The 56,783-nt window shown below is 67.0% G+C and carries 51 protein-coding genes, 1 tRNA gene, 3 pseudogenes and 2 riboswitches (2 of these 57 running past the window's edge); of the genes and pseudogenes, 31 read left to right on the plus strand and 24 right to left on the minus strand.

Going from position 1 to position 56,783, the window contains the following annotated elements:
- The 5 genes and pseudogenes from ACFUTU_RS03345 to ACFUTU_RS03365 form a co-directional block, all read left to right on the plus strand.
- Positions 1-309, plus strand: the 3' portion of a protein-coding gene (locus ACFUTU_RS03345; protein ID WP_377960611.1) for a MarR family winged helix-turn-helix transcriptional regulator. It extends 222 nt beyond the left edge of the window; the window shows 309 of its 531 coding nt (coding positions 223-531); the start codon falls outside the window, past its left edge; its stop codon occupies positions 307-309.
- 76 nt (positions 310-385) lie between these two features.
- Positions 386-1,201: a methyltransferase domain-containing protein gene (locus ACFUTU_RS03350; protein WP_377960613.1), complete on the plus strand. Its 816-nt coding sequence runs from the start codon at positions 386-388 to the stop codon at positions 1,199-1,201.
- 60 nt (positions 1,202-1,261) lie between these two features.
- Positions 1,262-1,885, plus strand: a complete 624-nt coding sequence (locus ACFUTU_RS03355; protein WP_377960615.1) for a LysE family transporter — start codon at positions 1,262-1,264, stop codon at positions 1,883-1,885.
- Positions 1,886-1,991: 106 nt separating this feature from the next.
- Positions 1,992-2,507: pseudogene (locus ACFUTU_RS03360) on the plus strand (low molecular weight protein-tyrosine-phosphatase); the annotation flags it as partial.
- Between the two features lie 158 nt (positions 2,508-2,665).
- Positions 2,666-4,759, plus strand: a complete 2,094-nt coding sequence (locus ACFUTU_RS03365; protein WP_377960617.1) for a chorismate-binding protein — start codon at positions 2,666-2,668, stop codon at positions 4,757-4,759.
- A 93-nt stretch (positions 4,760-4,852) separates the two neighbouring features.
- Here the strand turns inward: ACFUTU_RS03365 and cls are convergent, their stop codons facing one another.
- Positions 4,853-6,322, minus strand: coding sequence for a cardiolipin synthase (gene cls / locus ACFUTU_RS03370; protein WP_377960753.1), 1,470 nt, complete (start codon positions 6,320-6,322; stop codon positions 4,853-4,855).
- A gap of 96 nt (positions 6,323-6,418) precedes the next feature.
- Between cls and ACFUTU_RS03375 the strand changes: the two genes are divergently transcribed.
- A complete protein-coding gene (locus ACFUTU_RS03375; protein ID WP_377960619.1) occupies positions 6,419-7,351 on the plus strand; it encodes an aminodeoxychorismate lyase in 933 nt (310 codons plus the stop codon).
- A 217-nt stretch (positions 7,352-7,568) separates the two neighbouring features.
- Positions 7,569-8,669: an EAL domain-containing protein gene (locus ACFUTU_RS03380; protein WP_377960621.1), complete on the plus strand. Its 1,101-nt coding sequence runs from the start codon at positions 7,569-7,571 to the stop codon at positions 8,667-8,669.
- 21 nt (positions 8,670-8,690) lie between these two features.
- Here the strand turns inward: ACFUTU_RS03380 and ACFUTU_RS03385 are convergent, their stop codons facing one another.
- The 4 genes from ACFUTU_RS03385 to ACFUTU_RS03400 are packed head-to-tail and all read right to left on the minus strand — an operon-like array spanning position 8,691 to position 12,741.
- A complete protein-coding gene (locus ACFUTU_RS03385; RefSeq protein ID WP_377960623.1) occupies positions 8,691-9,740 on the minus strand; it encodes a PLP-dependent cysteine synthase family protein in 1,050 nt (349 codons plus the stop codon).
- A complete protein-coding gene (locus ACFUTU_RS03390) occupies positions 9,737-11,410 on the minus strand; it encodes an aromatic amino acid ammonia-lyase (RefSeq protein ID WP_377960625.1) in 1,674 nt (557 codons plus the stop codon). Before ACFUTU_RS03390 ends, ACFUTU_RS03385 begins: the two co-directional genes overlap by 4 nt.
- A 4-nt stretch (positions 11,411-11,414) precedes the next feature.
- Entirely contained in the window at positions 11,415-12,323 is a 909-nt protein-coding gene (locus tag ACFUTU_RS03395) for an LLM class flavin-dependent oxidoreductase (RefSeq protein ID WP_377960627.1), read from the minus strand.
- Entirely contained in the window at positions 12,307-12,741 is a 435-nt protein-coding gene (locus ACFUTU_RS03400) for an LLM class flavin-dependent oxidoreductase (RefSeq protein WP_377960629.1), read from the minus strand. The genes ACFUTU_RS03395 and ACFUTU_RS03400 overlap by 17 nt, the downstream gene beginning before the upstream one ends.
- 188 nt (positions 12,742-12,929) lie before the next feature.
- A riboswitch (SAM riboswitch) is annotated at positions 12,930-13,044 on the plus strand.
- Positions 13,045-13,057: 13 nt separating this feature from the next.
- On the opposite strand from ACFUTU_RS03400, the gene ACFUTU_RS03405 reads away from it, so the two are divergent.
- The 4 genes from ACFUTU_RS03405 (at position 13,058) to ACFUTU_RS03420 (ending at position 15,653) form a co-directional block, all read left to right on the plus strand.
- Positions 13,058-13,366: a DUF1737 domain-containing protein gene (locus ACFUTU_RS03405; RefSeq protein ID WP_377960631.1), complete on the plus strand. Its 309-nt coding sequence runs from the start codon at positions 13,058-13,060 to the stop codon at positions 13,364-13,366.
- A complete protein-coding gene (locus ACFUTU_RS03410) occupies positions 13,363-13,773 on the plus strand; it encodes a rhodanese-like domain-containing protein (protein WP_377960633.1) in 411 nt (136 codons plus the stop codon). Before ACFUTU_RS03405 ends, ACFUTU_RS03410 begins: the two co-directional genes overlap by 4 nt.
- Before the next feature lies 1 nt (position 13,774).
- The gene (locus tag ACFUTU_RS03415; protein WP_377960635.1) at positions 13,775-14,983 is read left to right on the plus strand and encodes an O-succinylhomoserine sulfhydrylase; all 1,209 of its coding nucleotides are present in this window, start codon (positions 13,775-13,777) and stop codon (positions 14,981-14,983) included.
- A 292-nt stretch (positions 14,984-15,275) separates the two neighbouring features.
- Positions 15,276-15,653, plus strand: a complete 378-nt coding sequence (locus ACFUTU_RS03420; protein ID WP_377960637.1) for a YegP family protein — start codon at positions 15,276-15,278, stop codon at positions 15,651-15,653.
- Positions 15,654-15,678: 25 nt separating this feature from the next.
- Here the strand turns inward: ACFUTU_RS03420 and ACFUTU_RS03425 are convergent, their stop codons facing one another.
- Positions 15,679-15,981, minus strand: a complete 303-nt coding sequence (locus tag ACFUTU_RS03425) for a DUF1905 domain-containing protein (RefSeq protein ID WP_377960639.1) — start codon at positions 15,979-15,981, stop codon at positions 15,679-15,681.
- Between the two features lie 75 nt (positions 15,982-16,056).
- Here ACFUTU_RS03425 and ACFUTU_RS03430 point away from each other — a divergent pair, with 75 nt between their 5' ends.
- Positions 16,057-18,609, plus strand: a complete 2,553-nt coding sequence (locus tag ACFUTU_RS03430; protein WP_377960641.1) for an AMP-binding protein — start codon at positions 16,057-16,059, stop codon at positions 18,607-18,609.
- 34 nt (positions 18,610-18,643) lie between these two features.
- Here ACFUTU_RS03430 and ACFUTU_RS03435 read toward each other — a convergent pair whose 3' ends face one another.
- Together ACFUTU_RS03435 and ACFUTU_RS03440 are read right to left on the minus strand one after the other, a co-directional pair.
- Positions 18,644-19,879, minus strand: a complete 1,236-nt coding sequence (locus tag ACFUTU_RS03435; protein ID WP_377960643.1) for a glutamate--cysteine ligase — start codon at positions 19,877-19,879, stop codon at positions 18,644-18,646.
- A gap of 120 nt (positions 19,880-19,999) precedes the next feature.
- Positions 20,000-21,523 carry a UDP-N-acetylglucosamine 1-carboxyvinyltransferase gene (locus ACFUTU_RS03440; RefSeq protein WP_377960645.1) on the minus strand — a complete coding sequence of 508 codons (1,524 nt, stop codon included), beginning with the start codon at positions 21,521-21,523 and terminating at the stop codon, positions 20,000-20,002.
- Positions 21,524-21,778: 255 nt separating this feature from the next.
- Between ACFUTU_RS03440 and ACFUTU_RS03445 the strand changes: the two genes are divergently transcribed.
- From ACFUTU_RS03445 to ACFUTU_RS03485, 9 genes are all read left to right on the plus strand, one after another.
- Complete coding sequence (locus tag ACFUTU_RS03445) at positions 21,779-22,630, plus strand: hypothetical protein (RefSeq protein WP_377960647.1); 852 nt, start codon at positions 21,779-21,781, stop codon at positions 22,628-22,630.
- Between the two features lie 22 nt (positions 22,631-22,652).
- On the plus strand, positions 22,653-23,147 hold the full coding sequence (locus ACFUTU_RS03450) for a GNAT family N-acetyltransferase (protein ID WP_377960649.1): 495 nt from the start codon (positions 22,653-22,655) through the stop codon (positions 23,145-23,147).
- 434 nt (positions 23,148-23,581) lie between these two features.
- The gene (locus ACFUTU_RS03455; protein WP_377960651.1) at positions 23,582-24,058 is read left to right on the plus strand and encodes a response regulator transcription factor; all 477 of its coding nucleotides are present in this window, start codon (positions 23,582-23,584) and stop codon (positions 24,056-24,058) included.
- A 152-nt stretch (positions 24,059-24,210) separates the two neighbouring features.
- Positions 24,211-24,384 carry an aureocin A53 family class IId bacteriocin gene (locus tag ACFUTU_RS03460; RefSeq protein ID WP_377960653.1) on the plus strand — a complete coding sequence of 58 codons (174 nt, stop codon included), beginning with the start codon at positions 24,211-24,213 and terminating at the stop codon, positions 24,382-24,384.
- A gap of 106 nt (positions 24,385-24,490) precedes the next feature.
- A complete protein-coding gene (locus tag ACFUTU_RS03465; protein ID WP_377960656.1) occupies positions 24,491-25,030 on the plus strand; it encodes a PH domain-containing protein in 540 nt (179 codons plus the stop codon).
- Between the two features lie 136 nt (positions 25,031-25,166).
- Positions 25,167-26,540 carry a PH domain-containing protein gene (locus ACFUTU_RS03470; protein ID WP_377960658.1) on the plus strand — a complete coding sequence of 458 codons (1,374 nt, stop codon included), beginning with the start codon at positions 25,167-25,169 and terminating at the stop codon, positions 26,538-26,540.
- A 41-nt stretch (positions 26,541-26,581) separates the two neighbouring features.
- On the plus strand, positions 26,582-27,436 hold the full coding sequence (locus ACFUTU_RS03475; RefSeq protein ID WP_377960660.1) for an ABC transporter ATP-binding protein: 855 nt from the start codon (positions 26,582-26,584) through the stop codon (positions 27,434-27,436).
- Positions 27,437-27,438: 2 nt separating this feature from the next.
- Complete coding sequence (locus ACFUTU_RS03480) at positions 27,439-28,248, plus strand: hypothetical protein (RefSeq protein ID WP_377960663.1); 810 nt, start codon at positions 27,439-27,441, stop codon at positions 28,246-28,248.
- A gap of 59 nt (positions 28,249-28,307) precedes the next feature.
- Complete coding sequence (locus ACFUTU_RS03485; RefSeq protein ID WP_377960666.1) at positions 28,308-28,595, plus strand: hypothetical protein; 288 nt, start codon at positions 28,308-28,310, stop codon at positions 28,593-28,595.
- A gap of 77 nt (positions 28,596-28,672) precedes the next feature.
- On the opposite strand, the gene ACFUTU_RS03490 is transcribed toward ACFUTU_RS03485, so the two are convergent.
- From ACFUTU_RS03490 to ACFUTU_RS03500, 3 genes are read right to left on the minus strand one after another with little or no spacing between them, the layout of a single operon-like run.
- The gene (locus ACFUTU_RS03490) at positions 28,673-29,476 is read right to left on the minus strand and encodes an energy-coupling factor transporter transmembrane component T family protein (protein WP_377960668.1); all 804 of its coding nucleotides are present in this window, start codon (positions 29,474-29,476) and stop codon (positions 28,673-28,675) included.
- Positions 29,473-31,113, minus strand: a complete 1,641-nt coding sequence (locus ACFUTU_RS03495; RefSeq protein ID WP_377960670.1) for an ABC transporter ATP-binding protein — start codon at positions 31,111-31,113, stop codon at positions 29,473-29,475. The genes ACFUTU_RS03490 and ACFUTU_RS03495 overlap by 4 nt, the downstream gene beginning before the upstream one ends.
- Positions 31,113-31,733: an ECF transporter S component gene (locus tag ACFUTU_RS03500; RefSeq protein WP_377960673.1), complete on the minus strand. Its 621-nt coding sequence runs from the start codon at positions 31,731-31,733 to the stop codon at positions 31,113-31,115. Before ACFUTU_RS03500 ends, ACFUTU_RS03495 begins: the two co-directional genes overlap by 1 nt.
- Before the next feature lie 72 nt (positions 31,734-31,805).
- Positions 31,806-31,949, minus strand: a riboswitch (TPP riboswitch).
- Between the two features lie 118 nt (positions 31,950-32,067).
- Here ACFUTU_RS03500 and ACFUTU_RS03505 point away from each other — a divergent pair.
- The 3 genes from ACFUTU_RS03505 to ACFUTU_RS03515 all read left to right on the plus strand — a co-directional run bounded on the left by ACFUTU_RS03505 (position 32,068) and on the right by ACFUTU_RS03515 (position 35,536).
- Entirely contained in the window at positions 32,068-32,619 is a 552-nt protein-coding gene (locus tag ACFUTU_RS03505) for a heme-degrading domain-containing protein (protein ID WP_377960675.1), read from the plus strand.
- Positions 32,620-32,734: 115 nt separating this feature from the next.
- Positions 32,735-32,998, plus strand: coding sequence for a DUF4235 domain-containing protein (locus tag ACFUTU_RS03510; protein ID WP_377951385.1), 264 nt, complete (start codon positions 32,735-32,737; stop codon positions 32,996-32,998).
- Between the two features lie 543 nt (positions 32,999-33,541).
- Positions 33,542-35,536, plus strand: a complete 1,995-nt coding sequence (locus ACFUTU_RS03515; RefSeq protein WP_377960677.1) for a hypothetical protein — start codon at positions 33,542-33,544, stop codon at positions 35,534-35,536.
- Between the two features lie 61 nt (positions 35,537-35,597).
- Here ACFUTU_RS03515 and ACFUTU_RS03520 read toward each other — a convergent pair whose 3' ends face one another.
- The 8 genes and pseudogenes from ACFUTU_RS03520 to ACFUTU_RS03555 form a co-directional block, all read right to left on the minus strand.
- Positions 35,598-35,804, minus strand: a complete 207-nt coding sequence (locus ACFUTU_RS03520) for a helix-turn-helix domain-containing protein (RefSeq protein ID WP_377960680.1) — start codon at positions 35,802-35,804, stop codon at positions 35,598-35,600.
- Positions 35,804-36,282 (minus strand): annotated as a pseudogene (locus tag ACFUTU_RS03525) (DUF2975 domain-containing protein). Before ACFUTU_RS03525 ends, ACFUTU_RS03520 begins: the two are co-directional and overlap by 1 nt.
- A gap of 93 nt (positions 36,283-36,375) precedes the next feature.
- Entirely contained in the window at positions 36,376-36,774 is a 399-nt protein-coding gene (mnhG, locus tag ACFUTU_RS03530; protein ID WP_377960682.1) for a monovalent cation/H(+) antiporter subunit G, read from the minus strand.
- Positions 36,764-37,042, minus strand: coding sequence for a monovalent cation/H+ antiporter complex subunit F (locus ACFUTU_RS03535; RefSeq protein WP_377960684.1), 279 nt, complete (start codon positions 37,040-37,042; stop codon positions 36,764-36,766). The genes mnhG and ACFUTU_RS03535 overlap by 11 nt, the downstream gene beginning before the upstream one ends.
- Complete coding sequence (locus ACFUTU_RS03540; RefSeq protein ID WP_377960686.1) at positions 37,039-37,599, minus strand: Na+/H+ antiporter subunit E; 561 nt, start codon at positions 37,597-37,599, stop codon at positions 37,039-37,041. The genes ACFUTU_RS03535 and ACFUTU_RS03540 overlap by 4 nt, the downstream gene beginning before the upstream one ends.
- Positions 37,596-39,185, minus strand: a complete 1,590-nt coding sequence (locus ACFUTU_RS03545) for a Na+/H+ antiporter subunit D (RefSeq protein ID WP_377960688.1) — start codon at positions 39,183-39,185, stop codon at positions 37,596-37,598. The genes ACFUTU_RS03540 and ACFUTU_RS03545 overlap by 4 nt, the downstream gene beginning before the upstream one ends.
- A 215-nt stretch (positions 39,186-39,400) precedes the next feature.
- Positions 39,401-39,877, minus strand: a pseudogene (locus tag ACFUTU_RS03550) (Na(+)/H(+) antiporter subunit C); the annotation flags it as partial.
- Complete coding sequence (locus ACFUTU_RS03555; protein WP_377960691.1) at positions 39,874-42,969, minus strand: Na+/H+ antiporter subunit A; 3,096 nt, start codon at positions 42,967-42,969, stop codon at positions 39,874-39,876. The gene ACFUTU_RS03555 and the pseudogene ACFUTU_RS03550, both read right to left, overlap by 4 nt.
- Before the next feature lie 191 nt (positions 42,970-43,160).
- Between ACFUTU_RS03555 and ACFUTU_RS03560 the strand changes: the two genes are divergently transcribed.
- The 3 genes from ACFUTU_RS03560 (at position 43,161) to ACFUTU_RS03570 (ending at position 46,326) form a co-directional block, all read left to right on the plus strand.
- Positions 43,161-44,564 carry an MFS transporter gene (locus tag ACFUTU_RS03560; protein WP_377960693.1) on the plus strand — a complete coding sequence of 468 codons (1,404 nt, stop codon included), beginning with the start codon at positions 43,161-43,163 and terminating at the stop codon, positions 44,562-44,564.
- A gap of 89 nt (positions 44,565-44,653) precedes the next feature.
- Positions 44,654-45,136, plus strand: a complete 483-nt coding sequence (locus ACFUTU_RS03565; RefSeq protein ID WP_377960695.1) for a cation:proton antiporter regulatory subunit — start codon at positions 44,654-44,656, stop codon at positions 45,134-45,136.
- A 5-nt stretch (positions 45,137-45,141) separates the two neighbouring features.
- The gene (locus tag ACFUTU_RS03570; RefSeq protein WP_377960698.1) at positions 45,142-46,326 is read left to right on the plus strand and encodes a cation:proton antiporter; all 1,185 of its coding nucleotides are present in this window, start codon (positions 45,142-45,144) and stop codon (positions 46,324-46,326) included.
- A gap of 27 nt (positions 46,327-46,353) precedes the next feature.
- Here the strand turns inward: ACFUTU_RS03570 and dcd are convergent, their stop codons facing one another.
- Positions 46,354-46,929, minus strand: coding sequence for a dCTP deaminase (gene dcd / locus ACFUTU_RS03575; protein WP_102973424.1), 576 nt, complete (start codon positions 46,927-46,929; stop codon positions 46,354-46,356).
- A 100-nt stretch (positions 46,930-47,029) separates the two neighbouring features.
- On the minus strand, positions 47,030-47,476 hold the full coding sequence (locus ACFUTU_RS03580) for an SRPBCC family protein (protein ID WP_377960701.1): 447 nt from the start codon (positions 47,474-47,476) through the stop codon (positions 47,030-47,032).
- A 245-nt stretch (positions 47,477-47,721) separates the two neighbouring features.
- On the opposite strand from ACFUTU_RS03580, the gene ACFUTU_RS03585 reads away from it, so the two are divergent.
- Positions 47,722-47,795, plus strand: a tRNA-Gly gene (locus tag ACFUTU_RS03585).
- A gap of 23 nt (positions 47,796-47,818) precedes the next feature.
- Here ACFUTU_RS03585 and ACFUTU_RS03590 read toward each other — a convergent pair.
- The gene (locus tag ACFUTU_RS03590) at positions 47,819-49,147 is read right to left on the minus strand and encodes an MFS transporter (RefSeq protein WP_377960703.1); all 1,329 of its coding nucleotides are present in this window, start codon (positions 49,145-49,147) and stop codon (positions 47,819-47,821) included.
- 131 nt (positions 49,148-49,278) lie between these two features.
- On the opposite strand from ACFUTU_RS03590, the gene ACFUTU_RS03595 reads away from it, so the two are divergent.
- Both ACFUTU_RS03595 and ACFUTU_RS03600 read left to right on the plus strand, forming a co-directional pair.
- On the plus strand, positions 49,279-50,133 hold the full coding sequence (locus ACFUTU_RS03595) for a LysR substrate-binding domain-containing protein (protein WP_377960705.1): 855 nt from the start codon (positions 49,279-49,281) through the stop codon (positions 50,131-50,133).
- Positions 50,134-50,287: 154 nt separating this feature from the next.
- Positions 50,288-50,542: a hypothetical protein gene (locus ACFUTU_RS03600; protein ID WP_377960707.1), complete on the plus strand. Its 255-nt coding sequence runs from the start codon at positions 50,288-50,290 to the stop codon at positions 50,540-50,542.
- Between the two features lie 84 nt (positions 50,543-50,626).
- Here ACFUTU_RS03600 and ACFUTU_RS03605 read toward each other — a convergent pair whose 3' ends face one another.
- Both ACFUTU_RS03605 and ACFUTU_RS03610 read right to left on the minus strand, forming a co-directional pair.
- Positions 50,627-54,163, minus strand: coding sequence for a bifunctional proline dehydrogenase/L-glutamate gamma-semialdehyde dehydrogenase (locus ACFUTU_RS03605; RefSeq protein WP_377960710.1), 3,537 nt, complete (start codon positions 54,161-54,163; stop codon positions 50,627-50,629).
- Positions 54,164-54,561: 398 nt separating this feature from the next.
- Complete coding sequence (locus ACFUTU_RS03610) at positions 54,562-56,022, minus strand: amino acid permease (protein ID WP_377960713.1); 1,461 nt, start codon at positions 56,020-56,022, stop codon at positions 54,562-54,564.
- 156 nt (positions 56,023-56,178) lie between these two features.
- Between ACFUTU_RS03610 and ACFUTU_RS03615 the strand changes: the two genes are divergently transcribed.
- On the plus strand, positions 56,179-56,783 hold the 5' portion of the coding sequence (locus ACFUTU_RS03615; protein ID WP_377960715.1) for a LysR substrate-binding domain-containing protein. The gene runs 415 nt beyond the window's last position; only the first 605 of its 1,020 coding nucleotides appear in the window; it begins with the start codon at positions 56,179-56,181; its stop codon lies off the right edge, out of view.

A 56,783-nucleotide genomic window follows, 5' to 3' on the forward strand; every position in this document is an offset into this window, starting at 1 on the left:
GTGACCCCGGGGACGCTCCGGAAGGAACTCAACCTCAGCTCACCGGCCACCACGGCGCTCATAGACCGGCTGTGCGGCTCAGGGCATTTGGTCCGCGAGCGCGAGGGGCGGGACCGGCGCCAGGTGCAGCTCCGGATGACGGACAAGGCATACCGCGACGGCTCCGCCATGTTCCTGCCTCTCGCCCGCCGGATGGACAAGGCCATGGCCGCGTTCACGGAGCAGGAACTTGAGACGGCCGCCCGGTTCATGGACGCGATGATCGCCGCCACGGTCGAGGCCAGCCAGGAAGCCTCCGGCGCGCCATAACAGCGAGCCATAACGGCGGACGACAACAGCCCGGAGGCTACAGTCCCGAAGTGCTGAGTAGGAGTAGCGTTTCCCTATGAGCACGCAGCAGCCGGAAGACGTCTACACCCACGGCCACCACGAGTCCGTGGTCCGGGCACACGCCGCACGGACGGCGGAGAATTCCGCCGCGTTCGTCCTCCCGCACCTCACGCCGGGCGTCTCGGTGCTCGACGTCGGATGCGGGCCCGGCAGTATCACGTGCGACTTCGCGCTGCTGGTGGCTCCGGGACATGTGACAGGACTGGACCGCTCCCCCGACGTGATCGCCCACGCCCGCGAGCTGGCAGCCGACCGTGGTGTTGGGAATGTGGAGTTCGTGGCGGGCAACATCTACGACCTTGAATTCGAGGACGACACCTTCGACGTGGTCCACGCCCACCAGGTCCTGCAGCACCTGACCGATCCGGTGGAGGCCCTGCGCGAGATGCGGCGCGTTGCCAGGCCCGGCGGCATCGTCGCCGTCCGTGATGCCGATTTCCACGGCATGAGCTGGTACCCCGCCATTCCGGAACTCGACGAGTGGATGGAGCTCTACCAGCGGATCGCGCGCCGGAACGGCGCGGAGCCCGACGCCGGCCGCCGGCTCGTTTCGTGGGCCCAGGCCGCCGGCTTCACGGACGTGGCGCCCACCAGCAGCAACTGGCTGTACGCCACCGGGCAGCAGCGCCGCTGGCAGGCCAGGGTGTGGGGCGAACGCGTGCTGCATTCCGCGTTCGCAGAACAGGCCCTCGAGTACGGCTTCGCCCACGAAGCGGACCTCACGCGCATCTCGGCCGGCTGGCACCGCTGGGGTTCCACTGACGACGGCTGGTTCCTTATTCCGAACGGCGAGGTCATCGCCCGGGCCTGAGTTCCGGCGTCGTGCAAGTGCCCAAAGCGTGCGCCCCCCAGGCGCACTAAACTTTGTTGGGTGCAATTCTCCCTGTGGCTGGCCCTCGCTGGCGCCGGCACCCTCATCAGCTTCACTCCGGGCGCAGGTGCCATCAACACCATGAGCAACTCGCTGACCGCCGGGTTCAAGCGCTCCATCTGGGGCATCCTCGGCCAGCAGGCCGCCCTGATCCTGCACATCATCATTGTCGCGCTCGGTGTTGGCGTCCTGGTTGCCGGATCGCCCGTTGCCTTCAACGCGATCCGTTACGCCGGCGCCGCCTACCTGGTCTACCTGGGCGTCAGGCAGTTCCTGCACAAACCGGACCTGGACCAGGAAAAGGTGGCCGCCCTGCGGAATGAGCCCGCCTGGTCCATGTTCCGCCGGGGACTGTGGGTCAACCTGCTGAACCCCAAGGCCATCGTGTTCTTCCTGGCGTTCATGCCGCAGTTCATCCGGCCGGACAACCCGCTGCTGCCCCAGTACGCCGTTCTTGCGGCGACGGTGGTGCTCATCGACATCCTGGTCATGTGGTTCTTCTTCGCAGCCGCGGCAAAGTCCTTCCAGCGGTTTACGCGCAACGCCCACGGGCAAAGGGTCCTCAACCGGACTTTCGGCGTCCTTTTCGTCGCGGTGGGCGTCCTGCTGGCCTTCATCCATTAAACCCGGACAGCCGCTTTGGCAATGTTGTGACGCCAACTTTACGAAGCCTGCTGATAATAAGTTCACTTACTAGCCAAGCGGGCAGCTCATCCAGCATGCTATCCCCATGAACTCAACGACGAGCCCATACCGCGTCATCGCCGTCTGCACCGGCAACATCTGCCGATCCCCCATGGCTGAGCTGATGCTCCAGGCTGCCTTCACGGAAGCCGGGCTCGAGGACGCGGTGGTGATTGACTCAGCGGGCACCACCGCATACGAGGCCGGACGCCCCATCGACCCGCGGGCCGCGCGGAAGCTGACCACGCACAACCTGGTCTCGGACCGGCACATCGCGCGGGAATGGCGCTCCGAATGGTTCGCCGAACGCCACCTGATTCTTGCGCTGGACGTGGACCACTACGGCTGGCTCCGGGCCTCCGCCCCGGACGAGGCGGCGTTGTCCAGAATCCGGATGCTCCGCAGTTTCGATCCCGCCGTGGCGGACCAGGATCCCCTGGAGCAGGGCATCGAGGACCCCTGGTACGGCGGCCATGCCGACTTCGAAGCGGTGTGGGACCAGGTCCAGGCGGCAGTTCCGGGCATCGTCCGCTATGTGCAGGAGGCCATCGCAGCCGGGGAGGACGAAGCGGCTACGGCGGCTGTCCCGCTCCAGTTGGATGAGCGCCTCCACGCGGATGACCGCCGGCCCCGCAAGGGCAAGCGTCACACCCGGCCCGTCGGCGGCAGCGCGCTTCACATCGTCCAAGTTCAGGACGGCCAGCAGGTACGCTCTATTTCATGACCCCCGCACCTGTGATCATCGCCATTGACGGGCGGTCCGGCGCAGGTAAAACCACGTTGGCCATTGAGCTTGCGGCCATGCTGCGGAACCACCGCAAAGTCTCGCTGTTCCATCTGGAGGACATCTATCCCGGCTGGGACGGCCTCTCTGCCGGCATCGACCGCTATGTGGGCACGGTGCTGGCTCCCTTAAGCCGCGGTCAAGCGGCCACCTGGACCAGCTGGGACTGGGAAAACCATCACGACGGCGACCCGCGGGTCACGCTGCCCGCCGAGATTGTGATTGTGGAGGGAGTGGGGGCAGCCGCCGCCGCGGCCAGGCCCCTTCTGGATGCCGTCATCTGGGCAGATTCCCCCGACTCCGAGCGCCGCGAACGCGCGCTGGAACGCGACGGTGACACATACGAGCCCTTCTGGGACCAGTGGGCCAACCAGGAAGCGGAACTCCTGGCCGTGGACGACATCCCGCAGCATGCGAACGTCCGGGTGCTCAACCGTGCGGACGGCACCGCCCCGGCGGACGCACTGCAGGCCCTCACCTACCTCCCGGCGCTCACCACAGCGCTGGTTCCCGAGCTGTCCTCGCGGCGCGGCCTGCGCCTGCTGTCCGAACGCATCCAGGCCCGGCCCGAACCCGCCGCACTTTTTCAGGCCCTCTACGGTGCGTCCGGGAACGCTGTCTGGCTGGACTCCTCCCTGCGTTTCGCCGGCTCGGCAGCCCCCGCCCTGGAAAGGCACGCGGCAGAGCGCAGCCGCTTCAGCATTTTGGCGGACGACGGCGGCACTTTCGGCCAGTCTGTGCTGCACAGTTCCGGCGTCACCCGGATCACGGCCGGGTGTGCCACCGCCACGGTGTCCGGTCCGTTCTTCCGCTGGCTGGAAACCGTGTGGGGACGTAAGGCGGTGCGGGGCCGCGAGGACTACCCGTGCGACTTCACGCTGGGCTGGCTGGGCTACCTCGGCTATGAGCTCAAGCGCGAAACCGGCGGGCAGGACGTCCCCTCGGACACACCGGATGCGGGGCTGATCTTCGCCGGCCGGGCCGTCGTCCTGGACCACACCGACAACACCGTCTGGCTGCTTGCCCTCGACGCTCCCGATGCTTCAGCTTGGCTTGCCCGGGCCCGCGATGCGGTGACTGCTGCTGTGGCTGGTGCCGCGGGTGGCGCTCCGCAAGCCGGCGGCAGCAGCGCCGTCGTACTTCCGGAGGCAGACGGCGCTGCACTGGGCCCCGCGCCGGCGTTCGCCGGCTGGGACACCGAGGCGAGCTACAAGCGGAAAATCGCGGAATCGCAGCACCAGATCGCGGAAGGGAACTCGTACGAGATCTGCCTCACCACCACCCTCGAGGCGGAGGTGCCGGCGCTGGATCCGTGGGCCGCATACCTTGCCCTGCGCAGGCGCAACCCGGCACCGTTCGCGAGCTACCTGCGCTTCGGCGGGCTCGCCGTGGCCAGCACCTCGCCGGAACGCTTCCTGCGGATCGCGTCCGACGGCGGCATGCGCGCCGAGCCGATCAAGGGAACCCGCCGCCGGGCTGCTGACCCGGACACCGACGCCGCCCTGCGCCACGACCTGGCGACGTCCCTCAAGGACCGGGCGGAAAACATCATGATCGTGGACCTGCTCCGGAACGACCTCAGCCACTTCGCCGCACCGGGGTCGGTGACCGTGAGCCGGCTGTGCGAGATCGAAAGCTACGCCACGGTGCACCAGATGGTGAGCACCATCGATGCCGTCCTCCTGCCCGGGTCGCCTCGGGCCGAGGCCGTGGCCGCCTGTTTCCCGGCCGGCTCCATGACCGGGGCACCGAAGATCAGCACCATGGCCATCCTGGACCGGCTGGAGGAGGGCCCGCGCGGCGTGTATTCGGGGGCAATCGGGTACTTCTCGCTGAACGGGGCCACGGACCTGGCGGTGGCCATCCGCACCCTGGTGGTGCAGGACCGCGGCCCGGGTGAATCAGTGAAACTCAGCCTAGGCGTCGGCGGCGCCATCACGGCCGATTCCGTGCCGCAGGAGGAATACGAGGAGATCCGCACCAAGGCCTACGGCGTGCTGTCCACCCTCGGGTCCGCCTTCCCTGGGTGAGTTTTTGTACAGCTACCGCGGGTTGGAGGGCCTCGAAGTCGCGACAAATGGACAAAAACTCCAGATTCGACAGCGTTTTGTTGGGCCCGCGTTTTACTGGACCGTGGCCGTCAGGCGGGCGACGTTGTCCACGTACCTTGCGGCCAGGGGCCGGCGCATCCAGTCCTCGAGCAGGAGCTCATGGGAGATGTCCCGGTAGGTGTCCTCCACGGCGCGCATGCTGTTGACGATGTCGGCGCCGAGCAGCATCACCGACACCTCGAGGTTCAGGGAGAAGGAGCGCATGTCCATGTTGCTGGAGCCGAGGACCGCCACTTCGTCGTCGATGGTGAAGTGCTTGGCGTGCAGCACGAACGGCGCCTTGTAGAGGTAGATCCGGACGCCGGCCCGCAGCAGGGCCTCGTAGTAGGACTGCTGGGCGTGGTGGACCAGGAACTGGTCACCCTTCTCGGAGACGAACAGTTCCACGTCCACGCCCCGCTGGGCCGCGGTGGTGATGGCGTACAGCAGGGAGTCGTCCGGCACAAAGTAGGGGCTGCAGACGGAAATCCGGTGCTGCGCCGAGTAGATCAGCGTGTTGAACAGCCGGAGGTTGTTCTCGGTGGTGAAGCCGGGGCCGCTGGGAACTACCTGGGCGGTGACCGGACCGGCCGACGGCTGCGCGGGCAGCTGGAGCTGGTCCTCCAGGGACTCGTCTGTCTCGCTGAGCCAGTCGGTGGCAAAGACGACGTTGAGCGTGGGCACGATCGGCCCGCGCAGGCAGGCCATCAGCTCGATCCACTCGCGGCCGGCCTTGCGGTGCTTGGGGTTGTTGTAGGAGGGCTCGATCAGGTTCTGCGACCCTGTGAAGGCGACTTCTCCGTCGATCACCATGATCTTGCGGTGGTTGCGCAGGTCAGGCCGGCGCCACTGGCCATGGATGGGCAGCAGGGGCAGCATCCGCTTCCACTGGATGCGGCTGGCCTTGAGCCGCTTCAGCAGCCTGTTGTAGCCCTTGATGCGCAGGGTCCCGATGTGGTCGAAGAGCACGCGGACCTCGACACCGCGGTCGGCGGCCTCTTCGAGGGCGGTGAGGAGGTCGTCGGTGACATGGTCGGAGCTCATGATGTAGAACTCGGCGTTGACGAAGCGCTTGGCCTTCCGCACTGCCTCGGCCATGGCGCGGATGGAGTCCGGGTAGCCGGGAATCAGCTCCACCTGGTTGCCGTCCACCATGGGGATGGAGCCCAGGCGGCGGTTGAGTTCCGCCGCGGACGTCACCCATTCGGGACCGGAGTACTCGCTGGCCACGTGGGAAAGCAGGGCGCTGTCACGGACCCGTTCGTTGACGATCTGTTGCTGCTCCGTGCGGCGGCGGGACAGCTTGAAGTTGCCAAACAGCAGGAACAGGATCAGGCCGAGGGCGGGCACAAAGAAGATGCCCAGCAGCCAGGCCATGGCCGTGGTGGGCCGCCGGTTTCCCGGGATGATGCCCACGGCCAGGACCCTGATGACCAGGTCCACGCCGCTGAGCAGCAGGATCAGCCAGGCCGGCAGTGTCTCCGCCAGCGGAAACGGCCACAACACAGTTGAAACCCCCGTTATTTCTTACCCTCGCAGCCATTCCCCATGGAACAGTGAGGCCAGCCTATCGGGCGCCGGCCGCACTAAGCTTGAGGCATGACGTCTCGTACCTCCCACACAGTGCTGGTGTTCCTGGATCCGGACTATGAGAACGGCCGGCTTGCCGACCCCGAAAAGCCGCAGCTGATGGCCACTGACCTGGGCGCCACCCGCGGTGACGGGGTGTTCGAGTCCATGCTCGCCGTCGCCGGCCACACCCGGAAGATCCAGGCGCACCTGGACCGGCTGGCGCGCTCGGCGGAGGCGCTGGACCTCGAGATCCCGGGGCAGGACCAGTGGCGGCGGGCTGTGGAGACGGGCGTCTCGGCGTTCCGCTCGGACAACCCCGCCCCCTCCCCGGAACTGGACGAGGCCGTGGTCAAACTCATCGTCACCCGCGGCGTGGAGGGCGCTGCCGCCCCCACGTGCTGGGTGCAGGTTTCCCCGGTGGCAGCGGCGGGCCGGCGCCAGCGCGAAACCGGGATCGACGTCATCCTCCTTGACCGCGGCTACGACAGCGATGCGGCAGAGCGCGCCCCGTGGCTGCTGCTCGGCGCCAAGACCCTGTCCTACGCCGTGAACATGGCCGCACTGCGCCACGCCCACAAGCAGGGGGCGGACGACGTCATCTTCACGTCCTCCGACGGCCGGGTGCTGGAGGGCCCAACATCCACCGTGCTGCTGGCGAACGTTGAGAAGAACGACGCCGGAACGACAGTCAAGCGCCTCATCACCCCACAGCTGGACAGCGGCATCCTCCCCGGCACCTCCCAGGGCGCCCTGTTCGCCGCTGCGAAGGCCGCCGGCTGGGAACTGGGCTACGGGCCGCTGAAGCCCCAGGACCTGGCCGACGCCGACGCCGTCTGGCTGATTTCCAGCATCCGGCTCCTGGCGCCCGTCAATCACATCGACGGCCGCGAGATCGGTACCCCGGCGCTCCGCAAGCAGCTGACGGCCGAGCTGAACGAACTGTTCGCCGGAATCGAGTAGGCCCCCGCGCGTTATCGGTTCAGGCCGGGAACCCGGGCGCCGGCCCCCGGCACGGAGCGAAGCGGTAACGAATCGGCACGGTTCAAAAAAATGAGGGACAAGCCGGCTCCCTGCGTTGTACTCTTCTTCCACGGCCAACTGCCCGCACCCGCGGCGGTGATGGCACATGGCCTGGTTCCGGGCTCAGCCGGAACGAGTACGTATAAAGGAATAGCCGATGTCTTGGGACGAGAACGCCCTTCCATTGACAACCTCAACACCCACGGGCTGGGGGGCCCAGGCAGCGTTGCCGGGGGACATGGGGGAAATGACTGTGCGCTGGCAAGCGCGGCAGATCATCACCGAGCTGCTGGCCGAGTCTGATCCGGCCACGGAGTGGACCCGCACGCAGCTGCGCGCTCTCGATGAGGCCCATCCGGAAAACCCCGAACACGTGCTCCTCGAGCACCTCACGGCCACCACGGAGCTGGCCAACGCGGGGAACGGCGCCATCCCGGTGATGGAGCGGGTCAAGGTCACAGCGCCCGAGCCGGTGCCCTTTACCCGGCGCAGCAGGAACCGGATTGAAGCCATCCTCGCCGACAGGATGCTGATGACCGCGTTCCAGCCGATCCGCCGCATTCCGGAGGGGGAGGTGATCGGCGTCGAGGCGCTCACGCGCTTCGTCAGCGACGACGGCGCCAGCGCCGACCACTGGTTCAGCGAGGCGGAATCGGTGGGCCTTGGCACCGACCTTGAACTTGCAGCACTGCACCGGGCCCTCTCTGCGGCGCAGGCAGTGCCCGGGCATATGTTCATCGCCCTGAACCTGACACCGGCAACGTGCGCGGACCCGCGCATCCCCGGGCTGCTGGAACATTCCCGGCTGGCCATGGACCGGATCGTCATCGACCTGAACGGCGCGGTCCCCGCCGACCACTACGCCACGCTGACGGCCGCCATCGCTCCCCTGCGCCGGCGCGGTCTCCGGATCGCCGTGAACGGGGCCGAGGTTGGCTTCACGTCCATGGACCAGGTCCTGGAGCTTCACCCTGACATCATCAAACTGGACCGCAGCTTCATTGCCGGCATCGAGAGCTCCCCGGGCCAGCGCCTGAGGGCCGCGGCCATGAACGAACTCGCCCGCCACGTGGACGCCGTCATCGGCGCGCAGGGCATCGAGACGCAGGAAGAGCTCGACGCCGTAACCGAACTCGGCATGGTGGCTGCCCAGGGCTACCTGCTCGGCAGGCCCTCCGTCCACCCGCTGGACTGGAATGCCTGGATCCGCTCGGAGAGCGAATCTGCCGCAACGGGCCCGATAACGATCCTGGGTTAGTCCTGTCGGGCGCCGGTTGGGCTAGTCCTCCGCGAGGTCCGAGGCCAGGCGGATGTGGTTGTCAGCCAGCCACTGCGGGTTGAACGCCTTGCTCTGGTAGTTGCTGCCCGTGTCCGGTGCGATCGCCACAACCACCGACCCGTGCGGTGCCGCCCGGGCCACCCGGAGCGCCGCCGCCACGGTGAGGCCGGACGAGGGCCCGAGGGACAGTCCTTCGTCGTTGAGCAGCCGGTGCAGCGTGGTGTACACCTCGTCATTCGGGATCCGCAGGAACCTGTCCAGCAGGCCGAGGTCAAAGACCTTCGGCCAGTCGGGCTTGGGCCAGGAATTACCGACGCCGTCCACCAGGATCTGGCCCGGATGCCCGCCGCTGTAGACCGAACCGTAAGGGTCCGCGCCGATCACCTCCACGTGGCCGCCGGACTTCTCCTTGAGGTACCGCCCGTTCCCGGTGATGGTGCCGCCGGTCCCCACGCCGGCGACGAAATGCGTCACCCGGCCCGCCGTCTGCTCCCATATTTCCGGTGCCGTCCCCTCGTAGTGCGCCCGCGGATTGGCCGGGTTGTCGAACTGCAGGGGCCGCCATGCGCCGGGGATTTCGGCAGTGATCCGGGCCGCCACGGCCCGGGCGTTCTCCGGCGAATTCGACGGCGCGCTCCAGTCCGTGAACACCACGCGCGCCCCGTACCGGTTGAGGGCCTCCAGTTTCTCCGCCGAAATCGAATCGCCGGTAACCACCACCACGGGATGGCCGGTGAGTGCGCCGATCAGTGCGAGCCCGATTCCGGTGTTCCCCGAGGTGCTTTCCACGATGGTCCCGCCGGGCTGCAGCTCTCCGCTCCGCTCGGCCGCGCGGACCATGCTCAGGGCGGTCCTGTCCTTGATGGACCCGCCGGGGTTCTCCGATTCGAGCTTCACGAAAACGGTGCTTCCCAACCCTCGGCCCAGCACATCCAGCGGAACCAGCGGAGTGTCCCCCACCGTGGCCAGCACGGCTCCGGCGTCCACGGCCGGATCCAGTATCGGCGCCACATGCCTGGGCTGGCGGCCGCTTCCTGCCACGGTGGTCATGATTCTCCTCGCGCATAGTTTGGGCCGCCGTCAGCCGGCCCCCGGTCACCGGCGGTATCCGGGGCCGGCGTGCGGAGTTCCGGCAATTCCGCCAACAAATCCCCCAGCTCCTCCCTCGCAGCCTCCACCAGCGCCGCCGCCGGCAGCTGCCGTGAGAGCAGCCCCGACAGCCGCGCCACCACGGCTCCGGTGCCTGCGCCCAGCTGCCGGGCCGCTTCCTCGCGCAGGTCTGTGTCCTGTGCCTCCGCCAGGAGGTAGGACGCCGTCAGCGCCTCGATGGTGAGCAGCTTGGCCGCGGCCTCCACCGAGCGTTCCAGCTGCTGGAGGGCCAGCGGAGCCAGCGTGGAGTGGTCCTCCACATCCGCGGAGAGGGTGGGGGCTCCCAGCGTGGCAGGCGCGGCCAGGAACTTCAGCTCGGCCAGCAGGCCGGCGGCCGAATACCAGAGCAGTCCCGGCAGGTCTTCGGACGCCAGCGGCGTGCCTGTCCGGGCTGCCTCGAGGTTGAGCTGCCGGATCAGGCGCTGCGGCGGATAGAGCTTCGCGATCCGCCGCTCGCTGCTGATTCCCACGTGCGCCAGTCCCAGCCGCAACGCCTCGAACGCCAGCGCCAGCTGCATCGGCTGGAAGTTTCCGCCGGACACCATCCGGCCCGAGCCCACGTCAGCCAGCGGATTGTCTCCCCGGCCGTTGAGTTCCACCTCGAGCGCCGCGGCCAGCGCCGCCACCTGGGTCCGGAACGCGCCGTGCGTCTGCGGGGCAGCACGGAAGGACAGGGCATCCTGGACCGACACCTGCCGCCGCGGGTGCTCCAGCCAGCCGCCGCGGACCAGGCGGCGGACATTGTCCGCCGAGACGCGCTGGCCGTCCACAGCCTTGGCTGACTGCACGGCCGGCGAGAACGGGCTCAGGTTCCCGCCGCCGTCGTACCTTGCGGTGGCCTCAAGCGACAGTGCCAGCGCGGTGTCCGCCAGATCGGCGAGCCGCTGGATGCGGCGGAGTTCCAGCGCGCCGGCACCGATCGAATATGAGTTGGCGCTGACGAGCGCCAAAGCCTCGCCCGGGGCCAGGACCAGCGGTTCCAGCCCGGCGGCGGCGAGTGCTTTCCTGCCGTCCAGCAGTCCGCCGTCGGGAGCCAGGGCCTGCCCCTCCCCGATCGCGACGGCGGCAACCGCCGCGAGCTGTGTGAGGTCGGATGAGCCTACCGATCCGTCGCGCGGAACAGCAGGGACCACGCCGCTGTTCAGCAGGCCGGCGTAGAAACGGGCGGTTTCCGGGCGCACGCCCGAGCCTCCCCGGGTGAACCCGATGAGCCTTGCAAGGATGAGGGCGCGGACCTCGTCCCGGTCCAGCAGCGCTCCGACGCCGCTGTGGTGATAGCGCACCACCTGTACCTGGAAGTCGAGGATGGAGTGCCGGTCCACGGCAGTGTCGCGGCCGGAGCCGAGCAGCGTGTTGAGTCCGTAGACCCGGTGGCCCGAGTCGATGGCCGCCTGCACCACCTCGCGGGACAGGCCCACGAGTTCGAGGGCTTCCGCGCTGAGCACCACCTCCACGGAAGGATCGGCCGCCGCGGCGGCGACGTCCTCGGCACGGATATGGGCCGTGCCGATCAGGAAGGTGCCGCGGCGGACGCCCGGCACCAGAACGTGGTTCGCGTCGGCCCCGGCCATGGCGCTAGAAGTCCAGCAGGTTCCGGCGGAAGCCGCCGTTGCCGTAGCCCGTCCGGAGCAGTCCCCGCCTGCGCAGCACCGGCGCCAGCCTGTCCAGCACGCCGTGGATGGTGGCGGGGTCCACGAAGCCGGAGAAGAGGAATCCGTCGCCGCCCACTGCGGCCCCGGTTTCCTCGAGGTAGTCGGCGATCTCCTCGGCCGTGCCGATAATGCTGTCGCCTGCGCCGCCGCTGCGCGCCTGCAGGATCTGCCGCAGGGTGGAACCCGGCGGCGCCGCCTTGGAGAAGTGCTCCAGGGTTCCCTGGTTGCTGTTGGTGCTGAGCTCGGGAAGCGGCTCATCAAGGTCGAACTGCTTGAAGTCGATGACGGAGAGGTAGGAGATGGAGTTGAGCTGGCTGTCGATGTCCCGCTGCGTGAGTTCCCGGCGCGCGGCGCGCAGTTCCTCCGCCTCCGCCGTGGAACCGGTCACCGTCGGTTTGAGCACGAAGAGCACCTTGACGTCGTCGGGGTTCCGGCCCGCCGCAGCGGCCTCGGCGCGGATGGAGTCGCGGTACGCCTTCATGCCGTCCACGCCGCGGGCCAGGGCGATGGCAACATCCGCGTTCGCGCCCGCGAACGCCTTGCCCCGCGGGGATGCCCCGGCCTGCACCAGCACCGGTTCCTCCGGCAGCGGTGCCGTGTTCAGCGGTCCCCGGACCTTGAAGAACTCCCCGTCGTGGTGGATGGGGCGGACCTTCGTGTGGTCGGCGAAGATGCCGGCCTGGGCGTCCTCGAGGATGGCGTCCGGTTCCCAGCTGCGCCAGAGCTTGCGGACCACGTCCACGAACTCCTCGGCCTTCTCGTACCGGAGGTCGTGCTCGATCTGCTGGTCCAGTCCATAGTTCTGCGCGGCCAGGTCACTCCCGGAGGTCACGACGTTCCAGCAGCTGGCCGTTGGAAAAATGCTGGAGCGTGGCCAGCAGCCGGGCCGCGGTGAAGGGCGGATAGAAGGAGGCGCTGATGGTGGGCACGATGCCCAGGTGCTCCGTGGCGGACAGCAGGTACGGCACCAGTGCCAGCGGATCGTGCTTCGGGGCGAAGGACGCCTGCGCCAGCGAGACCTCCGCGCTGCCGCCATAGGTGTCGGGGACAGTGAGCGAATCCTCGATGATGAACAGGTCCAGCCCGGCCCGCTCGAACTCGCGGACCGCGTGCTGGTAGGGGGCGGGCTTCTTCCAGTCGTAGCCGATTCCGTAGCCGGGCGTCCCCCAGCCCTGGACCCCGAAGCCGTGGCCCACAAACCATCCAAAGTGCAGCATGGAAGTGACTGTATGCGCGGTCGAATCATTCACTGCGGCCTAGTTTCATCCGGCGTTACGGCGGGTCATCTCCCCGTCATTATCCTCCCGGCCGGGGGCTTTGTAACGGCAACGCCGGGCAACCCGGACGGTTCCGTGGATCAGGGAAGCCGCGGGGTCCGTTACGGAAGATGACGGCGGCGGCGGTGCGCGCCGCCGTCGTCAGTGTTACTTTTTTCGGGAGTAATGAGTACCGGCGTTAAGCCCTGACTGGCCGGTCGGCAACCCTCCTTCCACGGCGGGGTGCCTCAGGTGAATACTCGGCATATCGACCACTTCGAGCTGCAAGCGTGAGAAAAGGAGATCCGTCGTGTCAGACGCCCCGGCCGTTGCAACGCTGCCGTCCCAGCAGGATAAACCTGAGGAAAAGCTGTCCTACCGCCTCGTCACGGGCCCCGACGACCGGGCTTTCTGTGAGCGCATCTCAGCAGCCCTGGCCGAAGGCTACGTGCTGCATGGCAGCCCGGCGGCCACCTTCAACGGCACCACCGTCATCGTGGCCCAGGCCCTCATCCTGCCGGCCGCCATCGCCAGCGCGGATGCCGCCGTCGCCACCGCCGTTGACCGGCTGGACTCCGACGAGGACCTCAGCGCGGAAGTTTACGAGGGCCACGCATGAGCTATGCCGGAGACCTCACCCCGCAGGACGCATGGGCCAAGCTTGAGGAGGGCGCCATCCTGGTGGACGTGCGCACCGAGGGCGAATGGGCGCACATCGGCATTCCTGACACGAAAGCCACGGACAACGACCCCCTTTTCATCCAGTGGACCTTTCCCGGCGGCATTCCCAATCCGGAGTTCGTTGACCAGCTGAAGCAGCAGGCCCCCGAGGACGCCGGGGTGGAGCTGGTCTTCCTGTGCCGTTCCGGCCAGCGCTCCATCGCTGCCGCCATTGCCGCCACGCAGGCCGGTTTCACGGCCTACAACGTGCTCGAAGGTTTCGAGGGCGAGCCGGACCGCTATGGCGAGCGCACCGTGAACGGCTGGAAGAACCGCGGCCTGCCGACGAACCTGGGAAAGAACTAAGTTGACCTTTAATCACGACGCCGCCGGCTGGAGCCCCGATACCCAGGCCGTCCGCGGCGGGCTGGACCGCACCAATTTCCAGGAGACCACCGAGCCTGTCTTCCTGAACTCCGGGTTTGTCTACGAGTCTGCCGCCGCCGCGGAGCGGGCTTTCACCGGCGAAGATGAGCGCTTTGTCTACTCGCGTTACGGCAACCCGTCAGTGGCCACCTTCCAGGAGCGGCTCCGCCTGCTTGAAGGCACCGAGGCGTGCTTTGCGACGGCGTCCGGCATGTCCGCGGTCTTCACCGCCCTGGGCGCCCTGCTCGGCGCCGGGGACCGCGTGGTCGCCGCCCGTTCCCTGTTCGGCTCCTGCTTTGTCATCCTCAATGAAATCCTGCCGCGGTGGGGCGTGGAGACGGTGTTCGTGGATGGCCCGGACCTGGATCAGTGGCGCGAGGCCCTCTCGGTGCCCACCACTGCCGTCTTCTTCGAATCCCCGTCCAACCCGATGCAGGAGATCGTGGACATCGCGGCGGTCAGCGAACTCGCCCACGCCGCCGGCGCCAAGGTGGTGGCGGACAACGTCTTTGCCACGCCGCTGCTGCAGCGCTGCGGGGACCTCGGCGCGGACGTGGTCGTCTACTCCGGCACCAAGCACATCGACGGCCAGGGCCGGGTGATGGGCGGGGCAATCCTGGGCACCAAGGAGTTCATCGACGGTCCGGTCAAGCAGCTCATGCGGCACACCGGCCCGGCGCTCTCCTCGTTCAACGCCTGGGTCCTCACCAAAGGCCTGGAGACCATGTCCCTGCGCGTGAACCACTCCTCCGCCACCGCGCTGCGGCTGGCCGAATGGCTGGAAACCCAGCCCGCCGTCAACTGGGTGAAGTACCCGCTGCTCAAGTCCCACCCACAGTATGACCTGGCGGCCCGGCAGATGAAGGCCGGCGGCACCGTCCTCACGCTGGAACTTGCGACGACCGCCGGCCAGTCGGGCAAGGAAGCCGCCTTTGCACTGCTGGACGCCCTGAAGATCATCGATATCTCCAACAACCTGGGCGACGCCAAATCCCTCATCACCCACCCCGCGACCACGACCCACCGGGCCATGGGACCGGAAGGACGTGCCGCAATCGGGCTCAGCGACGGGGTGGTGCGGCTGTCCGTCGGCCTGGAGGATGCAGATGACCTCATTGCCGACCTGGAGCAGGCGCTCAAACAGATCTGACGTTACTTCCGATCGCGGGCTGTTAATTTCCGTTTCCCTGCACGTCCTGCCGTTTCGGGTGTCCTTGAGAACGGAACCCCGGCACGCTTTAGTGGGTGGACAGGCAGGGTTTACCCAGGGTTTACATGGACGGTCTTGTAGGCTCCATGTGCACTGGGCAGACTCGAATAACACTGATGAGCCGATGAAACCCCTGTCGGCTCACCCCCCATTCAAGGACAGACGCAGCGATGCGTTCGGGGCCGCGGCCGCGAAGACGCTGCGCGCAGCCTCCCTGACCGGAAGGAACGTCATGGCCGGAGTATTCGAAGTTTTTGTTGACGCTGAGTCCCAGTACCGTTTCCGGCTGGTGGCTCCCAATGGAACCGTGCTGGCCATCTCCGCTCCTTTCGAGGACAAGCGTGCGGCGGCCGCAGGGATCGCCGACGTCCGCGAATGCGCCGGGACGGGGCTCATCACGGACCTCTCACCAGCAGCACCAAAGGTCCAGGAAGCCTCCACGGCGGTTCCCGCACCGGTGCCGGCCCAGGCGCTTTCGACGCGGCCGGACCACGGCCGGCAGGGGTTCGGCAAGAGGCGCACGCCGGCGGAAGCCTCAGGCACCAGGAGCGCGGCGCACTGGAGGCCCTCAGCCCCAGCGGCCCCCGTCCGCTGGACCGGCGCTGCCTAGCCGCGCTGTCTTTTGGGGCCGCCGCTCAGGGGCTGATGATGACCAGGCGGACGTCGACGTCATCCCCTGCCGATATGCCGGCCGCGGCCCGCACGGCCCGCTTGACCGGCAGCAGGTAGGAACCGCTGCCGGCGTCGGGAAAGATCGAGGTCTGCCAGTGCTCGCCGGCGATGTCTGCCGCCACCTTGACCGAGCCGAACCCTTTCCGGAAGCCCGCGAACTCCTCGCGGATCTCCTCCGCAATGTCCACCGGCAACGTAATGAAGTGCCAGGCGGACTCGCCCGGATACAGCCACAAGGGGGCCCTGAACTCGTAAGACTCGCTCACGAGGCGAGTATTGCACGGCGTAACAGCCGCCGGAACAGTTTTACTTAGGTAAGCCTTAACTAATATCATCTTTCGGTGACCACGCAGCTTGATTTCGCGCGGGTGCCCTTCGCCGCCGATCTCGCGGGCCACGGGGACAGGCCTGCCATTCTTACAGACAATTTCACCCTCACCTACCGGGAACTTGCCGACAGGGTTGATGCCCTCGCGCTCCGCCTCGGCAGGCAGCGGCGCCTGGTGGCGCTGGCTGCGGCGAACGACGTCGACTCCCTGGTGGCCTACCTCGCCGCCCTGGCCGGCGGCCATCCGCTGATCCTGCTTCCGGAGGACAAGCCGGCGGCGCTGGAGTCGCTGGTGGCAGCGTACGACCCCGACGTCGTGCTGCGCTCCGCCAACGGGGAGACCCTGTTCGAGGAGCGCCGGGCCGGCACCCGGCATGAGCTCCATCCGGATCTCGCGCTTCTGCTGAGCACTTCCGGATCCACCGGCTCACCCAAGCTGGTGCGCCTCTCCGCCGCCAATCTGCAGGCCAACGCCGAATCGATCGCCGAGTACCTGGGCATCGGCCCCGCAGACCGCGCCGCGACCACCCTGCCCATGTCCTACTGCTACGGGCTCTCCGTGATCAACAGCCATCTGCTGCGGGGAGCGGGTCTGGTCCTCACCGGCCTTTCCGTTGTTGACCCCTGTTTCTGGGAGCTGTTCCGTACCCGCGAAGCCACGGCGTTCGCGGCCGTGCCGTACACCTTTGAACTGCTGGAACGGGTGGGTTTCGCGGAGATGGACCTCCCCGCCCTGCGGTATGTCACGCAGGCCGGAGGCCGGCTGGCCCCCGAACGCGTCCGTGATTATGCCGATCTCGGCCACCGGAAGGGCTGGGACCTGTTCGTCATGTACGGCCAGACCGAGGCGACCGCCCGGATGGCCTACCTTCCGCCCGCGCTGGCCGCCGAGCATCCCGGTGCCATCGGCGTCCCGGTGCCGGGCGGCGCGTTCCGCATCGACCCGGTGCCGGGCCTGGAGCACGGCGAGCTCGTCTACACCGGGCCGAATGTAATGCTCGGCTATGCGGAGACCCCTGCGGACCTCGGTGCCGGCCGCGCAGTCCATGAACTCCGCACCGGCGACCTGGCCAGGCTGCACCCGGCCGGTGTCTATGAAGTGGTGGGGCGGCGCAGCCGGTTCGTCAAGATCGTCGGGCTCCGCGTGGACCTCGGCCAGGTGGAGCGCATCCTGGCCGACCTCGGCGTCCAGGCGGCAAGCGCGGGCACGGACCAGGGCCTCGTCGTCGCGGTCGAGGGCAGCCATGACACCCAGCTGCTATCGAAGGTCCTCGCGCAGGGCATCGGACTGCCCCGTGCGGCACTGGAGCTGCACGCCGTCGAACACCTCCCCCGCCTGGCCACCGGCAAGGTGGACTATCCCGCGGTCCTGGCCCTCGGGGCGCAGGCGGCGTCAGCGCCTGCGCCGGCAAGTGCCGGCGCAGCAGCACCCGACGACGTGCGGCGGATCTTCCGCGACACCTTCGAGCGCGAGGACATCGCCGACTCCGACACGTTCGTCTCGCTCGGCGGAGACTCGCTGTCCTACGTGGCCACTTCGGTCCGCCTGGAACAGCTGCTGGGCCATCTCCCCGCCGACTGGCACCTGACGCCGGTCGGCGACCTGGAAGACCGGCGGAACCGGAAAACCGGCGGGAAGATGCGGCGCTTCTTTGCCCCGCTCGAAACCAGCATCGTGCTCAGGGCCGTGGCGATCGTGCTCATCGTCAGCACCCACGTGGGGCTGATGAAATGGCCGGGCATGGCCCACGTGCTGATGGCCGTGGCGGGGTACAACTTCGCCCGGTTCCAGCTCAGCGGGGAACGGCTCCCCCGGTTCAGGCGCCAGCTCACCAGCCTCGCCAGGGTGGCACTGCCCAGCATGGCCTTCATCGGCGTGGCCTACCTGCTTACCGACAAATACACGATCGCCAATATCCTGCTCCTGAACTCCATCGTCGGCCCGGAAGAAGTGACCACACAGTGGCACTTCTGGTTCATCGAGGTGCTGCTCTACATCCTGCTGGGCATGACGGCCCTGCTGGCCATCCCCTGGGTGGACCGGGCGGAGCGGCGGTTCCCGCTGCTCTTCCCGCTTGCCCTCACCGGCCTGGCGCTGCTCTCGCGCTACGACATCGTTGATCCCGGCATTCCCCACCCGTCACCAACGCTGTGGCTGTTCGTCCTGGGCTGGGCCATGGCCCGGGCGCGGAGCATGGTGCAGAGGTGCGTGGTGTCACTCCTGGCGGTCCTCACGGTGCCGGGGTGCTTCTTCGGGGACACCCACCGCGAACTGACCCTCCTTGCCGGCATCCTCCTGCTCACGTGGCTGCCCACCATCCCCGTGCCCAGGGGGCTGCAACGCCTGGCTGTCCTGCTGGCCAGCGCTTCCCTGTACGCATACCTCGTGCACTGGCTGGTCTACCCGCCGCTGGCTGCCACCAGCCCGGCCCTTGCCGTGGCAGCGTCGCTGGCGGCGGGGATAGCCTACTGGGCCCTGTGCACGCACGTCTCGGGCCTGGTGGGCCGGAGCCGCTGGGGCGCACTCCGCAGCCGGTTCAGGAAGCCGGCGCCGACGGACGCCTAGGGTACCCGCCCTTCGCTGCCCCTGCCGCCCCGGGTCAGAGCTGGCGCACCCGCAGGAGTTCCGGCACGTCCTCGGCGTCGGGGTCCACGTACCCCACCGTTCCCTTCAGCGTCGCCCGGACGGCGTGCGCGACGACGGCCCCCAGCCCGCCGTCGTCGGGATCCGCCTTGTCCAGCACCACCTGGCGTGTGTTGCGCTGCTCCGCCGCGCCGGTGCCGCGCGCGAAGATCTCCTCCACGCCCTGCCGGGCCAGGTCCAGCTCGCCGTTCTCGGCCAGCACCGGCTCCAGGTAGTCGACCAGCGAGTTCACCACGTCCGCGGCGGGTGAGGGCCGGAAGCTGCCGAAGTCGAGCAGCTCACCGCGCAGGCCGAAGTTGCTGGCCTGCCATGCGGCCATCCGCAGCAGCACCGTGGGCACGGGCGCGGGCTCCACGCCTTCACGCCATTCCCGGCAGGCCGATTCCACGAGGGCGCGGACCAGGACGGCGATCAGCGCCGCGTCCTCGGCGCGGAGGCAGACGTCCGCCACCCGGACCTCCACGGTGGGGTGGTTCCGGGAGAGGCGCGCGTCGAAGTAGATCATGCCCTCGTCCAGCACCACGCCGGTCTCCAGCAGCCGGGACACCACCCGGCGGTAAGCGGACACGCTGCCGAAGATCGCCGACGGACCCGACGACGGCCACCGGTTCCAGGCCTGCGTCCGGTAGCTCTCGAACCCGGTGGCAACGCCGTTCCAGAACGGCGAGTTGGCGCTGAGCGCAATCAGGACGGCCAGCTTGTCCCGGATCCGGTCCAGTACCGCCACCCCTTCCTCAGGGGATTCAATGTAGGTGTGGACGTGGAAGCCGCAGGTCAGCTGTTCCTGGGCGGTCAGGCCAAACCGCTCCAGCATCCGGGCGTAGCGGGGGTCGGGCGTGGTGTGGCTGGAAAGGGCCCGCGGTGAGGTGGCCAGCGCGGCGATGCGCGCACCGTGGCCCTGCGCGGCCTCGTCGGCGAGCGCCCGGCCGGCCCGGATCTGGCGCAGCAGTTCCGTGTGGTCCAGGCAGGGACGGGTCTGCGTCTCAATCTGCTCAAGCTTGAGTTCGGCGCTCAGGCCCATTTCGTCGTCGTCGAACTTGGTGTCGGGTTTTTTCTTCAGCAGCCGGGGGCGGTCCGGCGCATCGTCGGCGGCGAGTTTGCGGCCCGCCAAGAGGGCATCGGCGAGCGCCAGCGGTTCCCCGCTCTCCGGATCAACGATCAGGAGCTCTTCCTCCACGCCAAAAGTCCGCATTCCTACATTGTGCGCCAGGCCAGCGGAAACGTCCCGGACATGACGAAGCGCGAACTGGCAGATAACACCCTCAAATTCACTCAGAGAGGTCGTTATCTGCCAGTTCGCGCCTAGAAAACGTCAGTCCTGGAAGTACTCGATCTTGGCGCCGATGGTGTTGAGGCGCTCAGCGAGGTCCTCGTACCCGCGCTCGATGACGTAGATGTTGCGGAGCTCGGACACGCCGCGGGCGGCAAGCATTGCCAGCAGCAGGCAGGCGGCCGGGCGCAGCGCGGGCGGGCAGCCCACCTCGGCGGCGCGCCACCGTGTGGGGCCGTTGACGTAGATCCGGTGCGGGTCCAGCAGCTGCACGCGGGCGCCCAGCTTGTTCAGCTCAGTCAGGTAAATGGCGCGGTTCTCGTAGACCCAGTCGTGGATCATGGTCTGGCCTTCGGCGTTGCCCGCGATCACCGCGAAGAACGGCAGGTTGTCGATGTTCAGGCCGGGGAACGGCATCGGGTGGATCTTGTCCTCCGGCGCGCGCAGTTCCGAGGGCTTGGTGGTCACATCGACCAGCCGGGTGCGGCCGTTGCGGGCCATGTACTCGCCGGAAACCTCCAGCTGCTGGCCCATCTGCTCCAGTGTTGCCAGCTCGATTTCCATGAATTCGATGGGCACGCGCCGGATGGTCACCTCGGAGTTCGTGACGACCCCGGCCGTGATCAGGCTCATCGCCTCGATGGGGTCTTCCGAGGGGAAGTATTCGATGTCGACGTCGATGGCAGGCTTGCCGGTGATCTTCAGTGTGGTGGTCCCGACGCCGTCGATCTCCACGCCCAGCCGCTGCAGGTAGAAGCAGAGGTCCTGGACCATGTAGTTGGGGCTGGCGTTGCGGATGACGGTGGTGCCGCAGCGGTGCGCGGCGGCCATGATGGCGTTCTCGGTGACGGTATCGCCGCGCTCGGTCAGCACGAAGGACCGGTCGAGTGTGTCGGTCGGCGGCGCCTGCACGGAATAGAAGCCGGAGCTGGCCTCCACGGACAGGCCGAACTGCCGCAGTGCCTGCATGTGCGGCTCCACGGTGCGGATGCCCAGATCGCAGCCGCCGGCGTAGGGGAGCCGGTATTCGCCGGCCTCGTCCAGCAGAGGGCCCAGGAGCATGATGACGCTTCGGGTCCGGCGTGCGGCCTCGACGTCCATGGAATCCAGGTCAAGGTTTGCGGGCCGGCGGAGGCGGAGGTCGTTGTCGTTGAGCCAGGTGCATTCGACGCCGATGCTGCTCAGCACCTCGACGATACGGTTGACTTCCTCGATGCGGGCCAGACGGCGCAGCGTGGTGGTGCCGCGGTTGATGAGACTGGCGCAGAGCAGGGCGACGCCGGCGTTCTTACTGGTGTTGACGTCAACGGACCCGGAGAGCGTCCGGCCGCCCTCCACCCGAAGGTGTGTCATCTGCGATTTGCCGAGCTGGACGATGCTGCGGCCGAAGATCGCCTCCAGGCGCTGGATCATTTTCAGGCTCAGGTTTTGCTTCCCCTGTTCCATGCGCGCCACGGCGCTCTGGCTGGTGCCGAGTTCCGCGGCGAGCTGGCCCTGGGTCCACCCCTTCTGGCTGCGGGCGTCGCGGAGCAAAAGGCCGACGTGTTCAGCAGTCTGTTGAGTCATGGGAAAAATATATCAAATGTGAGTTATCTTGTCGCATCAGGATGGGCGTTAGGCGGATTTGCCGCCTTGATTTACCCGTTACATGCATAAACTTTCCATAACGCGTCGGCCTTGACCAGGGCCCGTTCCGGTAGCAAGCTAGCGGTACCTGTTGCGGCCAGTGAGGAACAGGAGGCCGCCGTGTCCACTTTCAGCTATGCCACCTTGGGAAGGCGGCGCCCCTTCAGGCGCCGGGCGTCAGGGCTGCTGTCTTTAATGGTGGCCACGGCAGTGGGCTTCATCCCCGGGCCAAGGCTCGACGACGGCGCGCCGCCGGCACCCGAATCGGCAGTCACCCAGCCGGCACCCAGGGCATCCGCCGCTCCCGCGAAAGAAGCCCGGCCAGGGGACGATACCGAACTGGGCAACGATGTTTCCTGGCCGCAGTGCAGCGGCGGCCTGCCCGACGACCCGGCTTTCGCTATTGTCGGCGTCAACAACGGCCTCGCCAACACCACCAACCCCTGCCTCCACCAGCAGCTCGAGTGGGCCGAGGGCGCTGGCGGCGCCGAGGATACGGACGGCGGGACCGGCCAGCCGCGCGTGGCACTTTACGTGAACACTGCAAATCCCGGCCTCCGCGGGTCCTGGTGGCCGACGAACAACGAGTACGGCGGCAACGTCGTGGCGAACCCGTACGGTGACTGCCAGGGAAAGGAGGACGCGGCATGCGCCTACATGTACGGCTACGCCAAGGCCTTCGACGACGCCTACCTCCGTACCATCGCGGAACCTGAAACGTACCTCTGGTGGCTCGATGTGGAGACGGGCAACAGCTGGTCGGGTGACAGGAACGCCAACCGGGCGGACCTCGAAGGAATGACGGACTTTTTCCACAGCATCGGCGCCAGCGTGGGGATCTACTCCTCGGCCCGGCAGTGGGGGCAGATCGTCGGTGAGGTGGGACCGGCCAGCAGCCTGTATGCGCTGCCAAGCTGGCTTGCCGGGGCCAGCACCGCCGCGCAGGCCAGGCACATGTGCTCGGCGGATCCCCTCACCGCGGGCGGCGCGGTGGTCCTCACCCAGTTCGTGGCCGGCCGCTTCGACTACGACCACCCGTGCCTCTGAGCCGGCACATAGACTCGGCTTCATGGACCATCCCTGTACCGTCCGGCAGGCCAAGGCCGAAGAGGCCGAGGCCCTGGCGCAGCTCCATCTGGAATGCTGGCGCGAAACCTACGCAATGCTGCTGTCACCGGACTTCATGGCCGGCCAGGACGTGGAAGGGCGGCTGGTCCTGTGGCGCCACCTCCTGTCCGGCCCGCATGCCGCCCGGCAGTATGTTGCGGCCGACGGCGGGAGGCTGGTGGGGTTTGCCGGCTCGCTTCCGCCGGAGGATGGCGTGCGGGAACAGGCCGAGCTCTGGGGCATCTACGTCCTTGCCTCGCACCAGGGCAGGGGCCTGGGCCAAGCCTTGCTCGATGCAGCCATCGGGAAGGAAGCGGCCGCGCTGTGGGTCGCCGAAGACAACCCCCGCGCCCAGGCCTTCTACCGGCGCAATGGCTTCGTCTTCACCGGCGCCAGGGACACCATCGAGGACTGGGAAGGGCTGCCGGAGGTCCGCATGGCGCGGCCTCGGTGTTAGCCCAGCGGGCACGTTCGATCTGCCGGCACCCCCGGCGCAGCCGGAGTTTATCCAACTGATAGACTAATCGGGGTCAGCGCCGGTTTCCTGACGAACTGCAGCACGGCTGCGGGAAATGAATGGACTCCAGAAGCTGCGGTTGAATTATCTTGCCCTGGCCTGGGCAAATGGGGGAAAAGGATGATATCGCGGTGCAGGAATTATCTGTAGTTGTCAGTGCCTCTGAGGCTCAATTGCATTCAGCTCTAAGTGCAATATTTCGTTTCGATTCCCGTACGCGGGCTATATTCAGTCAAGCAAGATCACCCCTCGAGCTCGCTGCCGATTGCCGGGCGCATCAGGCCGACCTGGTCGTCATTGATGCGCGGTTACCTGGCGGCCACGCCGCACCGGACCTCCTTCCCGTGCTGGACTTTTATCCACGGGCGCACCTCATGGTCTTCATCGACGCAGGCGCATCCGAGAGGATCCGGGACGTCATGGTTGCAGGCGCGCGGGGAATCCTCACGAGCGATGCCTCGGTTCGTGAGATCCATGACGCGATATCCGACATAACGGCAGGACACGTCTTCTTGTCCCGCTCGGCTCTCATCGGCTTGCTGGAAGTGTTGCGAAGAACCCGGCCGGCCGAACAGGTGCTGTCCCGCACCGACCTGCCCGCACTAACGAGCAGGGAACGCGAGATCGTCGAGTGCCTGGGCCAGGGACGGACCAACCGGGACATTGCCAGGGAACTGGGTGTTTCGGAGGCAGCCATCAAGGGGCACCTCTCACGCATCATGGTGAAGTGGTGCGTCCGGGACAGACTGCAGGTGCTCGTCACCGCCCTTGAGGCCGGCGTTCTCCGGGTCGGGCCACAGAACGGCCAGATGCTCGACCGTTCACGGCTTGAACCGGCTGGCGCACGGTAGCCAAATGCATCAATTGTTTATCCAAAAGTATATGTCCACCAGATAATAGAATACTGTTTAGTGCCCATTCTGAAAAATATCGTTAATGACGTATTGGGGGTTCCCGACACATCATTGATTGATTATCAGAGGGAGAGTTTATGGGCGCGGTATTGAAATTTGTCGCTTGGGTCCTGCAGCAGGCCTGGCGCTGGGGGTGGGGCGTTGTTAACGCGGTCGCCCGGTGGGCCAAGAACAACTGGGGCACGGTTCAGCGGTGGCTCGAGCGGGGTGTCACGTTCGGTACGATCGCCCAGTGGATCATGCAGATTCTCGGGATCGGCTGAGATGAGTCCGGCACTGGTGTGGCGAGAGGCAGCGTCCTCTCGCCACACCAGTGCTTCAAGAACACGATGTGTACGTCGTATAGCAGAACATACAGAAGGGAACGCAGTGGCCAGCACACGGGCTGATGGCCGGGGCGACAGATCAGTCCCGGACCGGGCCGCGCGTTCGCAAACGTATGCGGCAACGCTGCCGCCGGTGGCCTTGCGCTATCTCGCGATCCGCTCCACGGTGGAGGTGCTGATGACGGGAGTGCTTGCATGCGGCCTTGCGCTTTGGCTGGTCCCCGCTGGCTGGAAGCTGCCGGCCCTCGTTATCCTCGCGATCCTGATCGTCATCAGTCTGATAATCGATGTGCCGATAGTCAGCCGCCTCACACTGCGGCACACCTCGTACCACGTGGCCGCCGATGCGGTGCGTATACGACGTGGTTTCCTCCTGTCCACGGACACGGTCCTGTCTACGGCACAGATCCTGAATGTCTCGATTGTCGAAGGGCCCCTGCTGCGGCGATTCGGGCTCGCCAAAGTCAAATTCACCACTCTAAATCACGTTGAACCGCTGGGGCCTGTTGAACGTGGTGTGGCCATGGAGATACGCCGGCAGGCGTTGTCCGCATACGTGGAGGCGTCCGCTGATGGGCAGTGACGCCCCGCAACGGCTACCAGTGAAGGCCATGGCGGCGATGTCCCTCCGCGGAGCTCCGAGCATAGCGAGCCTGCTGATCGGCGGATTCCTGTATTGGGACCGGCCAGGTCTGTGGCCCGGTCCAGTCGCCATATACGTGTTCGGTAGCCTTCTTATCCTCAGGTTGCTCCAGCCCATCTACGCCTGGGGGACGCTAAGGTATGAGATCTCGAAGGATGGCTTCTCCCTCACCCGCGGTCTGATCTTCAGAACTACGAGCACGACAGCCTGGCGTGACATCTCGGTTGTAGACATCGACTCGCCCTGGGCCTTCCGCCGGTTCGGGCTGTCGGTCGTGTCGCTGCGCTCCGGCGGCCAGGACGGGGCGAAGATCGATGCCCCCGGCATCGAGCAGGCAAACGTTGAAGCCATCGTCGGGTTGGTGCGGTGCCACGGGGCTCCGGATGCGGAGTCCCAGCCTTCCGGCGGCAAGGCCAGCGGCGCCCCGAGCCCCGTTCCGGGGTCGTCTGACACGACCGGCCGGTCCGTGGTTTACACGGCCCGAAGACGGGACCTGGCGGCCGCCAGCCTGATATATGGCCATGTGGTGGTCCTCGGGACCAGTGCCGTTCTCGCCGTGGTGGATATGGCGGACCAAATGGCGATTTTAGACGGTGTCGTCAGGGTGATCAGTGCGAATCCGTTGGCGGGAGCCGTGGTGCTGTGCGGGACTGTCCTCCTTGGGGGATCGGTCGCCGCCCTGGTGAAATACCATGGCTTCACAGTGAGCAGTGATTCTGATGGGTTGTCCATCAGGTACGGGTGGTTCTCCATCAACCAACGGGATGTGAGGTCCTCGGCAGTCGCCGGCCTCACGGCACGGCGCAACCTCATCGAGATGGTTTTCGACCGGGTCCGTGTCGCGCTCGTGACGACTGACTCGGATGCACAGATGGGAACCAACTTGGTCCTGCCGTCGTTGCCGCGCAAGCAAGTGGCACAGATCCTCAGCACATCACTGACGGATCTTCCACCCCCGGCCCTGCTGGAGTCCTCGGGCCGCGGATCCATCGTGAGATCGTTGGTGCTCTTGGCAGCGACCGGCATACCCGCGCTTGCTTGCGCTTGGCTTCTGCACCGCCTTACGGCCGGCGCCCTCGTCCTGGCTGCGGTGGCAGCGGTAACGCTTTGGTACGTTCTCGCCCTATCGGTCCGCCTTGCCAGGGCCCGGTTTTCTGTGGTGGGAGCCAACGTCGGCTGGGCCAGCAGTTCCTTCGCCGACCATGAGGTGGTCCTCGCCGCAACCGGCCTCCATTCCGTGTCCGCCACGGCTGCCCGGGCAGCAAGGGCGTCACTGGTGCGCGTCCACTACTTCGCGGGTCGGCCCAGGACGTTGGCTGCACTTAGCCTGTCCCGTGCGGTCCCGGACCAGATAGGCCGCCTGGTGCAACACACCTCACCTGAAATCGCCGCCCTCCGGCGGCCCCCCACTGTCAAGCAGCCCACCGCCGAGGAGTTTGTCCATCCATGATTCACGTCGACAACCTAAGCAAAAGCTTTGGGAGCACAAGGGTGCTCAAGAACGTTTCCTTCACCGCCGCACCGGGGCGGGTCACTGGATTCGTAGGGCCCAACGGTGCGGGCAAGTCCACCGTGCTGAAAGCGATTGCAGGTTTGGTCAGTCCCGACGCGGGCACCATCAAGGTCAACGGAACAGAGTTCGCGCAGTCCCGGCGTCCAGGACGAACCATGGGACTTTTCCTGTCGGCGGAGTGGCTCCCGGAGCAAGCCACCGCTGCCGGCATCATCGACTACGTTTGCCGCCTGCAGGGATTGCCGCTTTCATGGGGGAAAGACACCCTTGAAAGGGTCGGACTGGCAGGCGCGGCGCAAAACCGCGTCCGCACCTTCTCGTTGGGCATGCGCCAGCGGCTGGGCATCGCCGCAGCGACCGTGAGCCGCCCGGCCGTACTGGTTATGGACGAACCCATCAACGGACTCGACCCGGACGGGATCGCCTGGATCAGAACGTTCCTGACGTCCGCGGCATCAGACGGCGCCACGGTCCTTCTGTCCTCACACCATATGGCCGAACTTGCAGAAACAGCGGATGACATCGTCATGATCGGCGACGGACGGATCCTCGGGCATGGAAGCATCGGGGATTTCGTGTCCCATCTGGACGAAACGGGGTACTACCTTGAGTCCCCTAACCCCGAGATCCTGCTGGCTGCCATGGCACAAAGAGGTTTCCGCGCCGCCAAAGAACGGGGCGGAATCCTTGTCCGGCATACGAACCCTACCGAGCTCGCCGCGGTCGCACTGGAGTCCGGTGCGGGGATTTCGCATCTGGCCCGGGTAACCCGAAGCCTCGAAGACACCTACTTCGAGGTCCTGGCCCGGAGCGCATCCGGAGGAACGGAATGACCATGACTGAAACACCGATAGACGACCGCGCCGCGCTTGCCCTGGAACAGAGGCTCGGCGCCGTTATCCGCGCCGAGGTGCACCGGCTCCTCCGGAAGGGCGGCGTACCCATCCCGGTCCTCGTGGCGGTCACTTCAGGGCTGGCCGGCGGGATACTGACGATGCTGGTCATGAATTCACTGGCCACGGAACCCACAAGAGTCATGACCACCACCTCGGTTGAAACCGGTGCGTTTGTCTGCGCGCTGGTCCTCTCCGTAGCCGCCGTCTTCGCGGTTGGCCGGGACCACACAGGGCAGTTGGGCCTGGCGCTGTCACTGACACCGAAGCGGGAGAGACTCTTCACGGCCAGGTTGCTGTCCTGGGCTGCCCTGACAGCAACCAGCACGGCCTTCGTCACGATCGTCATCGCGGGACTCGGACTCGTCCTGTCCAGGGGCAACTTTGCCGGGTCAGCGCTGGTGAGCGTGGCAGCAACCGTTGTCGGCAGCACCAGCATGGTTCTGATTGCCGTGGCGCTGGCCCATCTCGTGGGGCGGGCCTTCGGGGCCGTATTGCTGCTCATCGGGGTCAACCTCCTCCTTCCCTTGGCGGTCTTTGCGGTGGGCGCCATGATCCCGGAGCAGGCGGCCGGGACGATCGACTCTTTCGTAAACATGACACCGACGCCCCTCTTCATGCAGGCGATCAGCGCGACGACAGTAGAGGAACTGGGACCGGGGCGCCTGCTCCTCGGCCAACTCGGGCTTGCAGTATGGGCCGTCGTCCTCGGCGGCCTGGCGCTTTCAGTCTTCCGGCGCCGGAACCTTTGACGCCGCCATGCCAAGCCCATCCGCCCGGTATCAGCAGCCTACGACAACGAAGGAAAACCATGGCAAAGATCAATGACCGGCGTCATTCAGACGGTTCGTCCCGGAGCAAGCCGCCCGGCGAACCGGCGTCGATGCTGGCGCTGTTCGCCACAATCCTGGCCGTCAGCATCGGGCTGGCACTCTGGACTGACATGAACATCGTCTTGCGCGGCGTCATCGCCATCGCCGCCGGCATTGCCGCGGCCGCGATTACCCTCGCCGCAGTCAACCGACGCGCAGCACAGAAGAGCCGTACACCGGGCCACTCCGTTGACGATCCCACCGGCCAAACCCGGATCGACCGGTGACAGACACGGGCCGGGCCGTCATCCGGCCCGGCCCGTGTCTGTCCATCCCGGAGCAGGGTGGGCCCGGCCCCGGCTACCTAGGAACCCTCCAGCCACACCATGTGCCATGTTCCGGCCCACAGCGCAGCCGCCACGGCACCCGCGGCGATGAACACGCCGCCCAGCACCACCCAGATGTCCAGCACACTGTAGGTGGACACGCGCGCCCAGGTCCGGCTGGCCCCGCCGAAACCGCGGGCCTCCATGGTGACGGCAAGCCGGGTGGCGCGGCGGATGGCCTGGACCAGGAGGCCGAAGCTCTGCCCCAGGGTTGCCCGAATCCGCTGCCACGGGTTGCCGCGCGACCCGACGCCGCGGGCGCGCCGTGCCATGCCGATGGTTTGCCATTCCTCTGCCATCAGGCCCACCAACCGCATGGCTGCCAGCGTCCCCAGCACAAAGCGGTGCGGCAGCCGCGCCTTCTGCGCCAAAGCGTCCGCCAGGTCGGTGGGATCGGTGCAGCTCATCAGCAGCACCGCGGGCAGGGCAATGGCCAGGCCCCGGAGCAAAAAACCCAGCCCCAGCTGCAGGGAACCCTCGCTCGTCGACCAGATGCCGACGTCGAGCAGTATCCTGCCGCTGTCAGGTGCCAGGATTGAGGTGCTCCAGCCCCCCACGGCGGCCGCCAGGATCAGCGGCCAGCCGCGCTGCCACAGCAGCGAAAATGTCAGCCCGGCCAGCGGGAAGACCAGCAGCTCGCACACGAGAGCCACCGAGGCGGACATCCAGTCGATGGACAGCGCCAGGGCCAGCGTGATGAGGAAGACTGCCGCGAATTTGGCCAGCGGGTTGGCGCGCGTCAGCAGGGCCCGGTTTCCGGCAAGTGTTAGCGCTTCCCTCATGTCGCTGCCTGTTCCGGACGCGGCTGGGCGGCTCGCGGCGCGGCGGATCGTGATTCGGCCGTCCCGGGGCGGCCGCCGGAGCCCAGCCTCAGCTCGGTGCCGCCAAGGACATGGGTGAACTCCTCGTCGTGGGTCACCGACACCACGGCCGTGCCGGCGTCGAGCAGTTCGGAAAGGAACGAGGCCAGCTCCGCCCAGGTGTTGGCGTCCTGCCCGAAGGTGGGCTCGTCCAGGACCAGCACCTGCGGGTGCGCGGCCAGGACCGTGGCCACGGACAGCCGGCGTTTCTCCCCGCCGGAGAGGGTGTACGGGTTGGCGTCCACCAGATGGGTGAGGCGCAGCCGCTCCAGCAGCTCGTCAACGCGCTCTTCGCCATGTCCCAGGTGGCGGGGGCCGAACTGCAGCTCGTCCAGCACACGGCCGGTGACGAACTGGTGCTCGGGTTCCTGGAACACCGTGCCGATCCGGGAGATCAGCTGCTCGGCCTTCCATTTGTAGGGGTCGATGCCGGCGCCGGCGCTCAGCCCGAGCGTCGCGGAGACCCTGCCGTCCACCGGCGGAAGCAGCCCGGCGAGGGTGAGCGCAAAGGTGGATTTACCGGCGCCGTTGGGCCCCGTGACGGTCAGCGCCTCACCGGCCCGGACCTGTGCGGTGACGTCCCGCAGCACCGGCACCGGCGGCAAGGAACGGAAACCCCGGCGGCGGGGACGTTCCCGCGAGACCGCGAGCTTCTCCGCGGCCAGCAGCAGCCCGCCGGCGCCACTGCCGGCGGACGGCGGAACCAATCCGGCGCAGCGCCGGCGGGTTTCAGGAACGTAGCCGGGAACCCAGACGCCGGCGGCGGTGAGCTTTCCGCGGGCCTGTTCCAGGACCTCGTCCGGCGTGCCGTCGATCAGCACCGCGCCGTTGGCGTCAGAGCCCGGCTGCAGGACCACGATCCGGTCCACAAGGTCCTTCCACGCGGCCACCCGGTGCTCCACCACCACCAGGGTGGCTCCGGTCTTGTCCAGGCAGCGGCCCACGGCGTCCCGGACCTCCAGGACGCCTGCCGGATCGAGATTCGCGGTGGGCTCATCCAGCAGGATGAGCCCCGGCCGCATCGCCAGGATCCCGGCGAGCGCCAGGCGCTGCTTCTGGCCGCCGGACAGGGCCGACGTCGGGTGGTTCAGCGGGAGGTGGGACAAACCGACGTCGTCCAGCGCCTCGTGCACGCGGCGCCAGATCTCGTCGCGCGGCACCGACAGGTTTTCGGCCCCGAAGGCGACGTCGTCGCCGAGGCGGGAGAGCACCACCTGGGTTTCCGGGTCCTGCTGCATGAGTCCGGCGCGTCCCCGCTGTACGCGCGGGGACGCGCCGTCGATGAGCAGTTCGCCGCTCTCGTCCGCGTCGTCGCTGTCCCGGGTCCCGGCGTCGTCCGTTGGGCCACCGGCGTCACTGTCCCCCAGCACGCCGGCCAGGGCGTGGAGCAGCGTCGATTTGCCGGCTCCGGAGGGGCCAAGCAGCAGGACGCGCTCACCGGGGCGGATGTCCAGGTCGAGCGCGCGGACGGCGGGTTTGGTACGGCCGGCGTGGCGCCAGCCCCAGCCGCGGGCGTGGACCGCGGCGGGGCGGACGCCGGCGTCGTGGGAAGCGGGCATCAGTTGAAGACGGGCTCCGTGGCTGCCTTGCGGGACGCGAAGGAGCTCAACACACCGGTTTTGGCCAGGCCGCGGGTGGCGATCCAGGACAGCGCGCCGGCGATGACCGCACCGGAGATGGCGCAGAACACGATGTACGCGAACTTGTCGCCGGCGGTGTATGCGATGTTCCAGCCCCACGGCGCGAAGGAGTCGTTGAGGCCGCAGAACAGCCCGGCGCCTGCCCCGGCCAGCAGCGAAGCGGGGAGGTTGAACTTCCGGTACGCCAGGGCGGCGAACACGAGCTCCGCACCCAGGCCCTGGAGGAGACCGGAGATCAGCACCGTGGTGCCGTACTGCGAGCCCATGAGGAGCTCGCCCGTGGCCGCCACCGTTTCGCAGAACAGGGCAGCGCCCGGCTTGCGGATGATGAGCATGCCCAGGACCGCCGGAATCATCCAGCCGCCTGCGTACAGGCCGGTCAGCGGCGGATAGACGGCGTTGACGGGAGTGGAGATGAGGTTGGCACCCTGGGACCATGCCCAGAAGATCACGCCGCCGGCGACGGCGATAAGCGCCGCCACCACGATGTCCGCCACGCGCCAGTTGTAGCTGGTCTTCTTGATTGCTGCAGTTGTCATGATGGTCCTCCTGAGGAACAGGAGGGGAAAGCGTTACCCCGGCTGCCGGTGGCTGGGCCTCCTGCTGCCGGGCACTCTGAGAACTCGACTCCCTTGCGCCGGTACTAGCCGGATCAGGTTCGAGGGTCTGCGGCTGTCCGCACTCTCAGCGCCCATCCGCGGTTGCGCTGGCTGCTGCCTTTGCATCCCGACGGCGGCGCTCCCCTGTCGTGATAAATCTGCCCTTGTGGGCGGGTCCAGTTTACACCCCGGCGGCCCCGGAATCCCGGGCCCGCCGTCATAATCCGGGAGACAGCCTGCTGGCCGGACCGGCTGCGCGGAGTACATTGGGGCCATGACGCAACAGGACTCCGCCGGCTCTGCCCTGCCCGCCTTCGACCCCGATTCCGCCGAGGAACAGCCGGCCGGATCCCTCGAAGCCCTGATCGGCCGGATCGAGGGTGAGATCGCCGAACTGCAGTTCCCCAGGTTCAGCAAGGACGACGCCCTGGCCCTCGGCCTGGAACTGGTGGAACGGGGCAAGGAGGACAACCTGCCCATCGCCATCGACATCACCAAGGGCGGGCAGGTCCTCTTCCATGTGGCGCTTGAGGGAGCCACCCCTGACAACGAGGGCTGGGTGCTGGCCAAGCAGCGTACCGCCGCGCGCTACGAGGAGCCGTCGCTGCTCGTGGGCCTGCGCGGCAGGGTCGGCGGCGGACGGATCGAGGACAACGCGTGGTTCGACCAGTCCACCTACGCCGCCCACGGCGGAGCCTTCCCCATCTATGTGCGGGGTGTGGGCGCGGTGGCCGTGGTCACGGTCTCCGGACTGCCGCAGAAGGCGGACCATGACCTCGTGGTCCAGGCGTTGCGGGAAATCCACCGCTCCATGCCGGCGGACTGACGCCTCACGCGCTTGGGCCACGCCTCATGCGCTTGGGCCACGCCTCATGCTGCCGGGCTGCCTCATGCGGTTAGGCTAGGGAAAGACCAGTGTTCATCACGCTAGGAGTTCCGGAATGAGTTTCTTCATCAAACTGCTTGGCACCGGCATCAGCCTGCTGGCAGGGTTCGCCGGCACCAAGGCCGTCGACACCATCTGGGAAAAGGTCACGGGGCAGAAGCCGCCCAAGGGTGACAAGGACGATGTTCCCACCACACTGCGGACCGCCCTGACGTTCGCCCTCGTCTCCGCTTCCGTGAGCGCCGTAATCCAGGTCCTGGCCAACCGCGGCACGCAGCGGGCCATCACCCGGTTCGCCAAGACCCAGGACATCGTCTAAAGGGCGGATCCTCCCCGGCCGGGCCCCCTTCCCGGGACCTGCGCCCCCAACATCGGGTGGGTCGCCCCGAAACCCGTTCCGGGTCAACGGCCGGGTTTCCCCAAGCACCCCAGGACATACTGTTGCTGTTCCGAACCCGGCAGTGCTGATGACCTCGGCCGGGCCCGGAACAGCCGGACCCGGCACCGCAACCCGCGGTGCCGGGTCCGTTCGCATACTGCAGGCTTTGTCCGCAGCGCCTGCCCCGGGACATGCCTTAGAACCGGCGCTGCGACATGCCTTAGGACCGGCGCTGCGTGCGGCACTGGGACCGGCACTGGGACCGTCAGGGGGGGCCGGTCGGGGCGTCCGGCAAGGAGGCCGGCCGGCCCTGCCACGGGGCTGCAGAAGTCACGAACGCGCCCCTGGCCGGACCCGGGCAGGTCCCCCCACTGCTCTTGAGAAAGCTTTGATTCTCAAGGTTTCTCCAACCTGGAGGCCGAACGTTTTTCCAACCACCACCCCTTTTAGTGGATGCCATCAGCGTCTTTCGAGGAGACAAAAATGGTACCCACCCCACATTTCCTGTCGGCCCAGCGCCTGACGCCACGGCACCGGGCCCCACGCCCGGCATCCCGCCGGCGCGGGATCGCCGCCACGACCGCCCTGCTGCTGGCTGTGACGGGCGCCGGAACTTCCCTGGCCGCCACGCAGGTCACCCGGACGAACCCAAGCAAACTGACCGCCGTCGGACCCGTCAACACTGAGTACGGCTTCCCGTCCTGGTACGAGGACAGCAACAAGACACGCGTCGAGCTCTGCCTCGACGCGGAAAATCCGCTCTGCGGTTTCCTGCCGGGTGACATCCCGGACGAGACCGCCCCCATTTCGTTCCCGGACAACTTCCCGGACGAGGCGTTCTATATGCTTGCCGGCTCGGAGCTGACCTTTCCTAACGGCGGTCGCGCCGTCCTGGTCCTCGGCCTCGAGGCAGCCTTCGCCAACACCGTCACCCAAGGCGACCAGGTGGTATTCGGGCGGCAGCGCATCGTGGTCAAGGGCGGCCCCGCCAACAGCACCCTGACGTTCCAGCACCCGTACGGCACCATCACCATCGACACCGACGGGGCCGGCGACGGCAAGCTCGTCGAAGACATCTCCCCCGCCGCCGGCAACTTCACCACGGCACTGAAGAGCAACATCGGCCCGTTCCTGAAGTGGGATCCGGCCACCGCACCGGCAGCACCCGAGGGATACCTCGGAGACCCGGCCCAGGACCACACCGTCACGGGAAGCCCGTTCGGCTACAACAAGTTCTCGGTCAACGGCGGCGGCCTGTCCCTGGAAACGGACCAGTTCACCGTCCAGGGCAAGATCTCCACCAACCAGGGCGTCAACGGCGACAGTGCCGTCCTGAACGGGAACATGATCGACGTCTTCGCCAGCAGCGGGAACGGCGCCCAGCTCCAGGTCGACGGCCAGGCCGGAGTCTTCGAAACCACCCCCATGCTCAGCGACCCTGACACCGGCCGGTACTACGCCCGGGTCCAGTTCACCGGAACAGCGCCTTCCACCGTGAAGGTCACCAACATCGGCGACAAGCCCGCCAGCAGCAGCCAGGTCGACGTCACCAAGCCCAGCGGCGTCATGATCACCAAGGCGGTCTACGACGGAACCAGCCTGACCGTAGGCGCCATCTCCACCGCCGGCTATCCGCTGACCGTCACCGGGCTGGGCACCATGGAAGCCTCGGCCACCGGCACCGGCGCGGAGAAGTCGTTCTCGGTCAAGGCTCCTCCGGCCTCCGTCACCGTGAAAACCCCGAACGGGGGGTCGGCCACCCTGCCCGTCGTCATCTCCGGCGGCGCAGCTACCCCTGTCGGCCTGGACCCCGTCACCCCCGCCCCGGACCCGGGCCCCGTCGTCGACACCGGCAGCGGCCCCGTCACTGGGGAAACCCAACCGGCGGCTGCTGTGGCCACCGCGGCGTCCACCGCCATCACCCCCGGTGGAACCGTCCAGCTGGACGGCAGCACGTCCACCGGCGCAGCCAACTACAAGTGGAGCCAGGTGGGCGGACCCGCCGTCACCATCACCGGCGACACCACTGCCAAGCCGACTGTCACCCTGCCGTTCCACGCCAAGGCCAGTGACACGGCTCCGCTGGCGCCGCTGGCCAGCGGCCCGGTCAAGATGCAGCTCATCGTCACGGATGCCAACGGCATCGGCAGCAGCCCGGCCACAGTGGACCTGAACGTCCAGACGGACACCGTTGCAGTGGCCGGTTCCCGGCACCGGCTCGGCACCGAACTCCGGATCACGGGCACCTCAACACTGGCAGGCAACACGGCAGTCCTGGTCCCGGCCACCACCGTGGTCATCTACGACACCACGCCCGTAAGGGGCGTCATCTCCTACGCCAGAATTGGCACGGCACAGGTCGACACCCTCGGCAACTGGTCCTACCGGGCCAAGCCCGGGCCGAACCGGCAAATCACTAGCGTCCTGGTCCAGTCCAGCCGCGGCGGCACCGCAACCGGAGTGGTGGCAACCCGCTAACCCCACGCAAGTGCAGCCGGGGCCCTGTCTGTTCAGCAGGCAGGGCCCCGGCCCGTTTAAGCTAGCCGTCGACCCATTCGAGGAGGTCGCCGGGCTGGCATTCGAGGACCCGGCACATGGCCTCCAACGTACTGAACCGCACAGCCTTGGCCCGTCCGTTCTTCAGCACGGCCACGTTGGCCGGGGTGAGTCCGATCCGGTCGGCGAACTCCCCCACGCTCATCTTGCGCTTGGCCAGTTCGACGTCGATGCGCACCACAATGGGCATCAGATCACTGCTTCCATGTCGGTCCGCAGAGCCGTCGCCTGCCGCAGCAGCGCCCGCATCACCACCATGAGCAGTCCGAGGACGGCGCCGCCCACCAGCATCAGCATCAGCAGCATTGGCACTCCGGGATCATCCGCGTTCAGCATGATGTAGATGAAGGCACCGAGCAGGAGGACCAGGCGGTGAGCGTTGCCCACACGATGGCGTTCACCCACGCCAGGGCTGCCTTGCTGAAAATGCGGTCCCGCTTCACCATGGTGAGGAGTTTCCAGGTGCTCACGATGACCACCTGCACGCACGCAACCTCCACCACGGCGAAGACCGTCAGCGGCCACTGCAGGTAAGCCCTGGACGGGTCTTCGGCGGCCATGTGCGCGAACTGGCCCGGCAGGGACAGGGTCTGGAACACCACCAGCAGGGCGAAGGCCATGACCAGCAGGATCCTAAGGACGGTTACCGCGAGGTTTGTCTTATGCATGGATCGAGTATCGCTGTTTTCCTATCGAATTTCAATCGATCCGAGCGCGGAAAGATCAGGTTCTGGTTCCATCTGGCTCAACGGACCGTGCTTTTACCCGTCGTCGGTTTCCGGCTTTTGGGCCGCTTTGGCGGCCTTGAGCACGACAGCCTCCAGCTCATCGGTGCTGAGCAGCTCCTTGTGAAGGTGCTTCGTGCGGTAGCCGGCACGTCCCACCATGTGGGCGGAGACGGGGACGGTGAGCAGCTGGAAGATCCAGGCCACCAGCAGCACCGGCCACACCCACCACGTCCGCAGCTGCAGCCCCACCGCGGCGAGCAGCAGGAACAGCCCAAGCACCTGCGGCTTGGTGGCCGCATGCATGCGGCTCATCAGGTCCGGGAAGCGCAGCAGGCCGATCGCGGCGGCGAGGGACATCAGGGCTCCCACCACCATGAACACGGCCGAAACGGCGTCGATCACGGTATCCACGGCATTCGGTTCAGGACTCATTGGGCTGCTCCCGCCGGTCGGCCACGAAGCGCGCCACGGTCACTGAGCCGATGAAACCGATCACGGTGATGGCAACCACCAGCATGAGGTTGTTCAGGTGCCTGTTGACGGCCATGTCGATGCACAGCGCCGCGCCCAGGATGGCGAGCAGCACGTCCGCGGCCAGAACCCGGTCCAGCAGCGAGGGCCCGCGGGCGATGCGGATGATCGCACCCGCCGCGGCGAGGGCCAGCGCAACGGCCGTGACGGTGAGGACCGTATCCATCATGCGCCAACCTCCTGGTTGCCGGCTTCCCTGTTCAGGGCGGCCAGTTCTTCCTTCGTTCCCATGATCCGGATGAGTCCCGCCTCCGTATCCCGGACATCCTTGCGCAGTTTAAGGACATCTTCCCCGTTGCGGACGTTCAGTCCATGGATGTAGAGCGTGGAGGTGGACCTGTCCACCTCCACCACCAGCGACCCGGGGATCAGGGAGATCACGTGGCCGGTTGCCGTGACCATCAGGTCGGAATGGCTCCGTAACGGGACGGCGACGACGGCGTTGGTTACCTTGGGCCCCTGGGTCACCGCCAGGTAGAACACCTGGCAGCTGGCGGCCACAACGCGGCCGAGGAACACTACAGCGAATGGAACCGCACGCAGAACGTTGAAGCGGCCGCTCAGCTCCACCGGCGGCAGGTAGAACAGGCGGGCCACAGCAATTGCCAGCAGGGCGCCGAAAAGCAGGTTGCCCGGGCTGAAGTCCTGCCAGAGTGCTCCCCAGACAATGACCAGCCAGACCAGCAGCGGCAGTTCCTGCCGCAGGGACACCCTTTGCCGGCTCACTTTCCGCCTCCGCCCAGCGCGAGGGCGGGGACGGAAACGCCGTCCCCGAGCACCGCCTGGATGTAGGCGGACCTGTCCAGCATGGCAGCGGCGGACTGGTCCGCCACCTGGAAGAGCGGCCCGGCGAAGACGGTAAGCGCCACGCCCAGCACCACCAGGCCCAGCGTGGACCCCACCATGGTGCGGGGCAGCAGCCGCACCGCCGGCGCGCCGCTGTTTGCGGCAGGGACGGACAGGAGGACCGGGTCCGGGTGCTCAGCGTCCTCGGCTTTGCGCCAAAAGGCGCGGTTCCACACACGGGCGACGGCGAGAAGCGTCAGGAGGCTGGTCAGCACGCCGCCGATCACCAGGGTGTAGGCCAGCGGCGTTCCCAGTCCGATGCCGGCCTGCATCAGGCCGAGCTTGCCGAGGAAGCCGGAGAACGGCGGGATGCCCGCCAGGTTCATGGCGGGGACGAAGAACAGCAGCGCCAGCAGCGGCGACAGTTTGGCGAGGCCGGCCAGCCTGTCCACGGAAGAACTGCCGCCGCGGCGCTCAATCAGGCCGGTGACCAGGAAGAGGCTGGTCTGGATGGTGATGTGGTGCGCCACGTAAAACACGGCGGCAGCGAGGCCGGCCACTGAGGACATGGCCAGGCCGAACACCATGTAGCCGATGTGGCTGACCAGGGTGAAGGACAGCAGACGCTTGATGTCGCTCTGGGCAAGGGCACCCAGGATGCCGACCACCATGGTCAGCAGCGCGACCACCATCAGGGGCGTGTTCAGGCTGTCGCCCGGGAACAGGAGGGTCTCCGTGCGGACCATGGCGTAGACGCCCACCTTGGTCAGCAGGCCGGCGAACACGGCCGTGACCGGAGCCGGGGCGGTGGGGTACGAGTCCGGAAGCCAGAACGACAGCGGAAACACGGCGGCCTTGATGCCGAAGGCCACCAGCAGCATGACGTGCAGGAGCGTCCTGGTTCCCTGGTCCAGCTCCGAGAGCTTGACGGCCAGGTCCGCCATGTTGATGGTTCCCGTGGCTCCATAGACCATCGCGATGGCGATCAGGAACAGCACCGAGGACACCACCGAGACCACCACGTAGGTGACGCCGGCCCGGATGCGCGGACCCGTGCCGCCGAGGGTCATCAGCACGTAGCTTGCCGTCAGCAGGATCTCGAAGCCGACGTACAGATTGAACAGGTCACCGGAGAGGAAAGCGTTGGAGACGCCAGCCACGAGGATCAGGTAGGTGGGGTGGAAAATCGAGACTGGCGCGTCCTGGTCGCCGTCGGCCATGCCCTGGCCGGTGGCGTACACGAGGACGGCGAGGCTCACCGCCGACGACACCACGAGCATCAGCGACGAGAACTGGTCCACCACCATGACGATGCCCCACGGCGGCACCCAGCCGCCGATGTTCACCGCCGCCGTGCCGCCGTTCCAGACGGATGCCAACAGCAGGCACTCCAGCAGCAGCGTCAGCGACAGCAGGCCAATGCTCACCGCGCGCTGGGCGCGGGAATGCCGGATCAGCACGAACGTCAGTGCCGCACCCAGGATGGGAAGTACGACGGCGAGCGGGGCGAGGCTTGCGAGGTTCACTTCGCGCCTCCGTCCGTGTCAGTGTCCGTTTTTGGGGCAGTGTCTGTTTGTGGGGCAGTGCCTGTCTTTTTGGCAGTGTCTGTTTTTGGGGCAGTGTCTGTGCCCGCGGCGGAGTCTGTGTTCTGCGCCGTGTCCGTGCCCGGGACGAGGTTGCCCGATCCCGGCTTCTCTTCCAGCGCCGCGTGTTCCGCCATGAGGGTCCGGCCGCCGGCTTGGACGGTGGCCGCCGGCTGCGCCCCGGGCCCGGCCGCGGCGGAACTTTCCGGGCCGCGCATGGGCAGCGGGAACTCGGAGGTTTCCACGGGAATGACGGCGTCATCCTCCGCGTCGAAGCTGGGTGTTTCGGCCACGCGGCGGTCCTCGATGTCGTCCTGGATGTCGTCCTGGCGGGCAAGCACCCAGGTCCGGTAGATGATGCCGAGCATGAAGGCCGTCACCGCGAAGGAAATGACGATGGACGTCAGGATCAGTGCCTGTGGCAGGGGGTCGTTGTAGGACCCGGGGTCTGTGTCCTTGCTGAAGAAGGGTGCCAGTCCGGCGTAGCCGCCCGTGGCGAGGATCAGCAGGTTGGTGGCGTTGGCGAGCAGCATCAGCCCCAGGAGCACGCGGGTGAGGCTGCGTTCAAGGATCAGGTAGATGCCGCAGGCGTAGAGTGCGCCCATGACCGTCAGCAGGGTCAGGTTAACGGTCATGCCGTGCCGCCTCGGGTAGATCCGGCCGGAACGCCTGAGGGCACGGGTTCGCTGGCCTCGTCAGCCTCCGGTGCGCCCTCCTGCCCGTCCTGCAGGGGGCGTTCTTCGAAGTGCTCGTCGATTTCGCCACCGAGGCTGCGCAGCACATCCAGCACCAGGCCCACCACCACGATGTACACGCCGGTGTCGAAGATGGTGGACGTGACGAACTTGATGTCGCCGAAGACCGGCAGCCAGAACTCAATGATGGCGCTCTGGAACACCTGGCCGCCCAGCAGGACCGGGGCGGCGCCGGACAGGGCGGCTGTGGCCAGGCCAATTCCGAGCAGGGTGCCGGCGTTGATCGGGGTGGCTTCGTGCAGTTCGAACCGGCCGCCCGCCAGGTACCGCAGGGTGAGGGCCAACCCGGCCATGAGGCCGCCGGCGAAGCCGCCGCCGGGGAGGTTGTGGCCGGCCAGCAGGAGGTAGAGCGAGAAGATGATCATCGAGTGGAAAACCAGCCGGGTGACCACTTCGAAGATGATGGAGCGGCGCTCCGGTGCCAGCGTGCGCCCGGCGACGAGCCAGGGGTCCCCCGTCGGCCCGGCAAATTTGCGCCGCAGCGCCAGCGCGGCGCCGTCCCGCGAGGATTTGTCCACGCCGTGGCGGCGGCCCACGGTCCCCTCGGCCACAGCGGATGCTGTGCGCAGCCGGTCCTGGCGGCCGCGGACGAAGATGAGGCTTGCCACGCCGGTCGCGGCCAGCGCCAGCACGGAGATCTCGCCGAAGGTGTCCCACGCGCGGATGTCCACCAGGGTGACGTTGACTATGTTGAGCCCGCCGCCGCCCTCGTAGGCCAATTTCGGGAATTCGAGGGAGACTGGCGTGGCGATACGCGCCCCCATGGCATGGATGGCGGCGAAGACCATGGTGGCGCCAAAGGACAGGCCGATGATGACGCGGACAACGCGGTATTTGCCGCGGGTACGGTCCCGCAGCTCCGCGGGGAGGCTGCGCATGGCCAGCACGAATGCGACGAGGATGATGGTCTCCACGAGCATCTGCGTCAGGGCAAGGTCCGGGGCGCCCTGAAGCGCGAACATCAGGGCGATGCCGTACCCGGTGACAGACACCATGAGCACGGCGAGGAACCGCTTGTTGGCCCGGACGGCCGCGAGCGCCCCGATCACAATGCCTGCGCCGGCCACCAGCTGCAGGGGCGAGTTCGGGTCGATGAAGTACAGCCCCTGGGGAAGCGGCTTGTTGCCGGCGATCAGGGCGGACAGGGGCAGGGCGAAGGCGACGCTGAGGATCACGGCCAGGTAGAAGTACAGCGAACCGCGCTGCGTGCGTCCGGTGATCCATACGGCGGCGTCGTCCAGCGCGCCGATGGTCAGCTGGTAGCCGCGGTCGGCGTCGATCCAGGGCGGGACGGCGCTTTGGATCCGGTCCACCACGCCGCGTCCGTAGAACATCGCAGCGCCGGCGGCGAAGGTGATGGCCGTCAGCCCGAGGGCGGGGGTCAGCCCGTGCCACAGCGCGAGGTGCCCTGCGGCTCCTGCCGCACTGCCGGCGTCGGACGTTCCTCCGGTAAACAGGGCCGCGTACGGCTGGATCCAGGCGTCCACCGGCGCCGGCCACAGGCCGTACACGATGGTGAGGACGCTCAGGGTTGCCGGGGCCGCCAGGAAGGAGGGCCGGATGGCCTTGAACGGCGTGCGCTCCACTCCCGGCTTTACCGCGAAGGCGCCCCACATGAAGCGGGCGCTGTAGGCAAAGGTCAGCACGGAGCCCACCACCGTGCCGGCCAGCACCACGGTGCCCCAGGGGCCGTAGCCCGGCACCCCGGCGAAGTGCACGAACGCTTCGAGGACGGATTCCTTCGCCACGAAGCCGCCCAGCAGCGGGATGCCGGCCATGGAGGCGGCACCGATGCCGGCCACGACGCCGAGGGCCCGGGAGGAGCGGAATACGCCCGAGAGCTTGCGGATGTCGCGCGTCCCGGACTGGTGGTCGATGATGCCCACCACCAGGAAGAGCGTGGCCTTGAAGAGCCCGTGGGCGAGCAGCATGGCCAAACCGGCGAGCGCGGCGTCGGGCTTTCCGAGCCCCACCACCATGGTGATGAAGCCGAGCTGGCTCACGGTGCCGTAGGCCAGGATGAGCTTGATGTCCGTCTGGCGCAGCGCCCGGTAGCCGCCCACGAGCATGGTGGCCAGGCCGAGCCCGAGGACCATCGGCAGCCAGTAGGGGGTGTCGGTGAAGCCGGGTGCGAGGCGTGCCACGACGTACACGCCGGCCTTCACCATTGCGGCCGCGTGCAGGTAGGCGCTCACCGGCGTTGGTGCGGCCATGGCACCGGGAAGCCAGAAGTGGAAGGGAACCAGCGCGGATTTGGTCACCGCGCCGACCAGGACCAGGACGACGGCGGCGCCCACGGCTCCGGCCGCCGGCCCGGAGACCAGCTGCGGTGCCTGGTCGAGGACGGCGGAGATCCGATAGGTGCCGGCACTTGCCCCGAGCATGATCAGGCCAACGAGCATGGCCAGGCCGCCGGCTGTGGTGACCATGAGTGCCTGCAGCGCTGAACGGCGGGCGGCCAGCCTGGTCCGCGCATAGCCGATCAGGAGATAGGACAGGACGGTGGTGAGTTCCCAGAAGATGAACAGCATGAGCAGGTCATCGGCGGTGACCAGCCCGAACATTGCCCCGGCGAAGGCCAGCAGCTGCGCGCCGAACCCACCGAGGTAACTGTCCTTGTTCTTGAAGTACCGCGCACAGTAGACCAGCACCAGGGCGCCCACACCGAGGACCAGCAGGGACATGACCCACGCCAGGGCGTCCATGCGGAAGGCGAATTCGATGCCAAGGCTGGGAATCCACGGGACCGTCTGGGTGATTGCCCCGGCTTGTGCAGCGCTTCCCGTTTCGCCGTGGCCTCCGGTCTTTGCAGCAGCGCCGGTGCCGTAGACGGCGGCGTGCTGGAACAGGAGCCACACGAATGACCCGGCCGGCACTGCGGCCAGGGCGTAAAAGGAATTCCGGCCGAACCTGCGGAAGACGAACGGCGCCACAGCGGCCACCGCGAAGTGCACGGCAAGGACTGTGATCACTGGAATCTCCGCAAAGTCAGAATTCGATTATCAAAAGTTGGAGCAGGCGGGTCATGCGTTGGGTTCGGTTCCGACAGTTTATCAAGGGGCCACTGGCACTTTTCCCCGCCCGGCCCGCCCGCAGCGCAGTTTCCGCCAGCCTGCGGGAAAGTTTTCCCTCCCTGTTCGCCACGGGCGGATAGCATCGGCCTATGAACCCCGCAGCCGCACCCGAGGCCACGCAGCCCCCGTCGGAACTCGAAGCCGGATCCCAGTCCTCCAGCAAGGGACGCATCCTGGCCTGGGCCGCCTGGGACTGGGGCTCAGCGGCGTTCAACGCGGTCATGACGACGTTCGTCTTCACCGTCTACCTGACGTCGCAGGCGTTCGGCGGCGAAGACCGGGCCTCGGCGGTGCTCGGCGGCGCACTGGCCATTGCGGGGGTGGCCATCGCGCTGCTCGCCCCCGTCACCGGCCAGCGTTCGGATACCGGAGGCCGCCGCAAGCTCTGGCTGGGAGTGAACACCGCCGCCGTCGCGATCCTGACCGCACTGTGTTTCTTCGTGTTCCCGCGGCCGGAGTTCCTCCTGCTGGGAGTGTCCCTGATCGCCCTGGCCAACGTTTTCTTTGAGTTCGCCGGCGTGAACTACAACGCCATGCTGGCGCAGATCTCAACGCCGCGGAACATCGGCAAGGTCAGCGGCTTCGGCTGGGGCATGGGCTACCTCGGCGGCATCGTGGCCCTGCTCATTGTGCTGCAGCTCTTCGTGCAGCCGAGCTTCGAGTGGTTTGGGGCCTCGACACAGGACAGCCTCAACGTCCGGCTGGTGGCGGTGTTTTCAGCGCTGTGGTTCTTCATCTTCGCGCTGCCGGTGATGTTCGCGGTTCCGGAGCTTCCCCGGCCGAAGCGGGCCACGGGCCTCGGTTTCCTGGCATCGTACGGTCTCCTGGCACGCAGGATCAGGGCGATCTACCGGACCAGCCCGCACACCATCTTCTTCCTGCTGGCCAGCGCCATCTTCCGGGACGGGCTGGCAGCGGTCTTCACCTTCGGCGGAATCATTGCGGCCGGCACCTTCGGCTTCGCCCTGCCGCAGGTCATCTTCTTCGCCATCTTCGGCAATATCGTGGCGGCCGTGGGTGCCATTATTGGCGGCTTCCTGGATGACAGGGCCGGGCCCAAGGCCGTGATCATCGCTTCCCTCACCGGCCTGCTGGTCGCCGGAACCGTGATTTTGGTGCTGGGCAACGACAGCCACACGTTCTTCGGTGTGCCGTGGTCGGGGTCCACGACGTTCTGGGTTTTCGGCCTGTTCCTTTGCCTGTTTGTTGGGCCGGCGCAGTCCTCCTCGCGCGCGTACCTGGCCCGGCTGGCACCGCAGGGCGAATCCGGCGAGCTGTTCGGCCTGTATGCAACCACCGGCCGCGCCGTGAGCTTCCTCGCCCCGGCCCTGTTCACCCTGTGCATCACCCTTGCCACCCCCCTCGTGGCGGAAGGGCAAGCACAGCGGTGGGGCATTCTGGGCATCATGGTGGTGCTGCTCGCAGGGCTGCTGGTGCTCCTGCCGGTGAAGGCCCCCAGCGAAACGGAGATCGCCGTCGTCCCGGAGTCCTGATCCTCCCTCAGCGCGAACGGACACTTGTGGCCCCCACGCAGGGCCCCGGTTTCAACCGAAATCGCAGGTTCGCGGACTACGCTGATGTTATGCATATGGAAGAGACAGACCTCCCGGGACTCGGCCGGCGCAAGGACTTCATGACTGCATCCGGCCGGCGGATCGGGGTGGTGGAACTGCGCGAGGGCCAGACCGAGCTGTTCGTCTCCACCTGGGACGACCCGGACACCTGCCAGGCCTCGATTCCGTTGACCAGTGAGGAAGCGGCGTGCCTGGGCAACCTGCTGGGAAGCCAGCACCTTGCCATGACGCTGACCGAGGCCCACCGGGAGGTTCCCGGCATCGCCACCCGGCAGTTTTCCATTGCCGCGGACTCGCCGTTCCAGAACCAGCCCATGGGCAAAGCCCGCATCCGCACCCGGTGCGGCGTTTCAATCGTGGCGATCATGCGCGAAGGTGAGGTGGTCCCGTCGCCGGGGCCCGACGTCGTTCTTCACGCCGGTGACCTGCTGGTCGCCGTTGGCACCCAGGAAGGCCTGGACTCTGCGGCCGATATCCTGCGCAACGGCTGACCCTCATGGACCGCGTGGCCCTGTCGCTAATCGAGCTGGGGGCAGTAGTGTTTTGCCTCGGCCTGCTGGCGAGGCTCGCGGGGCGGATCGGCATGTCCCCCATTCCGCTGTACCTGGTGGGCGGACTGTGCTTCGGCGCCGGCGGTGTGGTGGAACTGAGCGGCATGAAGGAGTTCTCCCACCTCTCCGGCGAGATCGGCGTCATCCTGCTCCTGCTTATGCTCGGACTGGAATATACGGCCACGGAACTCGTGACCGGCCTGCGCAGATCCTGGAAAGCCGGCATCCTGGACTTCGTCCTGAACTTCGTTCCCGGTGCTGCCCTGGCTGCCCTCCTGGGCTGGGGAGTCGTGGGCGCCATGGTCATGGGCGGCGTCACGTATATATCGTCGTCGGGCATTGCGGCCAAGGTCATCACGGACCTTGGCCGTATCGGTAACCGGGAAACTCCCGTGGTCCTCTCCATCCTCGTCTTCGAGGACCTGGCCATGGCGATTTACCTGCCCATCCTCACCGCCACCCTGGCCGGGGTCAGCTTCCTCGGGGGCCTGCAGACCGTGGGCGTCTCCCTGGCCGTTGTCACCGTGGTGCTGCTGGTGGCGCTGCGGCACGGGCACCATGTCTCCAAGGCCGTGCACAGCGAGAACTCGGAGGTTTTCCTGCTGAACCTGCTCGGGGCCGCCCTGCTGGTCTCGGGCGTGGCGGCGGTGCTGCAGGTGTCCGCCGCGGTGGGTGCCTTCATGCTCGGCATCGCGATCTCCGGGGCCACCGCCCACAGCGCAACACGGATCCTTGAGCCGCTGCGGGACCTGTTTGCCGCCATCTTCTTTGTGGCATTCGGGCTCAACACGGACCCCACCTCCATCCCGCCGGTGCTGGCGTGGGCGCTGGTCCTTGCGGTCCTCACCGCGGCCACCAAGATCATCACCGGCGTCTGGGCCGCCAAGCGGGCAGGCATCGCCCGGCCGGGGCGCTTCCGCGCAGGCGCCGCGCTGATTGCCCGCGGCGAGTTTTCGATAGTCATCGCCGGACTGGCCGTCACGTCCGGGGTGGTCACGGACGAGCTCGCCGCCCTGGCCACGGCCTACGTCCTGATCATGGCGATCCTCGGCCCGCTGGCTGCCCGCTACGTCGAACCGCTCGTCAAGAAGTTCTCCAGGCCGGCGCGCCCCCAGGCCGTCCCGGCCTGAAACGGCGCCGGACGCGCCAAAAGCCGGCTAGATGTCCGTGCGGTGGAAGTTCAGGTGGCTGCGGCTGGCGGTAGGTCCGCGCTGGCCCTGGTACCGGTTGCCGTACTCGCCCGATCCGTAGGGGAACTCAGCCGCGGAGGACAGCCGGAAGAAGCAGAGCTGGCCGATCTTCATGCCGGGCCAAAGCTTGATGGGCAACGTGGCCATGTTGGACAGCTCCAGCGTGACGTGGCCGGAGAAGCCGGGATCGATGAAGCCTGCCGTGGAGTGCGTCAAGAGGCCGAGGCGGCCAAGCGAGGACTTGCCTTCGAGGCGGGCGGCGATGTCGTCCGGCAGCGTGACGGTTTCGTAGGTGGAGCCGAGCACGAACTCACCGGGGTGCAGGATGAAGGGTTCGCCCTCCTCCACCTCCACCAGCCGGGTCAGCTCTGGCTGCTCTTCGGCGGGGTCGATGTGGGCGTACTTGTGGTTGTCGAAGAGCCGGAAATAGCGGTCAATCCGGACATCCACCGAGGACGGCTGGACCATCGCGGCTTCGTACGGATCGAGGACGATCCGTTCGGAATCAATTTCGGCACGAATGTCGCGGTCAGAGATCAGCACACCCTCAAAAATACCATCGCTGGGTTTTTGTACAGATATTCGCCGCTGAAGGCCCTTTAACTCGCGGTATCTGTACAAAACTCCGGGCGGAAGCGGAGTCTCAGCCCGCCGTCGTGCGCTCTTCCATGACGCCCGGGAGACTCGACAGCTGTCCCACCACCGTCCGGAGCCGGCCGCGGCATGCCGGGCGGACGAAACTCCAGAAACCCTTCGACGGTGACTCGAGCGCAAAGCGGACCCGGGTCCCGGCGCCTTCGGTGCTGAGGTAGAAGCCGCCGCGCACGAGGGACGGGCCGGCCACTACCTGGAACTGGATCTCTGCGCCGGGCCGCGCAGCGGTGATCTCATAGTCGCGGGCCACCGGACGGCCGCGGGGCCCGTCCATGGTCACCTGGTACACGGCCCCCACGCTGCCGGCGCTGCCCGAACTGAGCCCCGCGCTCCGGACCCCGGCCTGCCAGCTGGGAAGGTTCCGGCCGTCCAGCAGGAATGAGTAAACCGTCATGGCGTCGCGCGCAACAAGGACCTCGTGTTCTGCACCTGCCATGGGGATCCTTTTTCCGACGTCGGGCCTGCCTTTGCTTAGCCCGTTCCCCGGTACCGCGACTAACGAGATTCAGGATAGCCACCTGCGCCCTCCCGTGACCGCGCTGCGCCCGCGCCTTTACCGAACAGTTACGGGAGGCCTTTCGGGCAAATTGGCGACGCACCCGGGCCCGAGATCCGGTTGGCGGGCGCGGCCCCGCAACTGCGCTAAGCTAGGTTTTGCGCCGGGCAGTTTCCGGTGCAAGTGCGGCTGTAGCTCAATGGTAGAGCGCTAGCTTCCCAAGCTCGATACGCGGGTTCGATTCCCGTCAGCCGCTCCAACTCCGCCTCCTTCGCCGCGCCGTCACACCGCCCGGCGCACCACCTGCACCGGGCCCCGGCGGTTCCTGAAATCCACCTTGAGCGTCAGCTCACCTTTGCGGGCAAGCACGACGGCGACAGCCGCCGCGGCGAGCGCCGGCACCCCTCCGGCGACCAGGATCCCGGCATGCGGATCCAGGTGTTCGGCAATGAACCCGATCATGGGTCCGCCGAGGGCCTGGCCGCCGATCAGCACCATGATGTACAGGCTCATCACGCGGCCCCGGATGCTCATATTGGAGCTGGTCTGCACCAGCTGGTTGGATGCGGTGAGGAACATCAGGCACCAGAATCCGGACAGCACCAGCGCGGCACCAAACAGCGGCAGGGTGGGAACGGCGGCGGCAAGACACAGCATCAGCCCGTACATGCCGGCCGCCAGGACCACCGAGCGCAGCCGGAGCTGCCGGCGCCGCGTGGAGGCAGCGGCCCCGGTCAGCGCACCGAGTGCCACGAGGGCATTCAGCATCCCGTAACCGCCTGCGCCGATGCCGTACACCCGGTCCGCGAAGGCAGCGAGCAGCACCGGCAGGCTCATGGCGAACACGGAAATGAAGCCCACCATGAGCCACGGCCAGTAAATCGTGGGCTTGCTCAGGGCGTAACGGAGCCCCTCCCGCAGCATGCCCTTGGACTTGGGCGCCGGTGCGCTGACGAACAGTTCACCGCGGCGCAGGAGCAGAAGCATGGCCACGGTGGAGCAGCAGGCTGCGGCGTTGGCGGCGAACGCCCAGCCCGCACCGACGGCGGTCAGCAGCACCCCGGCGATCGCCGGACCAATGAGCCCGCCCAGCTGGAACGTCGTCGAATTCACGCTGATGGCGTTGCGCAGATACCGGGGACCCACGAGTTCATGGACGAACACCTGCCGTGCGGGCTGGTCCAGCACCGTGACCAGACCGAGCACCAGCGCGATCGCGTAGACATGCCACACCTCGATCCTCCCGCTGAGCGCCAGCGCGGCGAGCGCAGCGGCGAGGACTGCCGCGGCGGACTGGCAAAGGATAAGGATCCGGCGCTTGGAGAACCGGTCGGCGACCATGCCGCCCCACGGTCCCAGCAGCAGCGACGGCAGGAACTGCAGTGCCACCGTGATGCCGACCGCGGTGACCGAGCCGGAGAGCTGGAGCACCAGCCAGTCCTGGGCGATGCGCTGCATCCAGATGGCGATGACGGCGATGAAGTGGCCGGCGGCGAAAAGCCTGAAGTTGGGGACACGGAGGGAGATAAAGGTGTGACGCCACGGAAGGCGCTCACTGACGACGGCGACGGGCTGGGTGACGGTGGCCAGTGGCGGCGGTGGGGGTGTCACAGAGATTCCTCAGGTGAGCGGGCCGGCGGGGATGGCTTCAACGCTATGGCGGCCGCGTCTGATTGTGGAAGGGTATTGCTCCTATAAGTATCATTGCTGATTGTAATGACAGCACCGGCTCAGGAGGACGCATGTTCGATCCGGCGCAGCTCCGCTCCTTCCTCGCCGTCGCGGAAACGCTCAGTTTCACCAAGGCGGCGGAACGGCTGGGCCTGGCGCAGCCGACGGTCAGCCAGCACGTCCGCAAGCTCGAGGTGGCCGCGAAACGGACGCTGATCAGCCGGGACACGAGGGATGTCAGGCTGACGGACAATGGCGACGCCATGGCCGGTTTCGCCCGGAGTATCCTCGCGGCGCACGATGCCGCGGCGCGTTATTTTTCGGGCTCCGCCATGCGCGGACGGCTGCGCTTCGGCACCGCGGACGACCTCGCCATTACCGGCCTGCCCCGCATCCTTCGTGAATTCCGCCAGATCTACCCGCAGATCAACCTGGAGCTCACCGTCGGCCAGAGCGACCAGCTGTATAAGCGGCTCAATTCAGGCCAGCTGGACCTCGTCTTCGTGAAGTGGGTTGCGGGCGCCAAGGACGGCACCGTGGTCCAGCACGACACCTTTTCCTGGGTGGGCCTGGAACAGACGGCGCTCGAACCTGGCCATCCTGTCCCGCTGATCGCGTACCCGGCCCCCAGCCTGAGCCGGAAGCTGGCGATTGACGCCCTGGAATCCGTGGGCCGGACGTGGCGCATCACGTGCACCACCAAGCAGATCAGTGGCGTGCTGGCAGCGGTCCGTGCCGGCATCGGCGTCGCCGTGATGCCGTCCTCACTGGTGCCCGAGGACCTGAAAATCATCACCCGGCGCTTCGAGCTGCCGCCCGTGGGGGACGTTGACTTCACGCTGATCAGGAACCCGCTGGCTAATGCCGAGGTCATCAACGCCCTGACCCAGGCCATCATGGGACGCACCCTGAAAAAGCCGGTTTAGGCCGCTGCGCCGTGCTGCGCCGGGAAAATGATTGATAACGGTTCGCAGCTGGCTTATGCTGTGACTGTTGCGGTCATGCAGCGGCTGTCAACACACAGGTTTCGAAAACGGACAGGCTTGGCAAGGACGCCCGCGTGTCCGGGATAGGTACGCCGTGACCACAGCCGCAAACCCCCGCTATACCCGCCACTCGATGACCGTGGATGCCGAGTACGTCGGCCAGCCCAACTGCGAAAAGTGCGGAACCGACGAGTTCATTTATCTTGAGTCCTTTGTGCCGGCCAAGCACCGCCAGGACGGCACCGTCCGGAAGCTGGGCGAAGTCGCCTACACCTGCACGCGCTGCGAGGACTTTTCCGCACACAGCGTTCCCGCGGCATGGGCTCCACCCGGCTGGTATTTGGGTTAAGTAGCAACAGGCAAACAGAACGGGCAGGCACCTGGTGGTGCCCGCCCGTTCTGTCTGCGTTGCTGCGACCGCAGGCCAGTGAATCTAGATCAGCGAATCGGAGAGGTGGTTCGGCGTGCCGAACCGGTGCGCGGTGATGCTGACGGCCTGCTCGTGCAGGAACGGCAGCATCTCAACGCGGCCGGCCTCCGTCACCTCGTGGGCGTAGATGGCCAGGTCCGGACGTCCCCCGGTGGCTTCGGCGAGGTCGGACACCGAGCCGCCGATCAGGCGGATGCGTCCGCCTGACAGCTTGCCGGCAGCGGCGAGCCTGCCCGCGGATGCCAGCCACGCGGCGTCGTCCTCGATGGTCACCGGGATGTCCAGTCCGGTGAGCACCGCCCGCAGCTGGGCGGGAAGTTCGACGCCGGAGGAGACGGTGAGCGGGGCACCGGCAAGTACGCCGGCGGCTACTGTGCGGACGAGCGAACGGAGGGGTTCGCCGTCGGACAGGCGGACGGTGACCGGCAGCGGACGGTAACGGAAGATGTTCCGCTCGGCGCTCAGGTTCGAAACGTCCTTGGCAGTGCCGAATTCCTCGGCCCAGGCGAGGGCGTCGGAACCGAGGGCCCGCTGCAGTGCCTCGTTGTCCGCAGCGGTGAGGTCGCCCTTCACGGCGTCCACGAGCCGCTGGACCCGGCGGTTGGCGATGCCTGCGGCAGCGCCGTGCGCGCTCTCGGCGCTGATCCAGTCACCGAGGCCGGCAAGGTAGTTGGGGCCGCCGGCCTTGGTGCCGGCGCCAACCGCCGACTTCTTCCAGCCGCCGAACGGCTGCCGCTGCACGATGGCACCGGTGATGCCGCGGTTGATGTAGAGGTTGCCTGCCTGGATAGTGTCCAGCCACAGGCCGAGTTCGTCCGTGTTGAGGGAGTGCAGGCCGGCGGTGAGGCCGTACTCGATCTGGTTCTGGATGGCGATGGCCTCTTCCAGGGTGTCCGCGGTCATGACGCCGAGGACCGGACCGAAGAACTCGGTGAGGTGGAAGTAGGATCCGCGCTTGACGCCGTAGCGCACGCCCGGGCTCCACAGCCGGCCGCTGTCATCGAGCTTGCGGGGCTCGACGGCCCAGTTCTCGCCCTCGCCGAGGGTGGTCAGCGCGTTGAGCAGCTTGCCGTTGGCCGGCTCGATGATCGGACCCATTTGGCTTGTGGGGTCCTGCGGGTAGCCCACCTTCAGGGAGGTGACGGCGTCGATCAGCTGGTTGCGGAACCGCTTCGAGGTGGCCACGGAGCCCACCAGGATCACCAGGGAGGCCGCGGAGCACTTCTGCCCGGCGTGGCCGAAGGCGGAGTAGGCAACGTCCTTCGCGGCGAGGTCCAGGTCTGCACTGGGGGTGACGATGATCGCGTTCTTGCCGCTGGTTTCCGCCAGGAGCGGCAGGTCCTTGCGGAAGGAGCGGAACAGTTCAGCCGTCTCGTAGCCGCCGGTGAGGATCACCCGGTCCACGGCGGGGTGGGAGATCAGCTGCTGGCCAAGCTCGCGCTCGCCCAGCTGCACCATGCTGAGTACGTCGCGCGGGACGCCGGCTTCCCACAGGGCCTCGATCATCACGGCACCGCTGCGGCGGGCCTGCTTGGCGGGCTTGATCACGACGGCGGAGCCGGCGGCGAGTGCCGCGAGCGTGGAACCGGCGGGGATGGCCACCGGGAAGTTCCACGGCGGGGTCACCACGGTGAGCTTCGCCGGAACGAAGGTGGCGCCGTCAACGTCGTCGAGCTTGCGGGCGGACTCGGCGTAGTAGTGCGCGAAGTCGACGGCCTCGCTGACCTCGGGATCGCCCTGGTCGATGGTCTTGCCGGTCTCGCTGGCCATGACCTCGAGGAGCTCCGCGCGGCGGGACTCCAGGACGTCGCCGGCCCGGTGCAGGATCTCGGCACGCTCGGCGCCGGACATCGCACCCCACGCCTTGCCCTTTTCGACCGCGGTCTTGATCACGGAGTTGAGGGTATCCGCGTCCTTGATGGTGGCGGCTTCAACGGAGGCGTTGCCCAGCGTCGACGTCGGAACGCGGTCCAGGATGGCCCGGCCCCAGTCGCGGTTTGCCGGCAGGGACGGATCCGTGTCCGGGGTGTTCTGGAAGCCGGTGCGGGGCATCAGCTCTGCCGGCTGGCTGCGGTTCTGCGTGCGGTTGGGCGCCGGCACCTCGTCGTCGAGCTCTTCCAGGGACGACAGGAACCGCTGCTTTTCGCGCTCGAAAAGCCCTTCGTTTTCGCTGAGCTCGAAGACGGCGGACATGAAGTTTTCCTGGCTGGCGCCTTCTTCGAGGCGGCGGATCAGGTACGCGATGGCGACGTCGAATTCGGCCGGGTGCACCACGGGCGTGTAGAGCAGCAGGGAGCCGACGTCCTTCTTCACGGCTTCAGCCTGGCCCTGTGCCATGCCGAGGAGCATCTCGAATTCGATACTCTGCTGTGCGGTATCCGCAATGCCGCGCTTCTTGGCCAGCAGCCAGGCGAAGGCGATGTCGAACAGGTTGTGGCCGGCGACGCCGATCCGGATGTTGCCGATCCGGTCCGGGTGCAGCGCGTAGTTGATGACGCGCTTGTAGTTGATGTCGGAGTCGAGCTTGGTGCCCCAGGTGGCCAGCGGCCAGTCGTGCAGCGAGGCTTCCACCTGCTCCATGGGAAGGTTGGCGCCCTTGACCACTCGGACCTTGATGGCGGCACCTCCGGCGGCGCGGCGGGCGGCAGCCCATTCCTGCAGCCGGATCATGGCGGCAAGAGCGTCCGGAAGGTAGGCCTGGAGCACGATGCCGGCTTCCAGGTTCTTGAACTCGGGCTTGTCCAGGATCCGGGTGAAGACCGCGATGGTCATGTCCAGGTCCTTGTACTCCTCCATGTCCAGGTTGATGAACTTGGGCGTGGGGAAGGAGGCGGCACGGGCGAACAGCGGGGTGAGTTTTTCGACGACGTGCTCCACGGCTTCGTCAAACGCCCAGGCCGAGTGCGGGGCCACGGTGGAGGACACCTTGATGGAGACATAGTCCACGTCGGGCCGGGCCAGCAGCGCGTGGGTACCCTCGAGCCGGCGGGAGGCCTCGCGCTCGCCCAGGACCGCCTCGCCGAGGAGGTTGACGTTGAGCTTGATGCCGTCCTTGCGGATCTTCGCGATGGCCGGGCCCAGCTTGGAGTCGGTGGCGTCAACGATCAGGTGGCCCACCATTTCGCGGAGGACCTTGCGGGCCACCGGGATGACGACCTGCGGCAGGACCGGGGCCATGGCACCGCCGACCTGGACCGCCTTGCGCATGTACCAGGGCAGGAACGCCGGGACCTTGGGCGCCAGCTTCGCAAGGTTGCGGGCGGCCACCTGCAGGTCCTCGGGACGGACCACGCCGTCCACAAAGCCCACGGTGAAGTCCAGGCCGTTCGGGTCCTTGAGGACGCCGGCAAGCTGCTCGGCGGAAGCGTCCACGGGCATCTTCGCGGCTTCGGTCAGCCAGCGGCGGACAAGGGTGATGGCGTCGGCGGCCAGGGCGGTCGCTTCGGCGACATCGGACCCTGCCGAGGGGGTAGCGACGGCGCCGGTGACAGCGGCGCCCTTGCCTGCCTGCACGCGGTGATCCGTTGCGGTGTTGGTCATGGCTTTCCTCGTTCTTTCAGTGCAATGTGATCGTCTTATCCATCAGTATGAGCCTCGCTTCTCTTAAGATAAAGCGACCTTTCCTTAGCAATACCCATTAGAAATACCGATCGTTCTGGAATCCCCGCCGGCAGTGATGGAACGGCAGCGCAAGGACGTGAGGACGCGTCGGGGAAAAACCCGCAGGACGTGAGGACGCGTCGGGGAAAAACCCGCAGGACGTGAGGACGCGTCGCTCTCTCCAAACGCGTCCTCACCTCCCGTCGTCCAAATCCCAACGCGTCCTCACCTCCCGTCGTCCAAATCCCAACGCGTCCTCACCTCCTGCCGCCAAGCAGCGAACCCTCCCGCACCTGGGGTGCGGGAGGGTTCGGGGATGTGGCGCCAGGGGGCGTGGACTACACGGGCGTGTGCATCTCCACTGCCTCGTTGTGCCGGGGGCTGTTCGGGTTCATCAGGGAGTGGCGTTTGCCGTAGCCGAAGTAGATCACCAGGCCGACTACGAGCCAGATCCCGAACCGCAGCCAGGTTTCCCAGTGCAGCTGGAACATCAGGAAGGCGGAGGCCAGGACGCCGAAGGCGGGAACCACCGGCATCAGCGGCAGGCGGAAGGTGCGCGGCGCCTCCGGCTTGGTGTAGCGGAAGATGATCACGGAAATGCACACCACCACGAACGCGGCCAGGATGCCGATGTTGGTAAGGTCGGCGACTGCCTTGATGGGGAACACGCCCGCCAGAAGCGCCGACGCGATGCCGCCGATCCACGTCACGCGCTGCGGGGTGCCATGCCGGTCGGTCTTCGAGAACCACCCCGGGAGGAGTCCGTCGCGGCTCATGGAGAACCACACGCGGGTGACACCGAGGAGGAACGTCAGCATCACGGTGAGGATGGACAGCACGGCAAAGACGGAAATGATGGTGGCGATGACGGGAAGGCCGACGCCGGTGAACGCCGAGGCGAAGCCGGCCGCGGGATCGATGTCCTTGTAGTTCTGCATGCCGGTGAGCACGAGGGTGGCGGCAACGTAGAGCAGCATGGCGATGATGAGGGACAGGACGATGGCCTTGGGCATGTGCTTCTTGCCGTCCGTTGCCTCTTCCGCTGCGGTACTCATGGCGTCGTATCCGAACACGGCAAAGAACACGGTGGCCGAGCCGGCCAGGACAGGACCGAAGCCGCTGGGCATGAACGGGTTGAAGTTCTGGGTGTTGATGTAGAAGACACCCAGTCCAATGATGAACAGAATCAGGACAACCTTGATGGCGACGGCGATCAGCTCAAACCGCCCGAACGTCTTGGTGCCGCGCGAAAGGATCCAGGTAACCAGGAGACAGACGAGGATGGCGGGGATGTTGATGATGCCGCCCTTGCCTTCGTCCGGAGTGGACGTCATCCAGACCGGCATGTGGATTCCGATGCCGGACAGGAACGCGTCGAAGTAGCCGGAGATGCCGATGGCCACCACCGCCACGATCGCGATGTACTCCAGCAGGAGGTCCCAGCCGATGAACCAGCCGATGATCTCACCCAGGGCCACATAGCCGTAGGTGTACGCCGAACCGGCACGCGGGATCATGCCGGCGAACTCCGCGTAGGACAGGGCGGCCGCTGCCGAGGCCAGGCCCGCGATCAGGAAGGAGATCAGCACGGCAGGTCCGACGCCGGGGGTGTCGCCGCTGCCGTGGGCCACCAGGCCCGCGAGGGAAAAGATGCCGACGCCGATGATGCCGCCGACGCCGATGGCGGTCAGCTGCCAGAGTCCGAGTGACTTGAATAGGCCGCTGTGCTTGTTCTCCACTTCGATGTCGTCAATCGGCTTGCGCCTCAGGATTGACTGCGATTGGTCTGTTGTACTCATCGGGACTCCTGCGTAGGTGCGGCCCCATCATTTCGCCCTGTGATGGGGGTAACTCAATCTGTACAGTATGCAAGCAGTGTTGCATTAGATAAAGTGCATACTTCTAACCAGTATTCGTTAGATCAACTATTCATTCATCCGACCCGGGAGCAGCTCATGCTTGATGTCCGCCGGTTGAGGCTGCTCCGCGAGCTGAAGATCCGGGGCACGCTCGCCGAGGTGGCAGCAGCCCTGCAGTACAGTCCATCCTCAGTTTCCCAACAGTTGGCCCTCCTTGAGAAGGAGGTGGGGGTGGAACTGCTCCGGAAAACCGGCCGCCGCGTGCAGCTGACCCCGCAGGCCGAGGTTCTGGTGGCCCATACCGCCCATCTCCTCGAGACCCTGGAACAGGCCGAGGCGGATCTGGCCGCATCACTGACCACTGTCTCCGGGACGGTGCGGATCGCCGTCTTCCAGTCCGCCGCGCTGGCTCTGATGCCGGACGCGCTGACCCGTCTGGCCGCGAGCTACCCCGACGTCCGGATCGAGATGACCCAGCGCGAGCCCGAGACGGCGCTGCATGAGACCTGGGCCCGGGACTTCGACCTGGTCATCGCCGAGCAGTACCCGGGCCACGCCGCGCCGCGCTACCCCGAACTGGACCGTGTGCGCCTCACGAGTGACGCCATCCGCCTCGCCGTCCCGCCAGCCGCCGAAGGCCGGCCGAAAGTGGGATCGCTTGCTGACACGGCGGAGTTGCCCTGGGTGATGGAACCGCGCGG

The organism is Arthrobacter sp. NPDC057388, assembly GCF_042668165.1.
In the GTDB taxonomy this organism is placed as follows: domain Bacteria; phylum Actinomycetota; class Actinomycetes; order Actinomycetales; family Micrococcaceae; genus Arthrobacter.

What these genes read in the sequence shown, in the direction of transcription:
- ACFUTU_RS03535 (WP_377960684.1), bottom strand. Translation starts at nt 37,042, where the DNA reads ATGATGGATACGGTCCTCACCGTCACGGCCGTTGCGCTGGCCCTCGCC.
- ACFUTU_RS03450 (WP_377960649.1), top strand. Translation starts at nt 22,653, where the DNA reads ATGGACCATCCCTGTACCGTCCGGCAGGCCAAGGCCGAAGAGGCCGAG.
- ACFUTU_RS03390 (WP_377960625.1), bottom strand. Translation starts at nt 11,410, where the DNA reads ATGGCCGGGGCCGACGCGAACCACGTTCTGGTGCCGGGCGTCCGCCGC.
- ACFUTU_RS03505 (WP_377960675.1), top strand. Translation starts at nt 32,068, where the DNA reads ATGACGCAACAGGACTCCGCCGGCTCTGCCCTGCCCGCCTTCGACCCC.
- ACFUTU_RS03510 (WP_377951385.1), top strand. Translation starts at nt 32,735, where the DNA reads ATGAGTTTCTTCATCAAACTGCTTGGCACCGGCATCAGCCTGCTGGCA.
- mnhG (WP_377960682.1), bottom strand. Translation starts at nt 36,774, where the DNA reads ATGAGTCCTGAACCGAATGCCGTGGATACCGTGATCGACGCCGTTTCG.
- ACFUTU_RS03490 (WP_377960668.1), bottom strand. Translation starts at nt 29,476, where the DNA reads ATGAGGGAAGCGCTAACACTTGCCGGAAACCGGGCCCTGCTGACGCGC.
- ACFUTU_RS03445 (WP_377960647.1), top strand. Translation starts at nt 21,779, where the DNA reads ATGGTGGCCACGGCAGTGGGCTTCATCCCCGGGCCAAGGCTCGACGAC.
- ACFUTU_RS03520 (WP_377960680.1), bottom strand. Translation starts at nt 35,804, where the DNA reads ATGCCCATTGTGGTGCGCATCGACGTCGAACTGGCCAAGCGCAAGATG.
- ACFUTU_RS03375 (WP_377960619.1), top strand. Translation starts at nt 6,419, where the DNA reads ATGACGTCTCGTACCTCCCACACAGTGCTGGTGTTCCTGGATCCGGAC.
- ACFUTU_RS03565 (WP_377960695.1), top strand. Translation starts at nt 44,654, where the DNA reads ATGCATATGGAAGAGACAGACCTCCCGGGACTCGGCCGGCGCAAGGAC.
- ACFUTU_RS03455 (WP_377960651.1), top strand. Translation starts at nt 23,582, where the DNA reads ATGGTCTTCATCGACGCAGGCGCATCCGAGAGGATCCGGGACGTCATG.
- ACFUTU_RS03350 (WP_377960613.1), top strand. Translation starts at nt 386, where the DNA reads ATGAGCACGCAGCAGCCGGAAGACGTCTACACCCACGGCCACCACGAG.
- ACFUTU_RS03440 (WP_377960645.1), bottom strand. Translation starts at nt 21,523, where the DNA reads ATGACTCAACAGACTGCTGAACACGTCGGCCTTTTGCTCCGCGACGCC.
- ACFUTU_RS03435 (WP_377960643.1), bottom strand. Translation starts at nt 19,879, where the DNA reads ATGCGGACTTTTGGCGTGGAGGAAGAGCTCCTGATCGTTGATCCGGAG.
- ACFUTU_RS03480 (WP_377960663.1), top strand. Translation starts at nt 27,439, where the DNA reads ATGACTGAAACACCGATAGACGACCGCGCCGCGCTTGCCCTGGAACAG.
- ACFUTU_RS03380 (WP_377960621.1), top strand. Translation starts at nt 7,569, where the DNA reads ATGTCTTGGGACGAGAACGCCCTTCCATTGACAACCTCAACACCCACG.
- ACFUTU_RS03500 (WP_377960673.1), bottom strand. Translation starts at nt 31,733, where the DNA reads ATGACAACTGCAGCAATCAAGAAGACCAGCTACAACTGGCGCGTGGCG.
- ACFUTU_RS03610 (WP_377960713.1), bottom strand. Translation starts at nt 56,022, where the DNA reads ATGAGTACAACAGACCAATCGCAGTCAATCCTGAGGCGCAAGCCGATT.
- ACFUTU_RS03495 (WP_377960670.1), bottom strand. Translation starts at nt 31,113, where the DNA reads ATGCCCGCTTCCCACGACGCCGGCGTCCGCCCCGCCGCGGTCCACGCC.
- ACFUTU_RS03420 (WP_377960637.1), top strand. Translation starts at nt 15,276, where the DNA reads ATGGCCGGAGTATTCGAAGTTTTTGTTGACGCTGAGTCCCAGTACCGT.
- ACFUTU_RS03595 (WP_377960705.1), top strand. Translation starts at nt 49,279, where the DNA reads ATGTTCGATCCGGCGCAGCTCCGCTCCTTCCTCGCCGTCGCGGAAACG.
- ACFUTU_RS03385 (WP_377960623.1), bottom strand. Translation starts at nt 9,740, where the DNA reads ATGACCACCGTGGCAGGAAGCGGCCGCCAGCCCAGGCATGTGGCGCCG.
- ACFUTU_RS03515 (WP_377960677.1), top strand. Translation starts at nt 33,542, where the DNA reads ATGGTACCCACCCCACATTTCCTGTCGGCCCAGCGCCTGACGCCACGG.
- ACFUTU_RS03570 (WP_377960698.1), top strand. Translation starts at nt 45,142, where the DNA reads ATGGACCGCGTGGCCCTGTCGCTAATCGAGCTGGGGGCAGTAGTGTTT.
- ACFUTU_RS03410 (WP_377960633.1), top strand. Translation starts at nt 13,363, where the DNA reads ATGAGCTATGCCGGAGACCTCACCCCGCAGGACGCATGGGCCAAGCTT.
- ACFUTU_RS03560 (WP_377960693.1), top strand. Translation starts at nt 43,161, where the DNA reads ATGAACCCCGCAGCCGCACCCGAGGCCACGCAGCCCCCGTCGGAACTC.
- ACFUTU_RS03605 (WP_377960710.1), bottom strand. Translation starts at nt 54,163, where the DNA reads ATGACCAACACCGCAACGGATCACCGCGTGCAGGCAGGCAAGGGCGCC.
- ACFUTU_RS03580 (WP_377960701.1), bottom strand. Translation starts at nt 47,476, where the DNA reads ATGGCAGGTGCAGAACACGAGGTCCTTGTTGCGCGCGACGCCATGACG.
- ACFUTU_RS03485 (WP_377960666.1), top strand. Translation starts at nt 28,308, where the DNA reads ATGGCAAAGATCAATGACCGGCGTCATTCAGACGGTTCGTCCCGGAGC.
- ACFUTU_RS03365 (WP_377960617.1), top strand. Translation starts at nt 2,666, where the DNA reads ATGACCCCCGCACCTGTGATCATCGCCATTGACGGGCGGTCCGGCGCA.